The sequence below is a fragment of the Clostridium sp. CM039 genome (assembly GCF_055081075.1).
In genome coordinates this window covers 634,387-692,057 of sequence record NZ_CM143649.1, presented here as the reverse complement: position 1 = coordinate 692,057, position 57,671 = coordinate 634,387, and the positions used below count along the sequence as shown (strand labels likewise).

The window sequence follows — 57,671 nt, the reverse complement described above, 5'->3', positions numbered from 1 at the left end:
CGCGGATAAGATTTTGAATTGCTGGAGTTGATATCATTACCTCAAGCGCTGCTACTCTCCCTCTTCCACTTATCTTAGGTATTAATTGTTGAGAAACTATTCCCTGCATTACCGCTGATAATTGAACTTTAATTTGTTGCTGCTGATATGGAGGAAATACATCAACTATTCTATCTACTGTTTTTGCTGCACCTATAGTATGTAAAGTAGAGAAAACCAAATGTCCAGTTTCAGCTGCAGTAATAGCAATAGAAATCGTTTCAAGATCTCGCATTTCACCTACTAATATAACATCTGGATCCTCTCTAAGAATAGCCCTTAATGCATTTTTATAATTTTTACTGTCTTTTCCGATTTCTCTTTGATTAATAATGGATTTGTTATGTTTGTGTAAATATTCAATAGGGTCCTCGAGTGTTATAATATTACATGCTCTAGTAGAATTAATTTCATTAACCATAGCAGCGAGAGTTGTACTTTTACCACTACCTGTAGGCCCTGTCACTAAAACTAGCCCTCTTTGTTTTGTGGTAAGAACCCTAACAACCTCTGGAAGCTCAAGCTGTTTAATAGTAGGTATTTTTAATGCAACTACTCTAATAGCTATAGTATCGCTTCCCCTATGTTTATAAACATTAACCCTAAATCTTCCAAGTCCGTAAATAAAGTAAGACGTATCGATTTCTCCATTTTGACAATATTTTTCATAAGAATTTTCTAAAATTTCTCTTGAGTATTTTTCAGTGTCTGCTGGAGTTAATTTATCTTTTCCTGTTTGTATTAAATTACCATCGACTCTAATGATTGGCACTGAGTCCACTGTAAGGTGCAAATCTGATGCATTTTGTTCTGTTGTCTTTTTTAGTAATTCACTAAGAGGTATCATTATTGGTCCTCCTGTTCTTTTAATGAAGCTTCCAAATATATATGCCAAATTGAGTTCTAAATTTTAGAATCTTCTTGTCACTTAAAATTTTTGCTCCATTTTCATCACCTAACTGCAGAAATTTTATTTTCTCAGATAAATAATTTAAATACATTCTTTCCCGAAATATTTTGTATCTTTAATGAAAATCGTTAAGATGCTTTATTTGACTAACGGTGTACATTTTATAATTATACCATAGTTGTTACAATTTATTAGAACTATTCAACCTATTTTTACTAGTACTATTTAATTCCTTATTAAGCTTCTTTAATGCCCTCTTTTCAATTCTAGAAACATAGGACCTTGAAATCCCTAAGATCAATGCAATTTCTCTTTGAGTTCTAGGGTTACCATCAAGTAATCCATATCGCATTTGAATTATTGTTTTTTCTCTATCCATTAAAGCTACGTTTATCTTATTATAAAGCTTTTTAATTTGTATTTTACTTTCTACTATATCAATAATAGAATCTTCATCGCTGCTTAACACATCCATAAGTGATATCTCATTACCCTCTTTATCAATACCAATAGGGTCTTGCAGGTAAACCTCCCCTTTTGTTTTCTTATTATTGCGAATAAGCATAAGTATCTCGTTTTCTATGCACCTTGCAGCATAGGTGGCAAGCCTTGTTCCCTTACTTATATCAAAGGAATCAATGGCTTTAATAAGACCTACAGTTCCAATAGAAATCAGGTCATCTACATCCTTTCCTGGATAGGAATATTTTTTTACTATATGTGCAACTAGTCTTAGATTTCGTTCAACTAATACACCTTTAGCTAGTAACTCGCCGTCCTTTAACTTTTTTAAATAGGATTTCTCCTCTTCTTCACTTAATGGTTGAGGGAATGAACTACTTCCAGTTATATAAGCCGTCAAAAGTGTAACATTTCCAATCATATCTAATAAACAATTTATGAAAAACACAGATGTTCCTCCTAATAGAGCTTATAATATAATATGATTTATTTTACTAAAAGTGCCTGTACATGGAAATTTATTTTATTATTTTATAAATTTCTTTAGCTAATAACATTCCTTCCGAAATCTTTAATGCAGCCTCACAGGAGATGTTTTAATGGCGTTAACTACTTTTTTAAATATCGGAGCCGCTGTACCTCCACCTTCTTCATCTGCTACACCTTTTACATTACTCATCTCAATATTATTTACATATACAACCATGGAATAATTTTTCCCGTTTAAATTGAAAAAGCCAACAAACCATCCATCGGAACACTTCTGACTTTCTTTTCTCCCATTTACTAATTTATTTACATAGTATGTAGTAGTGCCCGTTTTCCCACCTATATCCATGCCTTTAATTGAAGCCTGGGTTCCTGTGCCTTTGTTTACTACATCCATCATATGAAGTTTCACAGCTTCTGCAGTTTCTCTTTTTAATATGGTCGTATTTTTAGGGGTAATTTCCCCTAGAATTTTATTATCGTCATTTACGTATGCATCTATTATGCTTGGCTGAACATACACTCCATTATTTATAATAGTATTAGGAATACTCATGGCTTCTAGCGGCGTTATTCTAACATTCTGACCAATAGCTGTTTGACTTGTATCACCATCCGTAGGGTGTAATAAATCCGCCATGTCAAACTTACCACTGGCCTCTTGATGAATATTTAATACTTTATGTAACATCCCTTGTTTCTCTGCATAATCATATATATTTTTAAAACCTATTTTCCAACCTAGTTGAGCAAATATGTTATTAGAAGATTTGGCTAGCGCCTCTGCAACTGTAAATGTTTCTCCCTTAAAAGGCTCTTCTAGAAATATTTTAGGACTTACTGTATATTTTTTATAGTTATCTATTTTGTTCGTGTCTAAACCAGCTTCATCCACAATAACTTTAAAAATCGATCCCGGCAAAGCTCCATTAGTACTTGGATATCCTAAGTTCGCATTATAAGCGTTATCATCCTTTTGTACCATCGCCCTTATCTTTCCATTATTGCTCTCCATTACTACAACACCAATTTGACTATACTTTTTGTAGATTCCCTCATGAATAACAGCACAGGCTTTATCTTGGATTTCTTTATCTAAGGTAAGTCTTACATTAACATTGTTTTTAGGATTAATAATTTTGCCCGCAGCTATTTCGCCATTAACCCCTTTAGCAAATCTAATTTTTGTATAATCATTATTTTTAGTTTTATTGTATATTTCCATTTCCAAAGAATCAGTACCTTTGAATACATAATCACTAACGACTTTTTTAGATACAGGATCAACGTATTCTTTATTGTATTTCGGGTCTATCAATACATTTTCAATTTTCCAATTCCTATCCTTGATCACTTCATTAGCTACATAGGTATAAAATCCTTTTACTTTTTTAATATCTTTAAGTTTATTATAAGTCACTTCATCAATTTTATATCTTATTTTCTCTCCATTACCATTACCTTTTATTTTTTCTAAATCATAGCCTTTATCATAGTTTCTTAAAGTAATAGTTAATGCTTGCATGTCATATTTGCTAGTATATTCATTAAATCTCAAATAATCGACAGGATCAATAATCGCATAGTAACTCACAGCATAATTCAAAAGATCTCGCCCATTACAGTCAGTTAAACTATATAGCGACCCATATTGTTCATCTATTGTATATTGTGAATTAAACATAGTTTTCAAGGGTTCAGATTTAAAATACATGTAATTCATGATTCTCCAAATTAAAAAACAAAATAATACCGTAAACACACCCATTACCGTCCAAGTTCTTTTTTTAATTTCACTTCTTTGATTTGAGTAACCAAAGATATTATTTCTACTACTCATAAAAAAACACCTCACCTAGGCTAATTCTCGCCTAGATTGAGATGTTTTATACTTCAAATATGTTATTTTTTCTTTTGCTGTTTCTGCAGTATTTGGCTTATATTAGCTGTAATTATATCTATAGCTACCTTATTATGTCCGCCTTCAGGTATAATAATGTCAGCGTGTCTTTTGGTAGGTTCAATAAATTGTTCGTGCATTGGTTTAACAACATTTAAATATTGATTTATAACAGAATCTGTTGTTCTACCTCTCTCGGTAATATCTCTTGTAAGTCTTCGTATAAACCTAACATCTGCATCTGTGTCTACATATATTTTAATATCCAGCATGTCACGAAGAACCTTTTCCTGGAGTACAAGAATTCCTTCAAATATAATAATTTCCTTTGGCTGCACGGAAACTGTTTCTTCTATTCTATTATGCATTTCAAAATTATATATAGGCTTTTCAATAACCTTTCCTTCTAAAAGAAGGTTTAGGTGTCTCACTAATAGTGAAGTATCAAAAGCATCCGGATGATCATAATTTGTTTTTATTCTTTCTTCAAAAGAAAGATTACTCTGATCCTTATAATAAGAATCTTGTGCAATCATTGTAATACATGTCTCATCAAAATGTTTATAAATTTCTCTCGCTATAGTGCTTTTTCCTGAACCCGTTCCTCCGGTTATCCCTATTAAAACCGGGCGATACATTATTCTTTCTCCTTAGATTTGATAAGTATATCATTCTCATGTAGTTTTTCTTTAACATTTACAGTGAATAACATCTGGGCACTTGGTGCAGCAGCTATGCTTTCGCCCTTAGAATTTCTCATATCATTAAGCACAATTAAAACATTATCTCCTACAGGCCTTAATACTTCAACAGTATCACCCTGGAATACTTTATTCCTTTGTTCCACTAATGCAATATTATTTTCCGAATGGTATTCGCGTACAATTCCAACTATATCGTAATCTCTAATATATGAAGAGGATTCATGTATCTGTTTATTGGGATCTCCAAAGTAGAACCCAGTATAATATTGTCTGTGACTCGGTTTCAAGAGGTTATCCATCCATTTTTTTTGAAATTTATAATTTACTGAATCCTTCATATATGTATCCAAAGCTTCTCTATAGGATTTACATACAGAAGCAACATAATATGAGCTTTTCATTCTTCCTTCTATTTTAAATGACGTTATCCCTGATTCTACAAGTTCCGGTATATGTTCTATCATGCATAAGTCCTTTGAATTCATTATGTAAGTGCCTTTATCATCTTCTATTATAGGAAAGTACTCACCATCTCTTTTTTCTTCCGTTAAGAAATATTTATATCTACATGGCTGGGCGCATTGTCCACGATTTGCATCTCTTCCCGTCATATAATTTGACATAAGACATCTTCCCGAATATGCCATACACATAGATCCATGGACAAAAGCTTCAAGTTCACAACTATCCGGCAACTTTGCTCTAATTTCTTTAATTTCACCTAGAGACAATTCTCTTGCAAGAACAATTCTTTTGACCCCTTGCTTATGCCAAAAAATAGCTGATTTGTAGTTTACATTGTTAGATTGGGTACTCAAATGAATTTCTAAATTTGGTACAACTTCTCTAGCCGTCATAATAATTCCTGGGTCAGAAACAATAATAGCATCTGCACCTAGTTCATATATTTCTTTTAGATAACCTTCTAGGCCTTCTAAATCGTCATTATGAGGAAATACATTTAATGTAACATATACTCTTTTACCTTTGGAATGTGCAAAGTCTATACCTTCTTTTAATTGAACATTGCTAAAATTATCCGCAAAAGCTCTTAAATTCAATTTACTTCCGCCTAAATAAACTGCGTCTGCTCCAAAATTTATAGCTGCTTTTAATTTCTCCAAATTACCTGCCGGTGCTAATATTTCTGGTTTCATTAGTTTCATGCCTCCTTACTTCCCCCTGCAAACTTTCTTACTGTAACTGAGATACCATCACCCATTGGTATTACAGAAGTTACAAGGTTATCATTATTAGATACTAGTTCTAAATAGCTTTTCATACGTTTTATTATAGTGATTTTTCTACGTGTTGCGAGTTCTTTCGATGCAACCATTCCTCGAAAAAGTACATTATCAGCAATAAGAACTCCCTCTCTTTTTAAGAGTCTCAAGCAGTGAGGAAGAAAATGATTATAGTGACCTTTACCTGCATCCATAAAAATCATATCATATTCATCTTGGAGACTTTCTAAAATCTCTAAACAATCTCCTTTTAGAACAGTAATTTTATTCTGCATTCCGTATTTTATTATATTCGCATTTGCAATTTCTATCATTTTTTCATCTCTTTCAATAGTCGTAATTTCACTTAACCCACCGGAAGTTAAATTCATTAAAATAGAAGAATATCCTATAGCCGTGCCCAGCTCTAGAATTTTTTTAGGTCTATTTATAGTTATCATTAATTCCAAAAATTTAGCAGTTTCTTTTTGAACTATAGGGACTCTATTCTCGAGAGCAAATTTCTCTAGCTCATCTAAAATACCAACATTACTTGGAATGAGATCTCTTAAATATTGTTCCATATAATCATATGTTATCCCACTCATTTAATTTCCTCCAAAATTCATTAATGCACATAAAAACAAATAACAAGTCAACGATATAATTATACTGACTTGTTATTTATTCTCATGTGACTAACACTAACTAAAATCCTTGTGTTACATCTTTGACCTTTAAAAATTCATTATAGTCATCTGTAAAAAAATGCTTTCCATCATTACTTAAAACAAAGTATAAATAATTTGTTTTAGTAGGAGATAAGGCTGCTTTAATAGATTCTTTTCCTGGGTTACATATTGGACCTACAGGAAGTCCTGTCACCTTGTAGGTATTATAAGGTGACTTAACCTCTAAATCTTTATTGTATAATTTTTCCTTATGTTTACCTAAAGAATATAAAACAGTTGCACAAGATTGTAACTTCATGTCTTTTTTTAGCCTATTATAAAAAACTGATGCCACTTTAGCTTTTTCATTTTTATCACTAGTTTCTCTTTCAACAATTGATGCCATTATTATTATATCATCTAATTTCTTCATCTCTATAGGCGTTTCTTTATTTATTTCATTTATAGTACTATAAAACTTATCCACCATTAATTTTATTATTGCATTTCCACTCATACCGGCTTTAAGATCATATGTAGATGGAAAAAGAAAACCTTCCAAATTAAATTTTCGGTTTTCTTTTTCCGCAATATAAGTAGGCAGCTTGTAAGTTTTACAGCTATCAATAAATTTTTCTTTGTTTATTATGCCTTTTTCTTGTAGCATATTTGCAATACTATTTATATCAAATCCCTCAGGTATTGTTACTTTAATAATGTCTTTTTCATTTCCTACAGTTGATAAAATTTTTATAAACTCCACAACTGTAACATCCTTTGGTATCAAGAACTTTCCTGTATGAACATTAGATTTTATTTTGTTTGATTTGATATAAAATTTTATAATACTTGCATTTTTTATAGCACCAATTTGGTTTAAATCATCTAGTACACTATACAAAGCGTCTCCATTTTTCACATTAACATAGATATCTTTATTAGTTTTAATAGGATGCTGTATTATCTTTTTATACTGAAAATTACCAGCTAATACGCAAACTATTAAAACCATAATTAATAGCACTATCTTTTTCATTAAACCACCCCATAATTTATGCTATTTGCTTTTTTTGCTAGTTGCTCTTTTTCTTTCTCCTGAATCTAATATTCTTTTTCTCATTCTGATATTTAGAGGAGTAATTTCAACTAACTCATCAACAGCTATAAATTCTAAGCATTGTTCTAGTGTCATTTGTTTTACTGGAACTAGTTTTGGTGATTCATCTGCTCCTGAAGATCTAGTATTTGTTAATTGTTTCTTTCTACAAATATTTATCTCCATATCTCCAGCTCTTGCACATTCTCCTGCAATCATTCCTGCATATACAGGCACTCCTGGTTCTAGGAAAAGAGTACCACGATCCTGAGCATTAAATAATCCGTAAGTAATTGATTCTCCTGTTTCAAATACAATTAAAGAACCTCTACTTCTATCTGGTATTTCACCTCTGTATTTATCGTAACCATCTAGAACGTGATTCATTATACCATTACCCTTGGTATCAGTCATAAGTTCACTTCTAAATCCAATTAATCCTCTTGATGGTATTTTAAATTCTAATCTAGTGTATCCATTTATAGCTGAAGTCATATTTACCATTTCTGCTTTTCTAGGTCCCATTTTCTCCATTACTACGCCCATAAATTCTTCTGGTACGTCAATTGTAAGGTACTCAATTGGCTCTGTTTTATGGCCATTTTCTTCTTTAAATATAACATTTGCTTTTGACACTTGGAATTCATATCCTTCACGTCTCATAGTTTCAATTAGAACTGAAAGATGAAGTTCTCCTCTTCCACTTACTTCAAAACCATCATCAATTTCTTTTACTCTTAAACTAACATTGGTTTCAAGCTCTTTGATAAGTCTATCTCTTATGTGTCTTGATGTAACATAAGTTCCTTCTTTTCCTGCAAAAGGAGAATTATTAACCATGAAATTCATAGTTAGTGTAGGCTCATCAATTTCAACGAATGGAAGAGCTTCTGGTTCATTAATATCAGCTATTGTCTCTCCGATGTTAATGTCTGGAATACCAGAAACTGCTACTATATCACCAAGCATTGCTTCTTCAGTTTCTTCTCTTTTAAGACCTTTGTAAACAAAAAGAGCTGAAACTTTAACATTGTTTATTGTGCCATCTTTTCTTATAAGTGCGATAGGTTGATTTCTTTTGATTGATCCTCTTTCGATCTTTCCTATTCCAATCTTACCAACATACTCATTATAATCAATAGTTGAAATAAGCAATTGAAGTGGCATATCTAAATATCCTTCTGGTGCCTTTACATTCTTTACTATAGAATCAAATAATGGTTCCATGTTGTCACTTACATCATCAACATTTAATTTAGCAAATCCTTCTCTAGCAGAAGCATATACCACTGCAAAATCTAATTGTTCATCATCCGCTCCAAGTTCAACAAATAGGTCAAAGACTTCATCAAGAACATGTGTAGGACGACCATCTTTTCTATCAATTTTGTTTATAACAACGATTGGCTTAAGGTTTAATTCTAATGCCTTTTTTAAAACGAATTTAGTTTGTGGCATTGGACCTTCATATGCATCAACTACAAGAAGTACGCTATCAACCATTTTAAGTACTCGTTCAACCTCTCCACCGAAGTCAGCGTGGCCAGGAGTATCAACTATATTTATTTTAATTCCATTATGCATTATTGCAGTATTTTTAGAAAGAATTGTTATTCCTCTTTCTTTTTCTAAATCGTTAGAGTCCATTACTCTTTCTTGCACTTTTTCGTTTTCTCTAAAAACATGGCTTTGTTTAAGTAAACAATCCACTAGTGTTGTCTTACCGTGATCTACGTGAGCAATTATTGCTATATTTCTAACATCATTTCTTGTAAATAAATTCATATTAATCCTCCAATTTTTTTTCGTAAGTTAAACATATTACACAAACAAAAATTGGATACGTCTTTAAGTACCCAACTTTCGCATTTACTATACTTATTTTAATGTTATCTTGCAAAAAAGTCAACTATGTATAGCATTCATTATTAAAAAAATGATACATTTACTTAAATTACATCATTTACTTGGTTTTTTCATCACATCATCCCACATAAATACAAATGCTTCCTCTGTAGGATTTATCGTTTACATTATTTGCAAATACACTTGTCACAAACACCATAGAATTTCAAACTATGATCTTCAATCTTAAAGTTATATTTTTTTTCAACAATAGTCTCTAATTCCTCTAGTAAATCTCCCTGCACCTCTAATACTTTACCACAGCGATTACATATTAGGTGATGATGTTGATGTCTCTCATTCTCATGGTTAAGTTCATATCTACTACAGCCATCATCTAAATCAAACTTTCGAATTACACCCATTTCTTCTAAAAGTTGAACTGTTCTATAAATTGTAGCAAGACCTATTTCTGGACAGTCAGATTTAACCAAGTCATATAGTTCTTCCGCAGTAAGATGGCTACCTTCACTCTTAATTATCCCATTTAAAATAGCCCTTCTCTGCGGAGTAAGCTTATAGCCCTCTTGTTTTAGAGTTTCTTTTAAACTCTCAACGCTCTCTGGAGATACCTTTGACATATATATACCCCTTTTCTACAAACATCATTTGACTCATAGATAAAATTATATTAAGTATACTTTTATTTTAATCCTTTATTATAATATTGTCAATTGATAATCATTTAGTTTTAAGAAAATAGGTTAATTAGTTTGAAAATATATTAAAATGTCTTAATTTAGAATCTTTTTGCTTAAATACTATTATAGTTCTCCTGAAGAAATTGCGTCATACGCCTCTGAAATCATTTCAAACTCTTCATCATCATCTATTGTAACTAAAATATCCTCACCCTCTGCGTCCTTATCTATTCTTAGTGCAATTGCATCAATATCTTCTTCACCAGTTGGCGCAACTATAACATATTCCTTATCTTTAATGTCCAATTTCGTTAGTACGTCAAATTCTATTTCTTTACCCTCTTCATCATATAATAATACGGTTTCAACATTGTTATCCATTTTATTTTCTCCTTTCAATTTATGCAATCAATAATATCTTAATACCCGTTGCATATTTTTGTAAATTTCATTTTATAGATGTGTGCCTAAACTATCTAAATATCCTTGTAAAATGAATGTAGCCGCAATTTTATCTACAATCTTTTTTCTTTTTGATCTAGATAAATCGCCCTCGAGCATTACTCTATTAGCAGCTACTGTTGATAATCTTTCATCCCACATTTTCACTTCTAAATTTAATGTTTCTTTAAGCTTTTCACAAAAACGCTGAACCTTTTCCCCTTGTGGTCCTATAGTTCCATTCATATTTTTAGGGAGGCCTGATACAAAACTTTCTACATTGTATTCCTTACATATTTTAGAAAGTTCCTCTATATCTAGAACTATGCTTTTCCTTTTAATTGTTGTAATTCCCTGTGCTGTTAATCCTAACGGATCGCATACAGCTACCCCTATTGTTCTGTCTCCAATATCTAACCCTAATATTCTCATCCAAATGCTCCTTTAATAATAGCCTAGTTAATGTACGCCATTAACTTTAAAAAATAAAATGCCCCCTATGGGCATTTTACTTTTTTATGTCTAGATAAGATTTCAAAACTTCTTCCAATATCTCATCTCTCTCTAGCTTTCTTACCATCGCTCTTGCTCCATTGTAGTTCGTTATATATGTCGGATCTCCTGAAATTAGATATCCTACCATTTGGTTCACTGGGTTATAGCCCTTTTTTATAAGTGAATTATATACGTCAGTCAAAATAGTTTTTGTTAAATCTTTTTTATCTTTTACAAAATCAAATTGGACTGTATTTTGATTATTATCCATTATATACACCCCTTTCCTCATCATACGCTAAACACTAAAATTTATCCCATTTGAATACGCTAGGAAATCATTTGGTAATATAGTAAATTTTTTTCAGTTGTAATAAGTTCCATAATTACATACTAACTATAATTAAATTACTTATTATTAATTATATTATAAAACAACTATTGCAAAAAGTATACTATTTTACCAATCTTTCAATTATAGAGCATACATTCGTTATTGCTTCATCTAATTTTTCGGGAAGTTTTCCACCTGCCTCTGCCATGTCAGGCCTTCCACCACCGCCACCACCAGCGATTTTAGCAACTTCTTTAATTATTTTCCCACAGTGTATTCCTTTATCTATTGCTGACTTAGACGCCATTGCAACAAATTGTACTTTATCGTCTGTACAGCTTCCTATTACCACTACACCATCAACAATCTTATTACGAAGTTTATCAGCTAAATCTCTTAAAGCATCTCCGTTTATATTTTTTACAGCTCCTGAAATCACTTTAACACCTTTGACCTGTTTAATATTCTCTAAAATTTCATCTACTGAAGAACTGGCTAATTTTTCTTTTAATAATACTATTTCCTTTTCTTTGTATTTTAATTCTACCAATTGAGTTTGTAATTTATTTATTATGTCTTTTTCTGAACATTTTAATGTACTTCCAATATATTTTAATAAATTACTTTTATCTTCTACATATTTTATAGATTCACTACCAGTTATAGCTTCAATTCTTCTAACCCCTGCCGCTACTCCTGCTTCAGATAAAATTTTAAATAATCCGATTTCGCCTGAATTTCTAACATGAGTACCGCCACATAATTCCTTACTATACTCTCCTACAGATACTACTCTAACATCTCCTTGATATTTTTCATCAAATAATGCTATAGCTCCAGTTTCCTTAGCTTTCTCAATGGTCATAACCTCAGTCTCTACCTTATACGCCTTCATAATATTGTCATTTACAATTTTCTCAACTTTAGCAATCTCTTTCTCAGTTAGTGCAGAAAAATGAGTGAAGTCAAACCTTAATCTATCTTCATTTACATAAGAACCTGATTGATGAACGTGATCACCTAAAACTCTTTTCAGCGTTTCTTGTAGCATGTGAGTTACAGTGTGATTTTTACAAATTTGAGCTCTCCTATCTTCGTCAACCTTAAGAGTTACTATTTCATCTGCTATCACTATTCCTTCTAACACCTCAATGAAATGTATTATTTTTCCAGAAATATCTTTTTGGCAATCGTACACTTTTGCTTTAAAATTATCATTAAAAATTATTCCCTTATCTCCAATTTGCCCTCCCATTTCTGCATAGAAAGGAGTATCTTCGGTTACAATAATCCCTTTTGACCCCTTTGAAAGGTCTGTAACATGCTCTTCGCCACTAATTAAAAATTTAGCCTTAGATTCCAATTGTATTTTATCATATCCATCAAATTTTGTTTCTATATTTTTAGGAATTAAGTTCATTGAACTTTCTCCACTGCCCATATAATTTGACTGTACTCTAGCAGCTCTTGCCCTTTGCTTTTGACTTTGCATTGCAGCATTAAATCCTTCTAAATCAATTTTTATACCAGCATCGCTAAGTATTTCTTCTGTAAGCTCATATGGAAAACCATAGGTATCGTATAATTTAAAAGCTTTATCTCCACCTAAAATTTTATTGTTATTTTTTTGAAGCTCTTCTATGTAAACTTTTAAAATATCCATACCAGAATCTATAGTTTCTAAAAATCTTTCCTCTTCAATTTTTATAACTTTCTTAATATAGGATGATTTTTCTTTTAATTCTGGGTATGCTTTAGAGGAGTTTTCAATAACAGTATCGCAAAGTTCACTTAAAAAAGTATTTTTAATTCCAATCAACCTACCATGCCTTGCCGCACGCCTTAGTAGTCGCCTAAGAACATAACCTCTTCCCTCATTAGACGGAAGTACACCATCACTTATCATAAAGGTTGTGCTTCTAACATGGTCTGTTATAACTTTTAAAGATATCGACTCATTACAGCTATCGCCACATTTCACGCCTGAAATTCTTGAAACTTCTTCTAAAATATTTTTTATAGTATCTACTTCAAATATACTATCTGTGCCTTGCATTATGCCAGCTATTCTCTCGAGACCCATACCTGTATCTATATTAGGATTTTTTAATTTGTTGTAGTTACCATGCTCATCCTTATTAAATTGAGTGAACACTAAATTCCAAAATTCTATTACTCTATCTTCATTGCCTGCCTTAATAAACTCTTCTTCCGTTTTTATTTGGCCGAGTTCTACATTTCTATCGAAGTGTATTTCTGAACTCGGTCCACAAGGTCCTTGACCTATTTCCCAAAAATTTTCTTCTTTTCCTAATCTAAAAATACGTGAAGGATCAACATCAGTATTTTTAATCCATACATCAAAAGCCTCATCATCCTCTAAATATATAGTTATATATAAATTTTCTTTTGGTATTTTCAAAACCTCTGTTGCATATTCCCAAGCCCATGGTATAACCTCTTTTTTGAAATAATCACCAAAAGAAAAATTTCCAAGCATTTCAAAGAAAGTGCCATGTCTTGATGTCTTTCCTACATTCTCAATATCTCCTGTCCTAATACATTTTTGACAATTAGTTATTCTAGTATTAGGTGGCGTTTTAATTCCTGTAAAATATGGTTTAAGTGGTTGCATACCCGCATTTACAAGCAATAAACTGCTGTCATTCTTAGGTACTAGAGGAAAACTTTCTAGTCTAAGATGCTCTTTACCTTCAAAAAAATTTAGAAACGATTCCCTAATTTCATTTAATCCTAATTTTTCCATAATATCTCCTCCGATTGTTTATAGACTGTGTTAACACGATCTATTTATGCTAATTTTATATATAGAATTTTAAAATTCATAATTTTCTAAAATATAAAAAAAAACCTTCACTTCCCTAAAGCAAGGGACGAAAGTTTTCCGCGTTACCACCCTAATTATATCACTATATAATTAATAACAATTAATTACACTGCAATATCTCTCAACAAAATAAGGTTCAAAGACAGCTTCAATATGGCTATCAAGAAGTTTTCACCCTCCACTTCCTCTCTAAATGACTAACTATATTTACTAATTCTTATCATTACCTGATATTAACTTATATATACTATAGTACATTTTACCTTAATACTTCAAGATATGCAAATTATAAATAAAAATATATTGCTTATTCCTAGAATAGATAATAGTTTAAGTCCTCATATATAACTTTTATCACTACTCCTAGTGGCACTGCTAGTATCATACCTAAAATCCCTCCAACCTTCCCACCTATAACCAACAATAATATTACTGTTAATGGGTGCATACTTATACTATCTCCAATTATTTTTGGTGACAATATACTTCCTTCGATTTGTTGAAGTGCAAATAGCCACAACGCTGTATATAAAGCTATTTTTGGAGAGTCAAGCAGAGCTATTAAAATGATAGGTATTACCCCAAATATAGGTCCAAAGTAAGGTATTATATTAAAAATTCCATTTATCAATGAAAGTATCAAAGGAAAATCAACTTTCATAAACATTAATATCAAAAATGTAGCAATGGTTATAATTCCACATAAGATAAATTGACTTATAATATACCTTCCTAATACTTTATCAATATCCGCTATGATTCTCTTTATTATATTTCTGCTCTCTGGTGGAAAAACTATCAATGCCTTATTTATCATGTTTTCACTATCGCATAAAAAGTAATATACTATTAAAGGCGAAACCATGTAAGTTAATATATTCTCACCGATGCCCATGATAGAATCTAATATTTTATCAAATATTAGAAGTATTTGAGCATTTGATTTTTGGTATATAGTAGTCATAATACTACTCATGACTCTGCTTCTATTTAATACTTTTATTTTCATATTTGCATTAATTAAATATTTTTGCAAATCATTTATTGCCTTATTTATGTCTAAACTTTCTCTAAATATTGATGGAATTACCACTATAAACGTTAATAATACTAAACTTAATAAACCGACTATTATTAAACAAGCAGAAGCTTTTTTATTTACTCCTTTTCTAATTAAAAGCATATATAATGGTTTTAGTATATATGCCACAATGAAAGAAATAAAGACTAAATTTATTAATTGTTTAACAATAGGGATTTTTATTAACATAAAGAGTACAACTACAAAAATAATAATACTGAGAATCGTAATAGCTAACTTCTTTTTGCTAATTTTTTTCATCGGCTTTTCCCTCCACAAAGAAGTTATGTGGCATACTTTTAAAACATGATTCATCAAAATTGGGAATGTAGAGAATATTTTCTTCTCCAAGTATTAGTTCATTTATTAGCATTATTCTTTTCCCTCTAAGTAAATTTGTAATAAATCCAGAAGACACTATAATTCCTTTTATTTCAAATGTATCACATGAAAAAGTAATATCCTCCACCATACCAAATACATTGCTACATTTATCTATTACATCCATATTAATAAAGCTATGTAAACATAGATATTTATTTTTCTCTACTTTTTTAACTACCATATGCTTATTAAAATATATGATGTCTTCTTTTAATACACTTAAATTTTTATGGAAAAGTTTATAAGGAGATATTACAAATCCGATTACCTTTCCTTTATTAAAATCCATTAACAAATCTCTGATAAACCCAATTTTCTTGCCATCCATACTAACAACATTCATAAATATAAAATCTCTGCTTTTAAACATATTATCTCCTAAATGAAAAAAATTTAATTATTATTTATTTATAGTTATATTCTCCAAATAATCTAAGAATTATTACATATACTAAAAATAATGTTAAAGATTAATATTTTGTAATTTTACAATTTCTTATATTAAATTACTGTTAGCCCTATTTTTTATATTTGCTCTAAATAATATTTTTAATAATAATTTTACTCTTTAATGACTTCTTTACCCTATTAATTTTATTAAAAGAAAGTGGTGAAATTTTGTAATGAAAAAATTAGTTATAAGTATATTGTTAATTGGTGGTTTATTTTTATCTGGCTGTAGTAATTCAAATTCTAACCTTAGCCCTAATATTAATTCTAAGGATGAGGTTGTTAATCCTAAGCCTGAAAATATTGATGTAGTTCAAAACAAGATTGATGCTATGAGTTTAGATGACAAGATTGGTCAGTTAGTAATTGTTGGGCTTGATGGTTATACAATGAATAATAATATAAATAATTTGATTAAAGACCATAAAGTTGGTGGATTTATTTTATTTAGAAATAATGTAGCTACTTCTAATCAATTAGTTAGCCTGATTAACTCACTAAAAACTACTAATTCACAAAACAAAACGCCTCTATTTATTTCTGTAGATGAGGAAGGTGGACGGGTATCACGAATTCCAAATGAAATTAAAAAGCTTCCATCCAATCAAGTTATAGGGGAAAAGAACGATGGTGCCTTAAGTTACAACATTGGGAAAATTATTGCAGAAGAACTTAAAACCTTTGGATTTAATATGAATTTTGCTCCAGTACTCGATATAAATAGCAACCCTAATAATCCTGTAATAGGAGACAGAGCTTTTGGGAGTACCACTGATATTGTTAATAAACTAGGCATTAAAACCATGGAAGGTATGATAGATAACAATATAATTCCTGTGGTAAAACACTTTCCTGGCCATGGGGACACTTCAGTTGATTCCCATGTAGGCCTGCCTGTAGTAAATAAGGATTTAACAAAACTTAATGCTTTCGAACTGACTCCTTTTAATGAAGCTATAAAGAATAATGTGGATGCCATTATGGTATCACATATATTACTTAATAAAATAGATTCTGTTTATCCTGCGAGTATGTCAAAAGTTATTATAACCGATATATTAAGAGGAACTTTAAAGTTTAGCGGTGTAGTCATTACTGATGATATGACCATGGCGGCCATTACAAAATATAATGACATTGGCGATGCTGCCGTTAAATCATTTAATGCTGGAAGTGACATTATCTTAGTATGCCATGAATATGACAACGAGCTAAAAGTAATTAATTCACTAAAAGCTGCAGTACAAAATAATGTAATATCAGAAAATAGGTTAAATGAGAGTGTATATAGAATACTGAAACTCAAAGAAAAATATATTATTAATAACGCTGCAATAAGTTCAATAAACATTCATGAAATTAACAATAAAATAGAAAACTTATTGAAAGAGTAAATCAAAATCAAACTACATGGGATTAACACCAATGAAGTTTCATTAAATCATCTCCTGCGTAGCTGAAATATATTTATTTTAAATCATTCTTCCAAGGCTCAAGCATGCATGACTCTCTATAATTATTTATCGCATTATGTATAGTTTGTTCTGCAAGCACTGAGCAATGTTGTTTTAAAGCCGGTAATCCTTCCAGAGCTTCAATAACTGACTTGTTGGTTAATTCCCATGCCTTCTCTAAGTTTTTACCCTTTATAAGCTCTGTCGCAATGCTAGATGATGCAATAGCTGAGCCACACCCAAAAGCCTTAAACTTAACACTAGTTATTATATTATCCTCAACCTTTATATAAATTTTCATTATATCCCCGCAATTAGGGTCCCCTGCCTCTCCAATACCGTTAGCATCACCTAATATACCCATATTTCTTGGACTATAAAAATGCTCCATAACCTTATCACTATACATCATAATATTGCTCCTCCTTTTATAAACAAAATAATAAAATTATCACCTTCAAAGCTGAAATTTCACTATTTAAAATAGTTACAATTATCCACTATAAATACAGAGGGATACCTAGTTTTTTAACTAAATATCCCTCTGCCTAAATTATAAACTAAATTAGTACACCTATAAAATTTCCTCGATTATCCCTCCGCCAACTACTAAGTTTTCTGAATAGAAAACTACTGATTGGCCTTTGGTTATAGCTCTTTGTTTCTCATCAAAAACGACCTTCACTCTATTATTTTCCAAAGGAATTAAATTAGCTAATTGAGGTTTTGCAGAATATCTAATCTTAGCCGAAACTCTTAAATTTGAGGTGAGCTTATCGAAGAGAATGAAATTTAAATCTTTTGCTATAAGCTCAGTTTTAAAAATATCCTCCTCATCACCTATTATTACTTGATTAGTTAGAGGGTTAATGTCAGTAACAAAAACAGGCTTACCTACCGCTATCCCAAGTCCTTTTCGCTGTCCTATAGTATAATACACTATTCCCTTGTGTCTTCCCATAATTTCCCCTTGCTTATTAACAAAGTTACCTGGCTTTATTTCTCTACCACTATACTTCTTAATATAAGCTCCATGGTCATTATCAGGTATAAAGCAAATTTCTTGGCTGTCCCTTTTTTTAAAAACCTCTAGTCCAATTCGCTCTGCAATATTTCGTATTTCTGGTTTAGCATAATCTCCACAGGGCATTAAAGTGTGACTTAATTGCTCTTGAGTTAATGTATACAATGCATAAGTTTGATCTTTTCTATCATCTTCTGATTTTCTAAGAATATATCGATCGTCTTGTTTTTCAATTTTAGCATAGTGACCTGTAGCTATATAATCAGCCCCAAGCGCCTTCGCTTTTCTTAAAAATTCTTCGAATTTAATCATCTTATTACATACAATACATGGATTAGGCGTTCTACCTTCCATATATTCATCAATAAAGTTATCAATAACATTTGTCTTAAAAACATCCTTAAAATTCATAACATAAAAGGGTATATCTAGTACGTCTGCAACGCGCCTTGCGTCATTTGCTGCAGAAATAGAACAACATCCGCCTTCATTTTCTTCATAATCCTGATTATCTGGTGATAGCTTCATCATAATTCCTATAACTTCATATCCTTGCTCTTTCAAAAGATATGCAGCTACGGAACTATCTACTCCACCACTCATTCCGATAACTACTTTTTTCTTCATTTAATATCACCTATTCTCCGTGTACTTCACCATGTATATCGTCATGTTCTACGAAATCCCATACTTCAAGTCCAGCCTTACTTCTATAATCATTAATTGCTTTGTGAATAGCTTCTTCAGCAAGTACTGAGCAATGCATTTTTATTGCTGGAAGTCCATCTAACGCTTCAGCCACAGCTAAATTTGTAAGTGTCCATGCATCATCTACAGATTTACCTTTAATAAGCTCTGTTGCCATACTTGAAGATGCTATAGCTGATCCACAACCAAAAGTTTTAAACTTTGCATCTACTACTATATTTTCTTCTACTTTTAAATAAACTTTCATAATATCTCCACATCTAGCGTTACCAACCTCACCAATTCCACTAGCATTTTGAATTTCTCCTACATTTCTTGGGTTAGTAAAATGGTCCATAACTTTTTCACTGTACATCATATTAATTTTCCCCTTTCTTTAAGTAGTCATCCCATAGCGGGGACATATCTCTTAATCTTTGGATTATTTTTGGTATTGTTTCTAATGCAAAATCTACTTCTTCCTCTGTGGTAGCATCACCTAATGTTAATCTTAAGGATCCATGTGCTATCTCATGCTTAAGGCCTATTGCAAGTAACACGTGAGATGGGTCTAAGGAACCCGATGTACATGCGCTTCCACTTGACGCTGCAATGCCTTTTGCATCTAACATCAATAATATAGATTCACCTTCTATAAATCTAAAACATATATTCGAATTACCTGGGAGCCTTTTTGCTCCTATTGGTCCATTTAATCTTGTGTAAGGTACTTCTAATAATCCATTCATAAGCTTATCTCTTAAATACACTAGCTTTTTATTATTTTCTACCATGTTTTCTACAGCTAGTTCAAGAGCTTTACCAATTCCCACTATGCTAGCTACATTTTCAGTACCTGCTCTTCTATTTCTTTCTTGTCCACCACCATGTATTAAATTATCTATTTTAATTCCTTTTCTTACATATAAAGCTCCTATGCCCTTAGGTCCATAAAATTTATGACCAGCAAGGGATAATAAATCTATATTCATTTCTTTTACATCAACTGGAATATGGCCTACTGCTTGAACTGCATCCGTATGAAAAAGTATTTTTTTACTTCTACATAATGCGCCTATTTCTTTTATTGGTTCTATTGTTCCAATTTCATTGTTAGCGAACATTACAGATACTAGAATAGTTTTATCTGTAATAGCATTTTCTAAATCTTTAATGCTAATAAATCCGTATTCGTCAACTGGTAAATATGTAATTTCAAATCCATTCTTAGCTAAATATTCGCAAGTATGTAATACTGCATGATGTTCAATTGTTGTTGTTATTATATGATTTCCCTTTTGCTTATAAGCAGAAGCTATCCCCTTTATTGCCCAGTTATCTGCTTCAGAACCTCCACCAGTAAAGTAAATTTCATTTTCGCTGGCGTTTAGCGCTTTTGCCACCTTGTCTCTTGCGACATCAATAGCTTTTTTAGTTTCTCTTGACAAAGAGTAAATTGATGAAGGATTTCCAAAGTATTTTGTAAAATAAGGAATCATCGCGTCCAAAACTTCTGGTTTAGTATAAGTGGTTGCAGCGTGGTCCATGTAAATTGATTTATTCATTATCTTTCACTCCTTTAATTAATGTAATTTCATTGTAATCATCTACAATATCTTTTAAAGTTATTGATGACGTTACACTATCTATACTATTTTTTAATTTCTTCCATAATAATCTAGTAGCACAACAATCAATATTATTGCATGCTCCGTCTTCTAAACAATTTGACACCTCAATTGGACCTTCAAGTACATCAAGGACGTCTTGTATAGTTATTTCCTCTGGTTTTCTATTTAGTATGTATCCACCCTGAGCTCCCCTTATACTTTTAATAAGTTTAGCGCGCCTTAGTGATGAAAATAATTGTTCTAAATAATATTCAGAAATATTTTGTCTTTCTGATATGCTTTTTATAGATACAGGTTGTTCTCCATAATTTATTGATAAATCCACCATGGCTTTAACCCCATATCTTCCCTTAGTAGATAATTTCATTTAATCACTCCTTCAAAGTAGAGTGTTTTGCTATACTTTCTAAAATAATGATATCAAATCCTAGTAATGTTGTCAACTATAAATAACTCAATTTTTCATTATTATTCCTATTTATAAGCTAAATCATTGAATTATTCATTAATAATCCATATATATATCCATAATGCTCAAATTTATATATTATGAGACGTATTTAATCTTATAACTAAAAAAGTTCATATTCATCCTTGAAGTATTTAATTATATATAGTATAATTTAAAAAAAGCTTTGGAAGAATATCACCCACGTAGGTACATCACTTGCGTGGGGTTTTTTATATTTTTATAGGAGGTATTAAAAATGAAAAATGAAATTGTAAAACCATCAATTTTACCTGGCTTCATGGAGTTACTGCCAGCAGATCAAATTCAATTCAACAAATTAGCAGATACAATAAGGGAAACATATGAGAGCTTTGGGTTTATGCCCATAGACACACCAGTAATAGAGAAATCAGAAATACTCCTAGCAAAGGGAGGCGGAGAAACCGAAAAACAAATTTATAGATTTTTAAAGGGTAGTAATGATTTATCCCTTAGATTTGATTTAACAGTGCCACTCGCGAGATATGTGGCTCAAAATTTTAGTTCTTTAACTTTCCCATTTAGAAGATACCAAATCGGTAAGGTATATAGAGGAGAGAGAAATCAAAAAGGACGTTTCCGTGAATTTTACCAATGCGATATTGATATTGTTGGAAGCAACAGTTTAAGTATTTTGAATGATGCTGAAATACCTAGCATTATTTATTCAATATTCAACAATCTTGGATTTAAGAATTTCACAATAAAAATAAACAATAGAAAGTTATTAAATGGTTTTTTTGAATCTTTAGAAATCCAAGATAAATCTGAGGTTTTAAAGACTATTGATAAAATAGATAAAATTGGAGTAACAACCGCAACCGAGGAACTCTTAAATAGTGGTTTAAGTAAAGAAGTCGTAGAAAAAATTCTTGAATTCATTAATATCAGTGGAAGCAACGATGATATTTTATTATTATTAAAGAATTTAAACATTTCTAATTCAAACTTTAAAGACGGTGTATGTGAACTTTCAACAGTTACTAAATACATTAAATTATTTGGAGTTCCTGATGATAATTTTAAAATAGATTTAAAAATATCCAGAGGCCTCGATTATTACACAGGCACTGTTTATGAAACATTTTTAAACGAATACCCTTCTATAGGATCTGTATGCTCAGGTGGACGCTATGATGATTTAGCAGGGTATTATACAAAACAAAAACTACCAGGAGTAGGGATATCAATTGGTCTTACTAGATTATTTTATCAATTAAATGAAGTTGGATTCTTTAAAAATAGCACTATCTCTTCAATAACAAAAGCACTAGTAATACCATTAGATAATAATATCGATTATGGAATTTCTCTTGCAAATGCGTTAAGAGATAAGGGCGTAATCACAGAAATATACCTTGAGGATACTAAACTTGTAAAGAAGCTTGGTTATGCAAATAAACTAAACATCCCTTTTGTACTTTTAATCGGTGAAACGGAAGCTCAAAATAAAACTGTTACTATAAAGAATATGCTCACTGGTGAGCAAATAACTTCTGATTTTGATGGTGCTCATAAAATAGTTAATATATAAATCATTAACTCACAAAAAGTAATATATTTTCGCAAAATATATTACTTTTTTTATGAAACGATCGTAGACTTTAAATCATTACCTACAAAGCTGCAATAGCTCCTCCTGAAGTTTTCTCTTTTTTTAGTCACCTTTTCTTCGTAAGACTAATACTATATACTGTAAATAATTTTACGAGGAGGATTATATGTCTAGTAAAGATAATAGTCCAAGCTACAGGGGTTTGATACTTGGCATAAACAAAAAGGTACCCCTTATATCCGGAAAAAATGTTACTGCAATTAATTTTGATAATGCAGCAACTACACCTCCCTTTAAATCTGTCATGGAAGATATTATTGATTTTGCTCCGTGGTATTCCTCCATTCACCGTGGTGAAGGGTATAAGTCTCAACTAACTACTAGATTATATGACGATTCTAGAAATATCGTCAGCAAATTTGTTAATGCTGATTTTAATAATACAGTCATTTATGTTAAAAATTCCACAGAAGCCTTTAACAAGCTTTCCACCCTATTATACGATCCATATGAAAAAAATGTTATTCTAACAACGGATATGGAGCATCACTCAAACGACCTACCTTGGAGAGATAAATTTATTATCGATTATATATCCGTAGATGCGGATGGTCGCTTGTCCTTAGATGATTTAGAATCTAAGTTAAATAAATATAATAATCATATAAAATTAGTTACAATTACAGGTGCTTCAAATGTAACTGGATATAAAAACCCTATTTATGCTATCGCTAAATTAGTTCATAAATTTGGTTCAAAACTACTTGTGGACGGTGCACAATTAATACCCCACGCTCCTTTTATTATGAGTAATAAGAATTCAGAATATAATATAGATTTTTTAATATTCTCTGCTCATAAAATGTATGCCCCTTTTGGCACCGGTGTATTAATCGGTCCTAAAAATTTCTTAGATAAATGTGAGCCCGATTTAGTAGGCGGTGGCACAGTAGATATTGTTACTCATGATTTTATAAAATGGGATGACTCTCCTCAAAGGCATGAGGCTGGTTCCCCCAATGTTATAGGATCTATAGCTCTAGCATCTGCCATTAAAACATTGAATAAAATTGGTATGGACAACGTGGAATGTATTGAAAAAAAATTGACCGCATACGCTATTTTGAAAATGAAAAATATTCCAAACTTAAAAATCTATTGTGATACTTCTAAAGGAGTTGACCGGGTTAGCATAATCCCCTTTAATATTTGCGGAATTCACCACGCCTTAGTTGCAAAAATACTTTCCTATGAATGGGGCATTTCAGTGAGAAGTGGGTGTTTTTGTGCTCAGCCATACCTTGCTAAGCTATTGAATATTTCTAATGAGTTTACACTTAATCTCATAACAAATCCTGATTTATGCCGTCCTGGAATGGTTAGAATCAGTTTTGGACTGTATAACACTTACTCAGAAATTGATACCCTAGCTTATGCTCTAAAGAAAATTTCATTAAACAAAAATTTTTATGTTACCAAATATGAAAATATGAAAAAAACCCTTTTTGATGTATAACTTCTAAACTCATTTACCGGTAAATAAAAATAATATACTTTAGTTTTTATCTGAAATTACAAAAAGACAAGTCTCATTATGCGGAGCTTGTCTCTTCTTAATTTTGTTTTTATTTACCCTATAAAAATAATATTACTATAGGTATAGTTATCCCAGAAATTATTGTAGTTATAAATACGCACTGTGATGCTAGCAACCCATCTCCACCGTATTTTTCAGCCATTATTCCAGTTATTACCGCTGCCGGCATTGCTTGCAGTATAACACATATGTTAAGTAACAATTCATCTACCTTTGAAAATTTTAACACTACGTAAACGATCATTGGAACTATTAAAAGTCTAACTACTGTAGCATAGTATATAGAAAAATCAGAAAAGATATTCTTAAATTGCATTTCCGCAAGCATTGAGCCAATAATTATCATAGATATTGGTGTTGTGGTAACTCCAACTAGTTTTAGCGAAGCTTCAATAGGTACAGGTAATCTTATTGAAAAAGCGAATAAAATTATGCCAATAATTACTGCTATAAGCGCTGGATTTACCACTTCTTTCCTCATTGATTTAAAATCTTTTTCGCCAGTGTATAGCGTTATCCCTACTGTCCACACTAAAATGTTAAATGCAATATTGAAAATTGCTGCATAAAAAATGCCCTTTCCTCCATAAATGCTTTCAAGCACTGGATAACCCATAAACCCCGTATTAGAAAAAATTGTTATGAACCTAAATACTTGCTGTTTGTTTTTAGGAAGCTTAACGAAAAATATCTTACTAATAAATATTAAACTTATGTGTATTAAAAAAGAATATATTAAAATCTTTTGGGCATTATTAACCATCTCTGCTTCATATTTAATATTAAATGATGTAACTATCATAAATGGCAAAGTTATATTCAATAATAATTCCGATAGACCTTTATCAACTGCCTTATTAAGAAACTTCTTTTTCTTAGCATAAAAACCTACCGCCATAACAAAGAACAATGCGATAACTTGATTAATTAATTGGCTATTTTTCATTTTTGTCCTCCTTAGTTCAAAACATATCAGTAATTTACTATTAACCAAATAAAGGGGGACACTTATCAACTATTCATTAAAATAAAATACTTTTTCGCATTTAAATGTATTCCATTTTTCTTTTTTTAAAATACACCGGCTTGAGGTTACATATCTCGCATATCCTAGTAGCTTCTAAGAATCTTTTCCCAATATCCTCTGCATGATGAGCATCTGATCCTATGGTTACATATTTTCCTCCTATTTGGTTGTATGCTTTATAAATATTAAGCAAATTAATATATGCTTCCTTATTTCCTAATCTTCTAGTATTGATTTCCATTATTTTTCCATTATTTACTATAGCTTTTAAAACGTCATTTATATATTGATTAAATTCATGATAATGTATTTCCTTATCATTGAAAGTGGCATATCTAGATATATAGTCAATATGTCCTAAACTATCAATAAAGTCGTACTGTTTTATGCAATCAATCATACTTGAAAAATATTGCTCAAAAGCTTCTTTTTTAGTTTTACCTTCATAAAATTTCGGATTGAAAACATCTTCTCCTTTGGCTACATGTATAGATCCAATTATATAGTCAAAAGGATATTTACGAGCTATTTCTCTATTTTCCTCTAGGCAGATTAGTTGCATACCTATTTCAATCCCAAGCATAAACTTGCTACTTCTATACTTTTCATAATCATTAAGATATTTATTTATATCAAAAACAAAACCTGTTCCTGTTGGAAATTTCAAATCTAGATGCTCTGTAATAGTCATTCCTATTCCATTTTTCCTCGAATGCTCTAGAGCATCCTGAATCTTCATTTGGGAGTCTGAAGAAAATTCTGTATGTATATGTGAGTCAATCATAAGCCATCCTCCTAGTATTCCTATATATAATGTAAAAGCTATTATTTACTTTTATCTATTTAATTATATCATAGTTTATAAATATATAATTTTCAGTTAAATCATCTCCTGAGATTATGCACTAAAAAAAGGGATTATAAAATGTAATCCCTTCGTCTTCTTATGACTATTTAAATTTTAATAATCTACAATAAAAACTTTACCCTTTAACTCTATGATTCGTTTTTAATGTATCTCCTCCACCAGAGATTGTGGCATCATATGTTCCAGCCATAGTTCCCATGCTAACAACCCAATCAAATGTAGTAACCCCTGTACCATCAGTAGTACGCCATTGAATGACAGAGACTGTTTTATTTGCTAATTTATAAGAAGTCTTTATGTTGTATAATGTATTCGGTGTTCCTTGTATTGTTATAACACCTGTTTCTCCACGCTTAACAACTGATACCTCACTTATAATTTTTAATTGACTTTGAGATATTACAGATTGTTTTTGTGACATATTTAAATCTTCTACCATTGTTGCTACCTCAGTAGTACGATTGCACCCTATCATACACATACCTATTAATAAAACACATGCTATCTTAATTTTCATAACTCCACCTCTTCTTATATATTAAGATGCCCATATTCTTAATTATATATTTCAGTAAAATATTTTATAATTTGTAAATATATGTTATAATTTCATTTGCAGGAACAATAAAATTATAATGGGAGGATCATGTAAATGATTGAAATTTTAGATCAATTTAGCTCTACGTCTGGCCAATCTATTAAACTTATTGCTATCACATTATTTATTTTTGGAATTTTACAATGTTTCCTAGGGTATAAGATATTAAAATTTTGGATTGCTGTTTTTGGATTTTTAATATTTGGTATGCTAGGGGGATTAGTCAGCGTATTTATTATAGGAAGCTTAGGAGCGGGGATATTTTTCGGATTGCTATTCGCTATAGGAGGAGCTTTTATATCATTAAAGATATATAATGTAGGAGTTTTTACTCTTTGTGGTCTTATGGGATTTTTATTAGCTTATATGCTGACACAAAGTATTGCATTATCAATATTTACATCATTAGTGGTAGGTATTTTAAGTATATTTTTTGTAAAAACTGTAATTATTCTCTCCACCAGTGTTTCAGGTGGCTTCGCGGCTGGCATGAGTTTACTTATAATACTTAAAGCAGATAGTGATTTAGCTAATATACTTCTTAGTGTAGCCATTTCTATAGTTGGAGTATTGGTACAATTAACTTTACACAAAAACGCGACTAATTCAAATTCATGCTTCTCAAAAATTAACTCATCGCAGCCTAAAAGTCTTCCACTAGGAAATACTTTCTCTTCGAATATAAAAAACATAATAGAAATGGATAATTCCCTTGTGGCAAAAGAAGCAACTGGGGTAACTTTTGATGAAGTTTGTCAAAATCTTCTTGAAGTGCTTTATTCCTTTAAAGTCTTAAAAACTATTATGCCATTTATAGATTTCATTTTATATTTTGTAAGTTTTATATCCATTGCAATATCCATTTTCACTGACTTTATATGGATTAACAGTAGCGTAACAATATTATTGCTTGTAGGTGCCTTGTGCTTTATAAATAAAAAGTACATTGCTCTTTCTCTATCATTTGTAGTTATTACTATCTCGAAATTAATCATGTTAGCTAGCTCTTTGCCAAAAATACAGCATTCCAAATATAGTACTCCTTATGAATTAATAGACACGGCAATTATAGGATATATTGCATTTGAATCAATAAAGCACCTTTTAAAATCAGACGAGGGGATTTTATTAAAGAATAAACTACAAAATTTATTTCAAAAGCGAAATCACACTAACCATAATACTAACACATCACCTCAATCTGCAAACGGAATTAAAATCATGATAAGATGCCCAAATTGCACCGCACTTAATAGTGAGACTTCTGAAATCTGTAATAGTTGTGAATCAGTATTAATAGTTAACGATACTGCTGTGAACGACGCTGAAACCCAAGATATAAATGTGTAAAACACAGAAACTAAAATATAAAAGTAATCAATAGTAATGTATAATGGAGTTAATATTTCTACTGCCATATTTTAATAAAGGGCACCTGCCAATAAGCAGATGCCCTTCTCTACACACAAATATTATGTTTCTATTCCCCTAGTATAACGGGAATTTGCTACATAATTGTACTACTTTTTCTCTAATTGGTTCTAAGTTTCCTTCTCTATTTTCTAGAGTTTCATTTATAAGTTCAGCTATTTTTTTCATTTCTTCTTCTTTAAATCCTCTTGTAGTTACAGCAGGCGTACCAATTCTTATGCCGCTTGTAACAAATGGACTTAAAGTTTCATTTGGTACAGTATTTTTATTTACAGTAATACCTACAATATCTAATAACTTTTCAGCTGCTTTTCCAGTAATATCTTTGTTTGTTAATTCAATAAGTAAAAGATGGTTATCTGTACCTCCAGATACTAATTTAAATCCATATTTTAAAAGTTCTTCTCCCAATACCTTTGCATTTTTAACTACTTGGTCAATGTAAACTTTGAATTCTGGTTTAAGAGCTTCTCCAAAGCAAACAGCTTTAGCTGCAATAGTATGCATTAATGGTCCACCTTGCATTCCTGGGAAAATAGACTTGTCTACTTGTTTTGCATATTTTTCTTTACATAAAATTGCTCCACCTCTAGGTCCTCTTAGTGTTTTATGTGTTGTAGTAGTAACAAAATCAGCATATGGCACTGGAGACTCATGTGCTCCTGTTGCAACAAGTCCTGCTATATGAGCCATATCAACAAACATATATGCGTTTACTTCATCGCAAATTTCTCTAAATGCTGCAAAATCTATAGCTCTTGGGTAAGCAGACGCCCCAATAACTATCATTTTAGGGTTATGCTCTTTAGCTAAAGCTCTCACTTTTTCATAATCTATAGTTTCTGTTTCTAAATTAACACCGTAAGGAACGAAGTTATATAAAATCCCTGAAAAATTTACTAAACTACCATGAGTTAAGTGTCCACCATGACTCAAATTCATACCTAATACTGTATCTCCTGGCTTAAGCACTGAAAAATATACAGCCATGTTAGCTTGAGAACCTGAATGAGGTTGCACGTTAGCATGTTCTGCTCCAAAAAGTTCCTTCATTCTATCACGAGCTAAATTTTCTATTTTATCAACTACTTCACAACCACCATAATATCTTTTAGCAGGATATCCCTCTGCATATTTATTAGTTAATATAGAACCATTTGCTTCAAGTACAGCTCTGCTAACAACATTTTCAGAAGCTATTAGTTCAATATGATCCTCTTGCCTCGCATTTTCCTCTTTAATAATATCGTAAACCTTCAAATCATTGTTTTTTAAATATTCCGTCATGTCATATCCTTCCTCTCATCTTTTAGATTAAACAATTCACTAAACCGGTTTCATTAATAATTTAAAATAAATAAGAATAATACTCTAAAATTATATAAATATGTATTATACTTATATTATAAAAGTTAATGGCATATTTATCAACAAGAATATGAAAATCTTCTAATTTTTTTAATAACTATAATTATTATAGGATTTTCACACTTCTAATTCCATGGTCATATTATACACGTTTATGTATACGTATCAATTTCCCTACTACAACTGCTAATAAATAATAATAATTTTTCAACTAATAATTATTTAATAGATTTATGGTATATAATAGTGTAGAAATTTTATTATATGCAATACAAAATTAAATATTTAAGCCTTATAATAGTCTACAAAAACTAATTTTATATTGAAAGGAGATAACATGCATATTGATGATATCATTCATGTAGCTACTGAAGCTGGTAAAATCATATTAGAAAATGGTGGAGAAACCTACAGGGTCGAGCAAACAATCACTATGATATGTAAATCCTATGGCATACCAATCACTGAAAGTTTTGTTACCCCTACTGGTATTATGGTTTCCATAACCAATAGTGAAAATAAAACTATATCATTAATTAGAAGAATAAATGTTAGAACAGTTAACCTTGGTAAGGTTGCCATGATTAACAATCTATCTAGAGAATTAGTTTCTAATCCATTATCTATGAGTGATATAAGAAAAAAAATTGATTATATAAATAATTTACCACCTTATTCTCCGAAGACCACCACATTTTTTTCTGCTATCTGCGCAGGATTTTTTACTTTACTTTTTGGTGGAAATTATAAGGACTTTTTTGTAGCCCTTATAATTGGGGCACTTATAAATTGTTTAAGTTTATTTTTAGAAAAATTAGATGTAAATAGCTTTCTAAAATACATGCTTGGTGGTTCTTTGGCTGCATTCATAGCCCTCTTAGCCAAGTCTTTATGTCTAGTAGGTAATATGGATACTATAATAATAGGATCTATAATGATACTAGCACCTGGCATTGCCATAACAAATGCAATAAGGGATACTATTGCTGGTGATTTAGTTTCTGGTATCTCTAGGACAATAGAAGCTTTATTTATAGCCATTGCTATAGCTGCAGGCACAAGTATAGTTTTCAAAACATGGTTCTTATTATTTGGAGGTACTCTTATATGATTGTTAATTCTTTTTATGCTTTTTTAAGTTCTCTTAGTTTTGGAATACTATTTAATATTAGAGGTAAAAACTTAGTAATCGCCGCCCTTGGTGGAGGCATAAGCTGGTTCACCTATCTTCTTGCCTCAAGACTACAAGCTTCCATAGTTTTCTCATTATTCTTTGCCTCCATGGTTGGAAGTATTTACTCAGAAATAATGGCAAGAATATATAAAAATCCTGTGACTATATTTGTAATCTGCGCAATTATACCACTTGTACCCGGTGGTGGAATGTATTATTCTACTCTTGAGGCCGTAAAGGGTAATTTTAATGCTGCTCTATCCAAAGGTGCTGAAACTTTATTTAGCGCAATTTCAATTGCAATTGGAATTGTATTCGTATCCTCCATAAGTTCAATTTTCAAAAAAATAAAGAAGTAAAATTTAGTATCAAATTTTACTTCTTTATTTTTTACTTTAAAAACATAAGGAAAGTTGAAACTAACTCTTCGATTTTTTTTTCCTCTATTGCATCCTCTTCATGTATAAGACAGTTTTTTGTATATCTCTCTAAAACAAGAGCACCAACTTTATTCATAGCAGCTCTAGCTGCAGCAACTTGCACCAATATGTTTTTGCAGCAAGCTTCGCTGGAAACCATCTTTTCAATACCTTTAACCTGACCTTCAATTTTTCTTAGTCTCACTTGGATATCTTTTACTAATTCATCATTCATTGTTTTTTCTTTTTCATTTATCATTTTACCACTCCCCTATACAATATAGTGGACAATTGACAGTTAGTCACAAACAAATAAAAAATAAGCCAGTATCCTATTTCTCCGTGGCTTTTTTGATACCAAGTTCTTTAAGCTGTTTATCATCAACCATATTTGGAGCTTCACTCATTGGACAGTAGGCATTTTGATTCTTAGGAAATGCTATTACATCTTTAATGTTTTCAGTTCCTGCTAAGAACATTATCATTCTATCTAGTCCAAAAGCAAGGCCGCCGTGTGGTGGTGGACCGTATTTGAATGATTCTAGTAAGAATCCGAATCTTTCCCATGCTTTTTCCTGCGTAAATCCCAAAACTTTAAGCATAGTTTCTTGCAGTTTAGAATTATGTATTCTAATACTTCCTCCACCTAATTCTTCTCCGTTTAAGACTATATCATAAGCTTTAGCACGAACTCTGCCTGGCTCACTTTCTAGATACTGTAAATCTTCATCCATTGGCATCGTGAAGGGATGGTGTGCAGCAACATATCTATTTTCTTCTTCGCTATAATCAAATAATGGGAACTCTGTAACCCATACAAAGTTAAATTCTTTATTATCTTTTAAAATTTCAAGATCTTTAGCTACCTGTAATCTTAATGCCCCTAAAGACTGCAATGCAACGCTATCTTTGTCTGCAACAATAAGTACTAAATCTCCAGTTTTGGCGTCTACCTTATTTATAACAGATTGCATTTCTTCATCACTTAAAAATTTAGATATTGGCGATTTAATTCCATCTTCTTTATATGCAATCCAAGCAAGTCCTTTTGCTCTATAAGTCTTAACAAATTCACCTAATTTGTCTAACTTCTTTCTTCCCATATCTGCAGCATTACTAACCTTTATAGCTCGTACGCTGCCGCCATTATCTATGGCACCTTTAAATACTACGAATTCACATTCTTTTACCTCTTGGGTAATATCTTTTATTTCCATTCCAAATCTTAAATCTGGTTTATCTGATCCATATTTATCCATAGCTTCTTTATATGTAATTCTTTTTATAGGAAGTTTAACATCCTCATTTACAACTTCTTTAAATACTTTTTTAATTAAAGCCTCATTAACAGCTATAACATCTTCTTCTTCAACAAATGACATTTCTATATCTATTTGTGTAAACTCTGGTTGTCTATTTGATCTTAAATCTTCATCTCTAAAACATCTTGCTATTTGGAAGTACTTATCATATCCAGACACCATTAATAATTGTTTAAACAATTGTGGTGATTGTGGAAGTGCATAGAACATTCCTTTATAATTTCTGCTTGGGACTAAATAGTCGCGAGCACCCTCTGGAGTACTTTTTGTGAGCATAGGTGTTTCTATTTCTAAAAAACCATTCTCATCTAAAAAATCGCGAACAACCTTAGTTGTTTTATGGCGTATCATAAATATTTTTTGCATATCTGGTCTTCTTAAATCAAGATATCTGTATTTTAGACGTACGTTTTCTGAGGCATCTAAACCTTCTTTTATATATATAGGCGGAGTTTCTGATTCAGATAATATCTTTATGTTTTCACCTTTAACCTCTACAAGTCCTGTAGGCATATTTTCATTTGGAGACTGTCTTCTAATAAGTTCCCCAGTTACAGCAATACAGTATTCTGGTTTCACTAAATCTGCCTTTTGAAAAGCCTCTTTATTTATTTCTTCTCCAAATACTAATTGTAATAAACCTGTTCTATCTCTTAAGTCTATAAAAACAAGTCCTCCTAGATTTCTTTTTCTTTGAACCCAACCCATTACTGTTATTTTATTTGATATATGCGATTCCCTAAGATCACCACACATATTGGTTCTCTTTAAACCATCTAATGCTTCTGCCATTTTACTTCCTTCCTCTCTAAATACTATTTTTATTACTTATTTGTCAACTCTCAATTATCAATTATATAAAGTATTGAGCAGTTCAATTTTTTTATCAATCATCTCATCTACTCTTTTTACGTACTCTCTAACATCTTTGATATTGGCAAACCTTTCATGTCTGTTTTCCTCTAAAAAAACAACTTTACAAACTGCATCTGCACCAAGTGCAATAACTGTCTGTTTCTCCTCAATCATTTGAATATTGTATATTCCTTCTTTTCCAGGCGTTGTATATCCAATATTTTCCATATTGCCCACCATATTTTTCTGCCTATACATATAATACGGTTTCATATGAAGTTTTTTAGATAATTCAACAGTGTGCTCATACATTTGGTTTAATTCTTCTTGAGCTGGAACTTGAAACCTATAATTATTAAGCATATTTTCATGGAGTTTTGAAGCTCTTTTTATGGACATTCCATGAATTGTAATACTATCAGGTTTCATTTGGGATATTTTATCGCAAGTTCTTATTATATGTGAAATCTTCTCTCCCGGTAGCCCTACTATTAAATCCATATTTATATTATCAAAGCCTAGTTCCCTTGCCATAGCAAATTTTTCGTTAACACTATTTACAGAATGAGTTCTCCCAATCAATTCCAAAGTATCGTCGTTCATAGTTTGAGGATTTATGCTTATCCTATGTACTCCATACTTTTTCATTGTAGTTAACTTTTCAAAGGTAATACTATCTGGTCTTCCGCATTCTACTGTAAATTCACTCACATTATCATTTTGAATAAAAGCTTCATAAATACACTTCATTATAAATTCAAATTGCTCATCATTTACGGAAGTTGGAGTACCACCTCCAAAATATACACATTCAATGTTAAGCTTCTTACCTTTAACGTAATCACTTATCTCTTTAATTTCATGCGACAATGCCTCAAGGTAAGGTTCTACTATGTTTTTGCAACTGCTTATAGGATTAGATGCAAATGAACAGTATAAACAACGTGTAGGGCAAAAAGGCATACCAATATAAACACTTATATTGTCTTTCTCTTTGTTTACAATATTTTTTTCAAACTTTGCAACATCAATACAAAGTCGCGCCTTATCTTCCCTTGTAATATGTTTTTCTTTAAATTCAGCTATGATATCCTTCTCAGAAATATCCTTTTGGAGTAGCTCAAGAGCTCTTTTAGAAGGTCTAATTCCTATTAAAGTTCCCCACGGTAGCTCACGAGTTGTATCCTTTGAAAAATATAAGAAAACAGCTTTTTTAACCTCTTCTTTAAGTTTGTATAATTTATTAATTGTGTACTCAAAACTTTCAAAACCCTTTTGTATAACTACCATATCTTCTTTTACTTCAATATTAAAATCATAATTTTCTTCAACAAATTTAATATCTGGAAATAAAAAAAATAAATTTATGATTTGATATACATCATAATTAAATTCTGCGTTATTTAATTTTACCTTAATCATCCTAACTCCTTAATGAAACATAGCTTATAAAATTCCTTGTGCTATTATCCCTTATATTAATTCTGTAAAAATGGATTGTTTAATTTTTCATTATTTATCGTGCTACATGGTCCGTGACCAGGATACACTATAGTGTTCTCTGGCAGACATAAAAGCTTTGATTTAATACTAGTAATTATAGTATTAAAATCTCCTCCTGCAAAATCTGTTCTTCCGATTGAACCTGCAAAAAGAGTATCTCCGGTGAAAGCACAGTTTTTTATTAAAAAGCTCATACCACCAGGTGTATGTCCAGGTGTATCTATACATGTAATTTCCAAATTAGAAATTCTTATTATATCCCCATTCTTTAGTAACTTATCTGCTCCACCTTCAATAAGCGGCCCAAACAAATTTACGCCTTTAGTTATTAAATCATCGTCTTTTTTACTCATACACACTACTGCATTTGTGATGGTTTTAAGCTGCGCGACTCCTGATGTATGATCTAGATGTCCATGTGTCAATAGTATATACTTAACTTTTGCACCTATAGTATCTATGGCCTTAACAATATCATCCACATCTCCACCTGGGTCTAACACTATCGCTTCATTGGTGTTTTTATCCATTACAATATAACAATTTGATCCATATATTCCTGTAACGACTTTTCTAATTTCCATTTTAATCCTCCTAGAAGTCTTTTTTACTCTCTAAAAGTAAGGTTACTGGTCCATCATTCTGTATATAAACCTGCATATCTTCTCCAAAATCTCCAGTTTTAACTTTACCTAACACTTCACTACACTGCTTAACAAATTCTAAATATAATATTTCAGCTTGCTCTCCACCAAGAGCTCTCATAAAATTTGGTCTTCTACCTTTTCTGCAATCTCCATATAACGTAAATTGAGAAACTACAAGAAGTTCCCCCCCTACGTCTATTAATGACTTACTCATTTTCCCATCTTCTTCAAAAATCCTCAGGTTTAATATCTTATCCTTTAGGAATTTTATATCATCCTCCGTGTCGCCTTCGCAGATTCCAAGTAAAACATTTAATCCAAAACCTATTTCACTAACTAATTTACCACTAACTTCAACTTTTGATGATTTAACTCTTTGCACTACTGCTCTCATAAATATTCCTCTCCTAAATTAAGCAAAACAATTCTCTTAATTTTTTATTCTATAAACTTCCATTACACCCGTTAACTTAGTGATTTTCTTTTGTAGTTCTTTCAAATTCTCAATATCAGCAACTCGTAGCTTTATATTTATTAAAGCCACATTATTTTTTAAAGTTTTTGCATTGATTGAGTATAATTGTGTTTTTGTAAGCGTTATTATCTCCATAATATGAGACAATAGTCCATACGTATCATCAGCTTTAATTTGAATCTCGGTAATATAGCCTTTTCCTTCGGGCGCTCCCCAGCTTACCTCAACCACTTTATTTATTTCACTATTTATTAAAGCTTCAACATTTTTGCAATCGCGTCTATGAACAGAAACTCCTCGTCCCTTAGTGATGTACCCTACTATTTCATCACCTGGAACTGGATTACAGCACTTAGCAAACCTCACAAGTAAATTGCCCTCACCCTTAACTATTAGACCTTGGTAATCCATTATTTTTTTATCATCTTTACATTCACTCTTGGTTATCTTTTGCTCAATGTCCTCAATGGTCATATTCTCTTGCTTGTTTTTATTTTCAAAACTCTCTCTCAACCTATTAATTACAGTTGGAGGCATAATATCTCCCACTCCAACATAAGCAAATAAATCGTCTACAGTTCTAAAATTATATTTCTTATATATTTTTTCTATTGCTTCGCCCTTAGCAATTTCTCCAAAATTATATCCTTGTCTCTTAGATTCCCTTTCTAATAATTCTTTACCTTTTTCAATACTCTCATCTCTTTTAGCCTTTTTAAACCAAGCTTTTATTTTACTCTTAGCTTGATTGCTCTTTGTAATATTCAGCCAATCAATACTAGGTCCCTTAGGCGTAGATGAAGTTACAATTTCAACTATTTCTCCAGTTTTCAAGTGGTATTCTAAAGGTACCATTCTTCCATTTACTTTCGCACCCATGCACTTATGCCCTATATCTGTATGAATTCTATAAGCAAAATCAATTGGCGTTGCGTCAAGTGGTAAATTAATAACCTCACCCTTTGGCGAAAATACAAAAACTTCATCTGAAAACAAATCAGTTTTAAACCCTTCCATAAACTCTTCTGCGTCAAAAGTTTCCCCTTGCCACTCAAGAATATCCTTAAGCCATGAAAATTTAGGGTCAGAATTTTGCTCTCCACTGCCCTCTATCCCCTCTTTATACTTCCAATGAGCTGCAATGCCATATTCTGCTGTTTTATGCATCTCGTATGTTCTAATTTGTATTTCAAAAGGTTTCCCGTGCGGTCCTATCACCGTTGAATGTAATGATTGATACATGTTGGGTTTTGGCATTGCAATATAGTCTTTAAACCTTCCAGGAATTGGTTTATACACAGTATGCACTATACCTAGAGCTGCATAACAATTTCCAATATCATTTACTAAAATTCTAACTGCCGTTAAATCAAAAACTTGATCTAAAGTCTTATTTTTAGTAACCATCTTTCTATAAATGCTGTAAAAATGTTTTGGTCTTCCATCCATTTCAGCTTCTATTCCAACAATATTTAAGTTGAACTTTAATTCCATCACTATGTTATCTATATTTTCTTCTCTCTCAGCTCTTTTTTCTGCAATTTTTCTTACTAAATTATAATATTCGTTCGGATTTAAATACCTGAGTGATAAGTCCTCGAGTTCCCATTTAATCTTAGACATTCCAAGTCTGTGAGCGAGAGGTGCATAAATATCCAAAGTTTCTTTTGCCTTTTGTTTTTGCTTTGCAACTGGCATATATTTAAGCGTTCGCATATTATGAAGTCTATCTGCAAGCTTAATAAGGATAACCCTAATATCCTTTGCCATGGCTAAGAGCATTTTGCGAACATTATCAGCTTGTTCCTCTTCCTTAGTCTTATATTTTATTAGTCCAAGCTTAGTTACACCCTCCACTAAATTTGCTACTTCTATGTTAAACTCCCTGCTTACATCATCAAAAGAATATACGGTGTCTTCAATTACATCATGAAGCAAACCTGCAACAATTGTGCTAGTATCAAGTCCCATCTCTGCTAAAATGCAGGCTACTTCTAATGGGTGCACAATATAAGGCTCACCCGACTCTCTCTTTTGCTCTTTATGTGCAGCGTAAGAAAAATTAAAGGCTTTAATAATAAGATCTTTGTCTACAGCATTACAATTAGTTTCAATCTTATGTAACAATTTTTCTAACATGCTTATACACTCCTAAAATCAAAGGCTGGTTAAATAACCAGCCAATACTTTTTACTAATATTATATAATATCTTGTAGGATTTTGCAATTTTAATTTAGTAATTCACTACACTAAATTTAAATAAGAACTAAATATCATATTTTACAAGAGACTTTATATCATAACCCTGCAATTTGTCTTTTCCATTAAGCTCTGTTAATTCAATTACAAAGTTTAAGGAAACAACTTCTCCACCCATTTGCTCTATAAGTTTTGTTACTGCTACAACTGTCCCACCCGTCGCAAGTAAATCGTCGACTATCGCTACTTTTTGTCCAGGCTTTATTGCATCTTTATGAATTTCAAGTTTATCCGTGCCATATTCAAGGGCATACTCAATTTCTATTGAGTCATAAGGTAACTTACCAGGTTTTCTAACTGGTACAAATCCTGCGCCAAGAGCATAAGCCACTGGTACACCGAATAAAAACCCTCTTGCTTCTGGTCCCACTATAACATCTATTTGCTTATCTTTTAAATATGCTACCATACCATCTATAGTGTACTTAAGTGCATTACCATCTTGTAGTAACGTAGTTATGTCTTTAAAACTGATACCTTTTTTCGGAAAATTTTCTATTATTCTTATACTATTTTTTAAATCCACAGTTATTCCCCCTAAAGTAAAATCAAGGTATATACTTCCACTTATATAAGTGGGAGACTTTCCTTCTAAATTGTCGTTAAAATACGAGACTATTTTTTAGTTCATTATCTAAGTACTTTGATATCTGTAGTGCTCTATTTTTATCTGTGGTAATAAATAACTCAACAACAATTTTAGCATTATCCATTCTTCCAACAGGATTAATTGTAGGCATTACCTTTAATGCCAATTTCAATACTGTATCTTCATTAATAATCTTAATATTATGAGTTTTTAGAAGTGCACAAATTCCATAATTATTGGTGCACTTTAATTGCTTTATACCTTCCTCTGCGATTATTTTATTTTCACTTTCAAGCTTTGTTTTACTATAACTAGTACCTATCATTACCAAATCCATATATTTATTTATGGACTTCATCTTGTAGTAAGACGAAATTGCTTGCGCTAGTTTAAATGTAAGCCCTGAAGCACATAATCCCTTGAATGGATAATTGCAACCCCTCTGTTGTGGATCCACAACAATAGTGTCAGGAACGTTTTTAATAGGTTCGTGAAAATCTGTGACTATAACATCAATTCCTATGTATTTACATGATTCTATTTCACTGATAGAATTGATTCCACAGCCTAATGTTATTATAAGTCCTGGTCCTAAATATTTTATATGATTATTAATATCTTTTTCATTTAAATCACGGTTTTCACTTAGTTCACTTGGTATAAAATACTCAACATCAGCATTTACAAACTTCAGTACTAGCATCAATAAAGAAATTGCCGTAATACTATCCACATCATAAAAACCATAAAGGACAATTTTTTCTCTCTCATTTATAGCTTTGACAACTCTATATAATGCAGCTTCCATTCCTTTTAATAAAAATGGATTATACATATTGTAATCTATATAGCTATTTTTATTCATTTGCATGTTTTTAAGATAATCCAGCATAAAAGCTCCCCAAAGTTAATAAAAAACACATTGGTATAATTTAAATTAGTTTTTTTAATAAATACAAAAGTATTATATTCCAATGATTCCCTACTCAATAATTGATTTTAAATTTTCTAATTTCCTTTTATAAAAATAAAAAGCAAAGAAGTAATTAATACATCATACTTCTCTGCTTTAATTTTTAACCATTTGAAACAATCCTTAGCTTAGTTATCTGTTACATATTAGTAATCTTAAGCAGCTTAGACTGTTGCTTTCTTACTTCTTTTTTTAAGCAACACCCAAACAGGACTTGCTATAAAAATTGAAGAATAACATCCAACTAATATACCGATTATTAATGGTAAACTAAGCTCTCTTATAGATGGTACAAATATATATACCGCAATTATAGTAAATAAAGTTGTAGCAACTGTATTTATTGATCTTGCCATGGTTTGTGTAATACTGGCATTAGTAATATCTTCTATAGACGCTTTCCTCATATTCTTTTGATTTTCTCTTATTCTATCAAATACAACAATAGTATCATTAATAGAGTAACCAACTATAGTCAGAATAGCCGCTATAAACGTTGCGTTTACCGGTATTTGGACTACTGCATACACTCCAACCATAATTAGAATATCATGTAGTAATGCAATTATGGCTGCAACTCCGAATTTAAATTCAAATCTTAATCCTATATACGCTAGCATACAAATCATAGCAATAATTAAGCCCCTCATAGCTTTTGTCTGTAATTCACTACCAACAGACGCGCCTATCGTATCTTGTGCAGTTAATTCACTAGCTTTAAACTCTTTCTTAATTTCTTTTAGCATGGTTGCTGTTTCATCAGCAGAAAGAGCATCACTTTTTATGGTTATTTCCAAATCCTTACCATCATCTAATGTTTTTGATAAGTATTCACCCTTTGCGTGCTTATCAATTATTTTATCTACATCGGCTTTTTTAAATTCCTGCTTCATATTTATAGTAAGTGCTGTACCACCTTTAAAATCTATACCTAAGTTTAGCCCCTTTGTTACCATGAACCCCATTCCTATTACAATTATGAATAGAGACATAGCAAACCATAGTTTTGTTTTTTCAACTATTTTTAGCATATGCTTACCCCCTTTTTACGCCAAAATGAGATGTCTTACTTAGTAGTCCCATTTCGACAGCTAATTTTAATAAGAATTTAGTGCTAGTAAGTGCTGTAAATACACTTATACCTATACCAATCATCAATGTAAGTGCAAACCCTTTAACTGTGCCTGTTCCAACTGTATATAGAACTAAGGCGGCAATTATAGTTGTGATGTTTGAATCTAATATTGATGACAATGCTCTATGAAAACCAGCATCTACAGAGGCTTTTATTGATTTTCCGGTTTTAAGTTCCTCTCTTATTCTTTCAAATATTAACACATTAGCATCTACTGCCATACCAACTGTAAGTAAGAATCCCGCTATCCCTGCAAGTGTCAAAGTGGCATTAATGGCTGAGAATGCTCCAAGAACTAAAACCACATATAAAATTAAAGATATACCTGAAATCATACCTGGTACTCTATAATATAAAAGCATAAATATTAATATAACTAATATTCCTATAGCTCCAGCCTTCATACTTAATGGCAATGCATTTTTACCTAAAGTAGCTCCAACTGTTTTAACGGAAACAGCTTTTAAAGTTACAGGCAATGCTCCTGATTTAATAATTTGAGATTTTGTTGTAGCTTCTTCTAATGTCTTGGTTCCTGAGATCATAGCCTTACCGTCTGTTATAACTGAGTCTACTGTAGGATCTGTTAGCACCTCATCATCCATATAAATAGTAATTGACTGTCCTAAAAACTTCTTTGTAGCTACTGCAAATTTATTCTTCCCTGATTCCTTAAGTTCAAGCCCTATAGTAGGTTTATTATCTTGACCTATGTATGCAGTAGCATCTTTTACATCTTTACCAGTAAGAATTGTCACTTTATCAGGACCAACAAATTTAAGCTCTCCTGATTTTGCAACAGTATCAAGAATTTCTTTAGAATCGAATTTTCCTGGTATATCAATTCTAATTCTATTATCACCTTCTTTGGCAACTAGTGTCTCACTAACTCCCATTTTGTTGACTCTCATAGATATAAGTTCAATTGTTGTGTCCAATGTTTTTGAATCAACCTTCCCACCTTGAACTTCTTCTAAGACAGAAATTCCACCCTGTAGATCTAACCCTTTATTTATTGTTTCAGTAAATGGTTTAAACCTATAATTTCCTATTTCAAGTCCATAGAAACCTGCAAATGCCAATACCCCCACAACTAAAACACTAGTCAGAAAAAGCATCATACTTTTTTTCTTTTTCATCTTTATCACCCCTTCGCTGCATATTCATAAGTGAATTATATTATAATTAACTAATTTAGTCAATATTTGTCAAAATAATTCTACTTATTCATAGTTTTTGATTTTAAAGCTATAGCACATTCTATCCTTTTCTTTTGCATCTTGCATCCAAGTTCATAAGGAATATGCATATCTCCGTTAAAGTTAAAGTTATTTGCTTGGCATCCCCCACTACAATAAAATTTGGCCCAGCACTGCATACATGTAGGTTTGTTGTAAATATGTGCTTCTTTAAACTCTTGCACAATTTTTTTATTAGTAATTCCATTATATATATCGCCCAGTATATAATCTTTATTACCAACAAATTGATGGCAAGGATATATTTCTCCTTTAGGGGTAACTGCTATATATTCATGACCCGCTCCGCATCCAGAAATTCTCTTATAGACGCATGGTCCACCTTTTAAATCTATATTAAAATGGTAAAATTTAAATTCATTTCCATCCTTATGTCTCTGAAGCATATCCGTATATAATTTATCATATTGCTCAAAAATGACTGGTAAATCTTCTTCTCTAATTGAAAGTTCATGTTCCTTTGGTAACACTACTGGTTCTATAGATATTTCTTTAAACCCTAAATTTGCCATATGTTTTACATCTTCAAAAAAGTCAGTATTTCCTCTGGTAAAGGTTCCCCTCGCATAATAAGCTTTTGACTTATCTCTCATATCAACCATTTTTTTGATGTTAGGAAGTACTCTATCATAGGAACCGCTTCCATCAACTCTTACTCTAACCTTATCATTAACAGATTTTCTACCATCTATGCTAAGTACTATATTGCCCATATTTTCATCCATATATTTCATGATTTCATCATTAAGTAATGTAGCATTAGTTGTCATTGTAAATCTTATACTTTTTTTATATTTTTTCTCTTGCACTTTAGCATATTCCACTACTTCTTTTATCATATCAAAAGCCATGAGTGGTTCTCCACCAAATAAATCTATCTCAATGTTTTTTCTCGTTCTAGATTTTTCCAGAACAAAATCTATTGCTTTCTTTCCAACTTCCGCTGACATTACTTCTCTAGCGCCATGATACTCACCCTCATCAGCAAAACAGTATTTACATCTTAAATTACAATCGTGTATTACATTAAGACATAAAGCTTTTATGTACGACTCCGCTTGTCCACTTTCTTTTGCAATTGATTCATATAAATCTTTTGTGTATAGCATTTCTTCCTGTATTAAACTTTGAATTTCACTATACGCTTCCTCAATATCTTCTACATTATATTTATCTTTTAAACTTTCTATTAACTCTTCTTTTTCCCCAAGGGAAACCTCATCTAAAAGATCATAAACTATTTCATCGACTACATGTAGCGCTCCAGAATTTACATCTATTACGTAGTATTCTCCATTTTGGATATATTTATGAATTAATGACAATTTTATTCCTCCTAACAAATTTAAAGCAGTAACCTTAAGTTACTGCCACATTAATATTATTCGTTTTCACAAGCTAAGTTTGCTACTGTGCAAGAAGTTTTACATGCTGATTGGCATGAATTAGCACATTCTTTGCATCCTGGTTTTTTCAAACTTTCTTTAATGCTTGATTTGTTTATAGTTCTTATATGTTTCATTATTATTCCTCCATATCGTAAAGTTTCTGCATAATTATATCATAATATCTTAGCTAAATAAAGTATTCTTATAGATTTATTCCAAGCATTCCTGAAAAAGCACCTGTGCCTAGAGCTAAAGCTGTTCTTACTACTTCCCTCATACCTATAGCAGTGCTTCCACCACCAACTACTTTAACTAGGTATAAAACTAACATGTAAGTAGCTGCCACCATGATACCCATTAGCCAACCTTTTTCTCCAGCTTTTTTTGCAGCAAATACAGATCCATAAAGCACACTGACTAATGTTATTACAATGTAAAAAACGGATGTTACCTTCATGCTAGCTGGTAAAAAGGTTGTTATTATAGAATAAATCACTAATATAATTAAGGTTAAAATTGCAGCCCTAAATACTCCTTCTGCAGCATAAGAATATTTTTTTTTGTTTTCCATGTATATCCCCCCTTACTATAGATTTCAATATTGTTTTCATTGAAATCTATAGTATTAATTATGATTAAAAAGGGGGGTTTATTACTAATTTTCTACTTTTTCTCTACTACTTCATCACTGTTTAAATTTATAACTGTGCCTATTCCACTTTTTGATAATTTAATTCTAGCTCTGTCTGGACCACTTTCCAATATAATGTAGTCATCTTGAATGTTGATTATTTTTCCCATTATACCGCCCTTAGTCATTACTTCATCATTTAATTTTAAATTATTTAAAAGTGTAGCATATTTTTTCTTTCTTTTGTTTTCTGGTATAAATACTACTAGATAAAATACCGCAAGCATTAACACTATAGATATTAAAGAACCGAATTGTCCCATTTATGTTCCCCTCCTTTCAATAAATTTTTTTTAAACTTATAATAAAATAATTTCCCATAAACTTAATCCCTAAAGAACCACAACATCCCTTAGTACATTTATAGGTTAATCATATTATAGTAAATAATTATATTTACTCATTCCACTGAGCAAGTTTCTCAGCCTTAAACTCTTCAAAACAATCATTATCAATGGCATCCCTAATGTCTTCCATAAGTTTATTATAAAAATATAGATTATGAAGCACGCAAAGCCTCATGGCGAGCATCTCTTTTGCCTTAAATAAGTGTCTTATATAGGCTCTTGTATAGTGCCTGCAAGCAGGACATTGACATCCTTCATCAATCGGAGCGCTATCCAGCTCAAATTTAGCATTCATTATATTTATTTTACCATCACTCGTAAAAACATTTCCGTGCCTACCATTTCTTGCTGGCAATACACAATCAAAAAAGTCTACTCCCCTAGATACTGCTTCTAAAATATTACTTGGATATCCCACTCCCATAAGATATATTGGTTTATCCTGTGGTAAGTGTGGAACAACTGCATCAATGATTCTGTACATCTCTTCATGAGTCTCCCCTACTGCAAGTCCTCCTATAGCATAACCATCTAGGTTCATTTTACTAATTGTTTTAGCATGTTCTGTTCTGATATCCTCACAAATACCACCTTGATTTATTCCAAACAACATCTGTTTGTTATTTATGGTGCCCTCAAGAGAATTTAATCTATCCATTTCAGTCTTACATCTAATTAGCCATCTTGTAGTTCTTGCTACTGAGTCTTCTACATATTCTCTAGTAGATGGGTTTGATATACATTCATCAAAAGCCATGGCAATAGTAGATCCTAAATTGCTTTGTATCTGCATACTTTCTTCTGGCCCCATGAATATTTTTTTCCCGTCAATATGTGAATTAAAGTAAACTCCTTCTTCTTTAATTTTCCTCATTTTAGATAGAGAAAACACCTGAAACCCACCGGAATCTGTAAGAATAGGTCTATCCCAATTCATAAATTTATGAAGTCCTCCCATTTGCTTTATAACCTTATCTGTTGGCCTTAAGTGCAAATGATAGGTATTAGATAATTCTACTTGGCAGTTGATTTCTTTTAAATCCATAGTGGAAACAGCGCCCTTAATAACTGCCTGAGTTCCCACATTCATAAATACAGGTGTTTGAATAGTTCCATGAGGTGTTGTAAACTCACCACGTCTTACTTTACCACTTTTCTTAAGTAATTTATACATATTTACCCTACTTTCTATACAATAATTAATATAAAAACATTGCATCTCCAAAACTAAAGAATCTATATCTTTCTTTTACTGCCATATCATATGCACCCATAATTAAATCTTGGCCCGCAAAAGCGCTAACTAACATTATTAACGTGGATTCTGGCAAATGAAAATTTGTTATTATTGCATCAACAATTTTGAATTTATATCCTGGATAAATAAATATATCTGTCCATCCGGATTTTTCCTCTACTCTGCCATTATCATCTGCTATACTTTCGAGTGTTCTATTAGATGTAGTACCTACTGCAATTACTCTGCCACCCGTCTCTTTTACTTCATTAATTATCGCTGCTGCTTCACTACTAAGCATATAGTACTCTGAATGCATTTCATGTTCTTCCACTGTTGCGGCTTTTACAGGTCTAAAAGTACCCAGACCTATATGAAGTGTTACAAATACAATTTTAACACCCTTAGCTTTAATTTGACTTAGCAACTCATCTGTAAAATGGAGTCCTGCAGTAGGGGCTGCTGCAGATCCTGCAGCTCTTGAAAATACAGTCTGATATCTTTCTTTATCTTCTAATCTTTCAGTTATGTATGGTGGTAGCGGCATCTCTCCGAGTTTATCTAAAACCTCTTCAAAAATTCCTTCGAATTCAAATTCCACTATTCTACTTCCACCCTCAGAAACACTCATGACTGTTGCCTTTAGTTCTCCATTTCCAAAAACAAACCTAGCTCCAATCTTTGCTTTTTTACCCGGTTTAACTAAGGTTTCCCAGTGATTAACATCTATTCTCTTTAGGAGCAGGAATTCCATTTTACCTCCTGTTTCCTCTTTCATTCCTAAAAGCCTTGCTGGTAAAACTCTGGTGTCATTTAGCACTAAGCAATCTCCTGGGTTTAAATACTCTATTATATTTTTAAACTGTTTGTGCTGTATTTCCTTATTTGTTTTATTAACTACCATAAGCCTTGACTCATCCCTTTTTTCAACTGGATGTTGAGCAATAAGCTCCTTTGGTAAGTCAAAATAAAAATCCTTTACTTTCAAAAAAACTACATCCTTTCTTTAGCAAAAATCATTCAAACTTCATCATTAAATACTGTGAATTGTTTTAGATTTTTATGCTTATTCTATTTTTTAAAAGGCCTATTCAAATGTTGATAAGCCTTATTAGAAGCCATCCTCCCCCTTGGGGTTCTTATTATGAATCCTTTTTGAATTAAATAAGGTTCATAGACATCTTCTAAAGTTCCTAATTCTTCTCCTATAAAATAAGATAAGGTCTCTATGCCTACTGGTCCCCCATTAAAATTATCTATAATAGCTTCAAGCATTTTATTATCTATTCTATCAAATCCTTCGTCGTCTATTTCAAGAAGTTCACAAGCAGACTTTGCTAAATTCAAATCAATAATTCCATTCCCCTTAACATCACAATAATCGCGAACCCTCTTAAGCAAACGATTAGCAATTCTCGGAGTGCCTCTTGAACGTCTTGCAACTTCAATTGCAGCATCTTCCGTAATATCTACTTTTAAAATAGATGCAGAACGAATTACTATCTCTTTTAACTCACCTTGCGTATAATATTCCATGGCGCTTAGCACACCAAATCTATCACGAAGAGGTGCTGTTAATAGTCCAATCCTGGTAGTTGCACCAATAAGTGTGAACTTAGGCAAATCTAGTCTTATAGATTTTGCTGAAGCTCCTTTTCCAATTACAATATCTAAAACATAATCCTCCATAGCAGGATATAATATTTCTTCTACAGCTCTATTAAGTCTATGTATTTCATCAATAAAAATAACATCATAATCGCTCAAACTAGTTAAAATAGCTGCCAAATCCCCTGCTCTTTCAATCGCGGGCCCGGAGGTTACTTTTAAGTTACCCTTCATTTCCTTTGCAATAATGTTGGCAAGTGTTGTCTTACCAAGCCCAGGAGGACCATATAAAAGCACATGATCAAGAGCTTCTTCCCTATTTTGAGCTGCTTTAATGAATATATTTAATTTTTCTTTAATCTTTGGTTGACCAATATACTCTCTAAGTTTTTGGGGTCTTAGCGAATACTCTGCTTCCATATCTTCTTCAATGACCGATGAAGTAATAATTCTTTCCTCAATATCATCCATAGTGTACTCCCACCTTAGTTCATCAAATATTTCAAACAATCTTTAATCATATTTTCAAGTGATTGTTCTTTACTTATAGCTTTTAATGCTTTTTCTGCTTCCTTTTCAGAATATCCAAGGGAAATAAGCGCTCCTAAAACCTCTATAAGTTTTCTATCATCTTCTAAATTACTACCTGAAATTTGTGATAAAGTGTTAGCTGCTGACTGTTCAATATGAATTTTTTCTCTGAGCTCTAGAATTATTCTTTGAGCAATTTTCTTGCCTATTCCAGGTGCCCGTATTAAAGTTTTTTCATCTCCCGACACAATCGCATATTTTAAATTTGTAACACTGCAAATAGAAAGTAATGATAAGCCAGCTTTTGACCCAACTCCATTTATACTAATTACAAGGCTAAACATCTCTATCTCTTCTTTTGTTAGAAATCCGTATAGTCCAATAAAATCTTCTCTAACAATTTGTTTTATATATAATAATACATGCTCGTTAGTTTTGGGCATCTTTGCCATAGTACTTCCAGAGGTATATATTTTGTAACCCATGCCGTTATTATCTACTACAATATAGTCCTTATTAATGCCTACAAAAATTCCATTTATATATTCGTACATATATTTCCTCCTTGATGCTTTCTTCGTGAATATAAATTATTAATTGCTATCATCACATTTTTATAAAGGCTACATAACACTTTACCACCTAAACGGTATTAATTCAATAATTAAGATGCATGAAAATAAATAATAAGCCAAAAAACCTTAAGAAATACATTTTTCTTAAGGTTTTAGTACATATTTTTTTATTTCACATTAGGATGTTAAGACTTTAATAAACCCCTAGCATAATCAAAAGCCTTTTCGGGTGTTTTAAATTCTCCTTTTTCATATTCGGCGCTTTCTTCCGCATCCTTACTACCATCACTGTCTTTACTATATTTTCTACCGCGAATTAGGTCATCCACCAAGCCATCTTTCTCTTTCAAATCACCTATCTTGACATATTGTAATTCCCCTTTGTCTCGAGCTTCAAAGTCATATTTCTGCTGTTTACCATTTGCTATATAAACATTTGAATTAAATAGTTTATGAGCTGTTATGTCTCCATTTTCATCTGTTTTATAAATTGTTACAAGGTCCTCATATACTCCCAAAAAATACCTGTTAGCATTGTAACTGTACCTATTACTATTATTAACAAAAACTATTTCATCATTACTCATACTAAAAACTGTGTAACCTTGGTTTTTAAAAAATTCATTAAGTTCTAACTGTGTTTTTTTGTTTAGCACATCCGAACCATTAAATTGTTTTTCGAGCACCATATTTCTAACTTCATTGTCTTTATATCTAATCTTAAACATAAATTTTGTATCCTGAGATACCCTAACCAATTTAGTATTCACGGACGTTTGCATTAAATTATTTTTGTCATTATCATTAATACTTTTCGCAGTGAATTTTAAATATGGCAATTTGCCACAAGCTTCAAGCTTTAAATCATTTTTATTCATATAGTGATTAAGAGAATAGTTAGCACCAACGAAAGTTATTAAAATTATTGTAAATATTGAATATAAAATTTTTCTGTTTTTCATATTACCACTCCTTATTTGAAATTATGTCCATATAAGGGGGTATTCATTCAATAAATTGAAAAATATAACTTAAATATCAATTTCCTATAATCATAAAGGTGAAATGTATGTATCAATGAGACAGATAGTATATAATAAATTTTACAGACCCTTAGTTTATGTAATTAAATCATCTCCTTCGGAGCTGCAATATTAATATATACCTTGAAAGGAGTTTATTATGACGATTTATAGATTATCAAATGATTTAGTATTCCCAGATCCATCTCTAAGCGACGCGGATGGACTTTTAGCCATTGAAGGCGACCTATCTCCCGAGAGATTACTACTTGCGTATTCTAATGGAATATTTCCATGGTTTTCAGAAGACGAGCCTATACTTTGGTGGTCACCTGATCCAAGATTTATTGTTTATCCAAAAGATATTAGAATTTCACATTCTATGAAAAAACTACTTAAAAAGAGTACATATAGGGTTTCCTTTGATACTTGTTTCAGAGATGTTATATGTAATTGTTCTAATACAAGAAAAGAAACAGGTACATGGATTACAAATGAAATGATTGAAGCTTACTGCAAGCTTCACGAACTCGGCTATGCCCATTCAGTGGAAACCTGGTACAAAGATAAGTTAGTTGGTGGATTATACGGCATAAGTATAGGAAAATGTTTTTTTGGTGAATCAATGTTTTCAACTATGGATAATGCCTCTAAGGTAGCCTTTACTACTCTAGGCAAATCATTGGAAGAAAAAGGATTTTCTATGATTGACTGTCAGGTTCATACAACTCATTTGGAAAGTTTAGGAGCAGTTTATATTCCAAGAGAAAAATTCTTGGAACTTATGAAAAAAGAAATTTCAATAAACCCTTTAAAATTGTGCTTTTAAGTTGCACAATTCCTTAATTATTCAAGCTCTAAAACTTCTTACAAACAGAAACACTGAAGCAGGTAAGTTGTATAATGAAATGACCGAAGAGTAACAAAAAATAAAGACTCAAGAGAAATACTCTTGTATAATGTTAAGTGACTAAACCAACATATACGGGAGGATTTCAAATGAGTCAATTAGATTTTATCACACAGAGCAGAAAAGGTAAACACATAACATACGAGGAACGCATAAAGTTAGAAGCTTTACACAAAATGGGACTTAATTCAACTCGTATTGCGGAGCAAATAGGTGGGCGTTCAGAACGTACAATAAGGCGTGAAATTGCTAAAGGAATTGTAGAACTATTGAATAGTGACTTAACCACTCGCATGGAATATAGCGCAGAAATTGGGCAGTCAGAGCATGACAAACAAGGTACCGCTAAAGGTCCTGCATTAAAAATAGGAAAAGATCATAAATTGGTGAAGTACTTAGAAAAAGCTATTGGTATAGATGGCGAATCTCCGTATGCAGCTATTCAAAATATCACAAATAAAGATCTACAATTTGAAACAACTATTTGCTTCAAAACTGTGTATAACTATTTGGATAATAATTTGTTTTTAAATATAAGTAACAAAGATCTGCCTGTTAAAAAGAATGCTAAAAAGAGAAACTATAAAAAAATAAGATCAGCGTATAACAATACCAAAGGAACTAGCATATCGGAGAGACCTGCAGCGGTAGCTGCACGTGATGAGATAGGCCACTGGGAAATGGACACTGTAGTTGGCAAACAGGGTACAAAAACTGTCTTGATGGTGTTAAGTGAAAGAGTAACTCGTAAGGAGTTAGTCTTTAAAATACCATCTAAATCACAGGCGGCTGTCGTGAAAGAATTGGACAAATTGGAGCGTAAAATGGGAATGTTATTCTCGAAAACATTTAAAACAATCACCTGTGATAACGGCTGTGAGAACCTTGATTTCGAGGGTATTGAGAACTCAGTAAGAAATAAACGAAAGAGAACTAAAGTGTATTATGCTCACCCATATAGTTCATGGGAGCGAGGCACAAACGAAAATATCAATAAAATGATACGACGATTTATCCCAAAAGGTGTGGATATTTCAGCATTCTCTAAAAAACAAATTATGCGAATACAGCACTGGATCAACAATTATCCAAGAAGGATTTTCAACGGTTTATCTGCCAATATGATGGAACAGAAAACCATTACAACTTAACATTATATTTTTCTTGAAAATTTCGGACATTTTATATTGCAATCTACACAGAAACACTGAAGCATGGAAACGCATTGACAAACTCCAAGTATTATAATATGATTAAATAAATATTGCTTAGGTACTTTTGTCACCGGATAAATGTACTGAAATCATAAGCGTTAGGAATTCATGCCGTTAGGTCTTAGGGTATGAATCGCCTAATGCTTTTTTTTGTTAGGAGGATTATAGTATGAAAACTAAAATTAATACAAGCATTAAACATAAAATAATTAATAAAAAGGGGATATGTAAAAGTATGAAAACAAAAACTAATACAAGCATTAATAAATTATTTTTTAAATATGTGTTGTTAAATGTAATCAGCATGATAGGGTTGTCTTTCTACATATTGGCAGATACGATATTTGTATCAAGAAATATGGGTAATAACGGTTTAACTGCATTGAATTTAGTATTGCCTATTTATAGTCTTGTGAATGGTATCGGTTTAATGCTCGGCATGGGAGGTGCCATAAGGTATTCCATCCTCTGCGGAGAGGGAAATTTCAAAAATGCAAGCAAGACCTTTACGCAAACCATCTATATGGCTCTTGCCTTTGGGTTCCTATTTACGGCAGTCGGAGCATTCTTCTCTGGTGATATTGCGAGACTGCTAGGTGCTGATGCAGAGGTAATGCCAATGGCAAGTTCATACCTAAGAACAATACTGCTATTTTCCTGTGCTTTTATGGTAAACACTGTGATTGTTTGTTTTGTACGGAATGATAACAATCCGAAGCTCTCGATGATTGCCATGCTTGCAGGAAGCTTTGGCAATGTCATTCTTGATTATATTTTTATATTTCACATGAATCTTGGTATGTTCGGCGCCGCATTTGCGACAGGTCTTGCCCCTATCATAAGTATTGGCATACTGTCTATCCATCTTATACAGAAGAAAAACCGTTTTAAATTAGTAAAAACATCCTTACAAAAGAAGTATGTAAAAAAAATATTTTCGCTCGGATTACCGTCTTTGTTCACCGAGGTATCTTCAGGACTCATTATACTTTTGTTCAATATTGAAATTTTAAATCTCATCGGAAACATCGGCGTTGCAGCATATGGAATTATCGCTAACCTTGCTTTAATTGTTGTCGCTGTTTTTACTGGTATTGCACAGGGTATACAACCCATTTTGAGTATAAATTTCGGTACAGGAAATAAAGACAATATAAAGAAAGTATTCAGATACGCTGTGATACTTGCATTTTGTATTGGCTTCGCTTTCTATATTGCAGGGGCGGTTTACCCGAATGTTATTATCCAACTGTTTAACAAGGAGTATAATGCTGCGCTTGCTGATATGGCGACACAAGGTATAAGGCTGTATTTTATTTCCTTCTTCTTCATGGGTTTTAATATTCTAACGTCTTCATTTTTTGCTTCTATTAATCAACCTGCAAAAGCATTTACCGTTTCTCTTGCAAGAGGTTTTATTACTGTTATCCCTTTGATTTTCATTCTTCCGCATTTTCTGCAAATGACAGGAGTTTGGTTAACTATTCCGTGTGCAGAAGTGATTACCTTATTGTTGAGCTTATTCCTTATAAAGAATTATCTCAAAGATGATATTTCTATGCATCCGCCAATTTGACATACTATCACGCTCCATTCGATAGCTTTTATTTTATTACAAAAACAAAAGCTATCGAATATTATACAATATACACTATAGAGTCAGAATCTAAAAAAAGTGAACGGCACCCTGCACGTTGTGCAGGGTGCCGTTCATAATATAATAGTGCAGTCTTTTATTATGTTAGAAATCAACACTACTCTTAATAGTATGCTACCATCTTATCTTTGGTAAAGAATACTAAGTAAAATATTCAATTATTGCCTGCTTAAAATTATTATTTATAAGTTCTGAGATATAATTTTTAATATCCTCGCTGTCTGGTTTTTTATAGACATATTTGAATTTTCCATACGGCCCCCATTTCAATTGCCTTTTTTCTTCATTCAGATCAAGCTTAGTATTTTTAAATCGTTGAACTATCAACTCCTTTGCCGCTTTAGTAAATCTATGTTGAATAAGTTCAAAGCTTACTTCCCCAGTATAATCACCTAGTGCTATTTTTAGTGTTTCAAATAACTCCTTATATTCCTCACGCCAATTATCATATATCATGATAGGTGCAATTATGAATCCTATTGGATATCCAGCAGCAGCAATTTTTTTAACTGCGTCTATTCTCTCCTTAAAACTAGAAGTATTGTGTTCGAAATTATCTATTACATAACGCGAATTTAAAGTAAATCTGAATTTTGTGTGCTTGTTATGTTTTAGCTTTAAAAATGGATCAACATCATTAAATTTCGTTACAAGCCTCAATCTACCATTGGAACTTTCTCCAAAGAACTCTATGCATCTTTTTAAGTTCCCACTTAAGTGTTCAAGCGCAATGGGATCTGTTATACTTGCACATTCAAAGGTTGTAATATTCGGCTTGTTATCCTCTATATAAGTTTGTATATTCTCTAAAATTTCTTCAATATTCATAAAAATCTTCATGAAAGGTTTTTCACCTTGAGTAGTCTGAAGATAGCAATATTCACAATTTGCAGGGCATGAACTTGATAGTGAAAATTGATAATCAGCAGATGGTTTGCAACTCGATAATTTTTTTTGACCGTTTATCGTAAAAAGAACAACCTTTTTAGACATTGCATAATTTTTTTCAGGTGATCCACAATCTATTATTACTCTTTTAGAATTAACTATGGGTACCTTTAAGCTTTCTAAGTGCTCTATAACTTTTTTTGCTGCATCATATTTCAGAACTTTAGGATCTATATATGCAATGTCTGGTATAAATAACTCCATTATCCTCACCTCATAAGTATTATTTTATTAAACAAAGTTATTTATACATCTCAGCTCCTTTATAGTCTTCCTTATTTCTTATTTCTTATTTCTTACTTATTATCACTTAAAAGCACACAATAATTATTGCACCTACTGATTCCATAATAAAACCGCGGTTTTATATTTACCATAGTAACCAAAATATAGGGAGAACGGTATAATAAATATATACCGTTCTCCCTATGTTTCAGTGATTTTACAAACTTAATATTTTCTATCTAGTGTTGTATTTATTGATCACCTTATTTTTTAATTTTTTCCCAAGGGTTTCTCCTATAAATCTATCAATCATTTCTTCCTTAGTAGCTTTACCTTCTACAAATATGTTAAATTTCTTGCAAAGCTTGCCTAGGTCCCCTTTACTTATATCACAAGTCTTAATAAAGCTTTTTGCAGTTTTAACACTAGTCATAGCTATTATACGTTTATACATTTCATCATTAGTCATGGATGCACCTCAAATTTCTTATTTATCAAATACATTATATCATCTTAAATAACATCAATAAATCATTTCTAATTAAATTAATAAGTTTTTTTTTAAAAGTCTTCTAGAAATCGAATATTTATGATATTTACCCATTATTTTATTTTTTATTATCATGCAATACTTGATCAATTACAATTACCATTGCTAAGGTAAACGCATAATTTTCTTCTTCATTGATGGCAATTTCATAAGTATCTCCCCACGAAAGCCATTTTTTGTTTATTTGCGCAACTATACTACCATTTTTCACTATTGAAAAATCATGAGCAAAGAAGTCTCCTTCAATCTCGTAATTACCCATATCGCTTTCTATATGGAATTTATTACTAAATAAAGTGAATTCTTTTTTCACTTTGGCAGCATAGTTTCCGCTTAAATATATATTATATTCCGGCAGTAACTTAAATAACTTCTGCTCAATGTATATAATTTCATTATTATTCATATCATAAATTCTAAGTTTATTTCCAAATGTGAAAATCTTTCCTTCTACATTGAATACATCATTACCTGAAACATCTTTAATACTAAAACTGTCACCTATTGAGAATATCTTTTCTCGGATATAAAACTTCACACAAACTCCCCCAATAACATTTATTCCTATATATTTTATTATACATTATAAATATAGTTCCATTAGTTCTAATTTGATTTTACCAAAACCTACATGCATTATCAATAAAACTAAGAAGTTCAAATGGAGGATACGGTTAATTTTTTTCATATATACTTATATTAAAATGGAGCAAAGTTGATAGCTTTGAGGTATCATTAGCTTTTTCTCTCATTGCATTATCAATAGTCCAATAGTAAGGAGTCATTGCAATAAGACTCTTTATATCTTCAGCATTTCCGACATCGATGCTGTACTTAACTTCCACGCTCTGAGTTAACTTAAATCCATCAAATGTTGTTACTTTTTCCTCATGTTTTCTAGCATTTACATATAATATTTCTTTTAAACCATATAAATGTTGAACTCCAGGAGTTATAACAACTAGCTTACCGTTATCCTTTAGAACCCTATTAAGCTCAGTCTCATCTGAGGGTGCAAAATTTCTTATAATGATATCTATAGTGCCTGGCATTATGGGTAGGTTAAAATTACTACCTACTATAAATTTTATTTTTTTATCTCTCTTAGTTGCATAAGTAACTGCAGCTTTCGAAATATCTACGCCAAAAAAATCAATTTCTTTATTTCGGGTGTAGCTAGCTTCTTTTCTATGTATGGCTTCCTTTAATCTGCATAAAAAATATCCTTCTCCACACCCAGCATCAAGTATATTTATATTATTTCCATTTATATTTGATATTATTACATCATTTAGTTTATCAGAAAAAGTGTGATAATACCCTTTATTTAAAAAGTCTCTACGCCCTTCCATCATTTCTTTGCAGTCACCAGGGTCTTTTGTTTTCTTTTGATTAGCAAGCAAAAGATTAATATGTCCTTTACTTGCTATATCATAACTATGATTATTTAAACATACATATTGTTTTTCATACTTTTTTAAACTTAAGTTGCATACGGGACATTTTAATATAGATTCTTTATTTTCTATTGTCACAAAATCACTGCCTTTCTTTAATTTTCTTTAATTTTAGAATGGTTTTTTCGCTAAACTCTACTCCAATTGAATCTAATATAAACATAAATATTGGGATTCCAAGGAGCAGACCCCAAATTCCCATAAAATGCTCTGACACTATTAATGTTACAAAAGTAAAAAATATTGGAAGATCGGTGGTATCAGACATAAACTTTGGGTTTAAAATATAACTTTCAATAGCATGAATTATAAAAATCATAATAAGCACAAATATTACTTTAACTAACCCGCCCATTTTAAAAGCAATTAAACATAGGGGAATTAGCGAAATAAATAACCCCGCCACTGGTATAAGACTTAAAATAAATATCATAAATGCAAGAGCGAATAATTTCGGAAATCCCATTATAGTTAATCCTATCACTGATAATACTGTATTTGCAATGGCTATCATTATTTGAGCCTGTATTACTTTACCAAAGGAATTTAAAAAATTATTACCAAAATAGCTCAAATAATTATATGCCACAGATACTTTACTATATTTAAACTTATGTACAAATTTTAACACGCTGTCCTTCTCTAATATAAATACTAAGCTTAGTAAAAGTGCCATAAAAAAATTAAAACTCCATTTTCCAAAATTAGTTACAAAAATCATAATACTTTGAATACCCGATTTAGCATAATTTGCAATATTAATTTGATTAAACATCGGTGCTAAATACTTCGTAAATCCTTTTGTATTTTCAGAAAAATTAATATATTCCATCTTGCCTAAAATAGATATACTTTCAGAAATAGCAATTGGTATATATTTTACTGCTAGAAGGACTA

At 31.5% G+C, this 57,671-nt stretch carries 57 protein-coding genes and 1 other annotated feature (2 of these 58 only partly in view); of the genes, 9 read left to right on the top strand and 48 right to left on the bottom strand.

The window, feature by feature from the left end; genetic code table 11:
• From ACWJJ2_RS03235 to ACWJJ2_RS03165, 15 genes are all read right to left on the bottom strand, one after another.
• Positions 1 to 886 carry the 5' portion of a type IV pilus twitching motility protein PilT gene (locus ACWJJ2_RS03235; protein WP_216302811.1) on the bottom strand. The gene continues 170 nt to the left of window position 1, outside the view, so the window shows 886 of its 1,056 coding nt (coding positions 1-886); its start codon is at positions 884 to 886; the stop codon falls past the left edge of the window.
• A 244-nt stretch (positions 887 to 1,130) separates the two neighbouring features.
• On the bottom strand, positions 1,131 to 1,832 hold the full coding sequence (sigK, locus tag ACWJJ2_RS03230) for an RNA polymerase sporulation sigma factor SigK (RefSeq protein WP_253198157.1): 702 nt from the start codon (positions 1,830 to 1,832) through the stop codon (positions 1,131 to 1,133).
• 150 nt (positions 1,833 to 1,982) lie between these two features.
• Positions 1,983 to 3,740: a penicillin-binding transpeptidase domain-containing protein gene (locus ACWJJ2_RS03225; RefSeq protein WP_462953816.1), complete on the bottom strand. Its 1,758-nt coding sequence runs from the start codon at positions 3,738 to 3,740 to the stop codon at positions 1,983 to 1,985.
• A gap of 62 nt (positions 3,741 to 3,802) precedes the next feature.
• A complete protein-coding gene (udk, locus tag ACWJJ2_RS03220) occupies positions 3,803 to 4,438 on the bottom strand; it encodes a uridine kinase (protein ID WP_165412735.1) in 636 nt (211 codons plus the stop codon).
• Positions 4,438 to 5,670 carry a peptidase U32 family protein gene (locus ACWJJ2_RS03215; protein ID WP_216302808.1) on the bottom strand — a complete coding sequence of 411 codons (1,233 nt, stop codon included), beginning with the start codon at positions 5,668 to 5,670 and terminating at the stop codon, positions 4,438 to 4,440. Before ACWJJ2_RS03215 ends, udk begins: the two co-directional genes overlap by 1 nt.
• On the bottom strand, positions 5,667 to 6,335 hold the full coding sequence (locus ACWJJ2_RS03210) for an O-methyltransferase (protein WP_216302807.1): 669 nt from the start codon (positions 6,333 to 6,335) through the stop codon (positions 5,667 to 5,669). Before ACWJJ2_RS03210 ends, ACWJJ2_RS03215 begins: the two co-directional genes overlap by 4 nt.
• A gap of 100 nt (positions 6,336 to 6,435) precedes the next feature.
• Positions 6,436 to 7,434 (bottom strand): endolytic transglycosylase MltG, encoded by a 999-nt coding sequence (gene mltG / locus ACWJJ2_RS03205; protein ID WP_462953815.1) that lies wholly within the window; start codon positions 7,432 to 7,434, stop codon positions 6,436 to 6,438.
• A 21-nt stretch (positions 7,435 to 7,455) separates the two neighbouring features.
• Entirely contained in the window at positions 7,456 to 9,279 is a 1,824-nt protein-coding gene (gene typA, locus ACWJJ2_RS03200) for a translational GTPase TypA (protein ID WP_165412739.1), read from the bottom strand.
• Positions 9,280 to 9,527: 248 nt separating this feature from the next.
• Positions 9,528 to 9,980: a Fur family transcriptional regulator gene (locus ACWJJ2_RS03195; RefSeq protein WP_165412740.1), complete on the bottom strand. Its 453-nt coding sequence runs from the start codon at positions 9,978 to 9,980 to the stop codon at positions 9,528 to 9,530.
• A 183-nt stretch (positions 9,981 to 10,163) separates the two neighbouring features.
• Positions 10,164 to 10,421 carry a DUF1292 domain-containing protein gene (locus ACWJJ2_RS03190; protein WP_165412741.1) on the bottom strand — a complete coding sequence of 86 codons (258 nt, stop codon included), beginning with the start codon at positions 10,419 to 10,421 and terminating at the stop codon, positions 10,164 to 10,166.
• Positions 10,422 to 10,493: 72 nt separating this feature from the next.
• The gene (gene ruvX, locus ACWJJ2_RS03185; protein ID WP_165412742.1) at positions 10,494 to 10,913 is read right to left on the bottom strand and encodes a Holliday junction resolvase RuvX; all 420 of its coding nucleotides are present in this window, start codon (positions 10,911 to 10,913) and stop codon (positions 10,494 to 10,496) included.
• A gap of 76 nt (positions 10,914 to 10,989) precedes the next feature.
• The gene (locus tag ACWJJ2_RS03180; RefSeq protein WP_165412743.1) at positions 10,990 to 11,247 is read right to left on the bottom strand and encodes an IreB family regulatory phosphoprotein; all 258 of its coding nucleotides are present in this window, start codon (positions 11,245 to 11,247) and stop codon (positions 10,990 to 10,992) included.
• A gap of 184 nt (positions 11,248 to 11,431) precedes the next feature.
• Complete coding sequence (gene alaS / locus ACWJJ2_RS03175; protein WP_216302805.1) at positions 11,432 to 14,077, bottom strand: alanine--tRNA ligase; 2,646 nt, start codon at positions 14,075 to 14,077, stop codon at positions 11,432 to 11,434.
• Between the two features lie 120 nt (positions 14,078 to 14,197).
• Positions 14,198 to 14,391 (bottom strand) — a binding site (T-box leader).
• 80 nt (positions 14,392 to 14,471) lie between these two features.
• Positions 14,472 to 15,500: an AI-2E family transporter gene (locus tag ACWJJ2_RS03170; protein WP_165412745.1), complete on the bottom strand. Its 1,029-nt coding sequence runs from the start codon at positions 15,498 to 15,500 to the stop codon at positions 14,472 to 14,474.
• A complete protein-coding gene (locus ACWJJ2_RS03165; RefSeq protein WP_165412746.1) occupies positions 15,487 to 15,993 on the bottom strand; it encodes a PRC-barrel domain-containing protein in 507 nt (168 codons plus the stop codon). Before ACWJJ2_RS03165 ends, ACWJJ2_RS03170 begins: the two co-directional genes overlap by 14 nt.
• A gap of 253 nt (positions 15,994 to 16,246) precedes the next feature.
• On the opposite strand from ACWJJ2_RS03165, the gene nagZ reads away from it, so the two are divergent.
• Complete coding sequence (gene nagZ, locus ACWJJ2_RS03160) at positions 16,247 to 17,467, top strand: beta-N-acetylhexosaminidase (RefSeq protein ID WP_165412747.1); 1,221 nt, start codon at positions 16,247 to 16,249, stop codon at positions 17,465 to 17,467.
• A 73-nt stretch (positions 17,468 to 17,540) separates the two neighbouring features.
• Here the strand turns inward: nagZ and nifU (ACWJJ2_RS03155) are convergent, their stop codons facing one another.
• The 5 genes from nifU (ACWJJ2_RS03155) to ACWJJ2_RS03135 all read right to left on the bottom strand — a co-directional run bounded on the left by nifU (ACWJJ2_RS03155) (position 17,541) and on the right by ACWJJ2_RS03135 (position 21,236).
• The gene (nifU, locus tag ACWJJ2_RS03155; protein ID WP_187351419.1) at positions 17,541 to 17,936 is read right to left on the bottom strand and encodes a Fe-S cluster assembly scaffold protein NifU; all 396 of its coding nucleotides are present in this window, start codon (positions 17,934 to 17,936) and stop codon (positions 17,541 to 17,543) included.
• A 165-nt stretch (positions 17,937 to 18,101) separates the two neighbouring features.
• Complete coding sequence (gene mnmA, locus ACWJJ2_RS03150; RefSeq protein ID WP_165412749.1) at positions 18,102 to 19,178, bottom strand: tRNA 2-thiouridine(34) synthase MnmA; 1,077 nt, start codon at positions 19,176 to 19,178, stop codon at positions 18,102 to 18,104.
• Positions 19,179 to 19,188: 10 nt separating this feature from the next.
• Positions 19,189 to 19,617 carry a Fe-S cluster assembly scaffold protein NifU gene (nifU, locus tag ACWJJ2_RS03145; protein ID WP_165412750.1) on the bottom strand — a complete coding sequence of 143 codons (429 nt, stop codon included), beginning with the start codon at positions 19,615 to 19,617 and terminating at the stop codon, positions 19,189 to 19,191.
• 1 nt (position 19,618) lies between these two features.
• Positions 19,619 to 20,803, bottom strand: a complete 1,185-nt coding sequence (gene nifS, locus ACWJJ2_RS03140) for a cysteine desulfurase NifS (protein WP_216302804.1) — start codon at positions 20,801 to 20,803, stop codon at positions 19,619 to 19,621.
• Entirely contained in the window at positions 20,796 to 21,236 is a 441-nt protein-coding gene (locus tag ACWJJ2_RS03135; RefSeq protein WP_165412752.1) for an RrF2 family transcriptional regulator, read from the bottom strand. The genes nifS and ACWJJ2_RS03135 overlap by 8 nt, the downstream gene beginning before the upstream one ends.
• A 340-nt stretch (positions 21,237 to 21,576) precedes the next feature.
• Here ACWJJ2_RS03135 and hisS point away from each other — a divergent pair, with 340 nt between their 5' ends.
• Together hisS and ACWJJ2_RS03125 are read left to right on the top strand one after the other, a co-directional pair.
• Positions 21,577 to 22,893: a histidine--tRNA ligase gene (gene hisS / locus ACWJJ2_RS03130; RefSeq protein ID WP_220286574.1), complete on the top strand. Its 1,317-nt coding sequence runs from the start codon at positions 21,577 to 21,579 to the stop codon at positions 22,891 to 22,893.
• A gap of 187 nt (positions 22,894 to 23,080) precedes the next feature.
• Positions 23,081 to 24,430, top strand: a complete 1,350-nt coding sequence (locus ACWJJ2_RS03125) for an aminotransferase class V-fold PLP-dependent enzyme (RefSeq protein WP_165412754.1) — start codon at positions 23,081 to 23,083, stop codon at positions 24,428 to 24,430.
• Positions 24,431 to 24,548: 118 nt separating this feature from the next.
• Here ACWJJ2_RS03125 and ACWJJ2_RS03120 read toward each other — a convergent pair whose 3' ends face one another.
• The 3 genes from ACWJJ2_RS03120 to ACWJJ2_RS03110 form a co-directional block, all read right to left on the bottom strand.
• Positions 24,549 to 25,457: an AEC family transporter gene (locus ACWJJ2_RS03120; protein WP_216302801.1), complete on the bottom strand. Its 909-nt coding sequence runs from the start codon at positions 25,455 to 25,457 to the stop codon at positions 24,549 to 24,551.
• Between the two features lie 100 nt (positions 25,458 to 25,557).
• A complete protein-coding gene (locus ACWJJ2_RS03115) occupies positions 25,558 to 26,322 on the bottom strand; it encodes a histidinol phosphate phosphatase (RefSeq protein WP_220286575.1) in 765 nt (254 codons plus the stop codon).
• A 199-nt stretch (positions 26,323 to 26,521) separates the two neighbouring features.
• Positions 26,522 to 26,923: a hypothetical protein gene (locus ACWJJ2_RS03110; protein WP_216302799.1), complete on the bottom strand. Its 402-nt coding sequence runs from the start codon at positions 26,921 to 26,923 to the stop codon at positions 26,522 to 26,524.
• A 135-nt stretch (positions 26,924 to 27,058) separates the two neighbouring features.
• On the opposite strand from ACWJJ2_RS03110, the gene ACWJJ2_RS03105 reads away from it, so the two are divergent.
• The gene (locus ACWJJ2_RS03105) at positions 27,059 to 28,354 is read left to right on the top strand and encodes an ABC-2 transporter permease (protein WP_216302798.1); all 1,296 of its coding nucleotides are present in this window, start codon (positions 27,059 to 27,061) and stop codon (positions 28,352 to 28,354) included.
• Positions 28,355 to 28,492: 138 nt separating this feature from the next.
• Here the strand turns inward: ACWJJ2_RS03105 and ACWJJ2_RS03100 are convergent, their stop codons facing one another.
• Complete coding sequence (locus ACWJJ2_RS03100) at positions 28,493 to 29,722, bottom strand: serine hydroxymethyltransferase (protein WP_216302797.1); 1,230 nt, start codon at positions 29,720 to 29,722, stop codon at positions 28,493 to 28,495.
• Between the two features lie 418 nt (positions 29,723 to 30,140).
• Between ACWJJ2_RS03100 and ACWJJ2_RS03095 the strand changes: the two genes are divergently transcribed.
• Both ACWJJ2_RS03095 and ACWJJ2_RS03090 read left to right on the top strand, forming a co-directional pair.
• Positions 30,141 to 30,914, top strand: a complete 774-nt coding sequence (locus ACWJJ2_RS03095) for a threonine/serine exporter family protein (protein WP_216302796.1) — start codon at positions 30,141 to 30,143, stop codon at positions 30,912 to 30,914.
• Positions 30,911 to 31,336, top strand: coding sequence for a threonine/serine exporter family protein (locus ACWJJ2_RS03090; protein WP_216302795.1), 426 nt, complete (start codon positions 30,911 to 30,913; stop codon positions 31,334 to 31,336). Before ACWJJ2_RS03095 ends, ACWJJ2_RS03090 begins: the two co-directional genes overlap by 4 nt.
• A gap of 31 nt (positions 31,337 to 31,367) precedes the next feature.
• Here the strand turns inward: ACWJJ2_RS03090 and ACWJJ2_RS03085 are convergent, their stop codons facing one another.
• The 19 genes from ACWJJ2_RS03085 to ACWJJ2_RS02995 all read right to left on the bottom strand — a co-directional run bounded on the left by ACWJJ2_RS03085 (position 31,368) and on the right by ACWJJ2_RS02995 (position 49,753).
• Positions 31,368 to 31,655 (bottom strand): metal-sensitive transcriptional regulator, encoded by a 288-nt coding sequence (locus ACWJJ2_RS03085; RefSeq protein WP_216302794.1) that lies wholly within the window; start codon positions 31,653 to 31,655, stop codon positions 31,368 to 31,370.
• A gap of 73 nt (positions 31,656 to 31,728) precedes the next feature.
• Positions 31,729 to 33,510: an aspartate--tRNA ligase gene (gene aspS / locus ACWJJ2_RS03080; protein ID WP_216302793.1), complete on the bottom strand. Its 1,782-nt coding sequence runs from the start codon at positions 33,508 to 33,510 to the stop codon at positions 31,729 to 31,731.
• 57 nt (positions 33,511 to 33,567) lie between these two features.
• The gene (locus ACWJJ2_RS03075) at positions 33,568 to 34,995 is read right to left on the bottom strand and encodes a coproporphyrinogen III oxidase (RefSeq protein ID WP_216302792.1); all 1,428 of its coding nucleotides are present in this window, start codon (positions 34,993 to 34,995) and stop codon (positions 33,568 to 33,570) included.
• A 56-nt stretch (positions 34,996 to 35,051) separates the two neighbouring features.
• Complete coding sequence (locus ACWJJ2_RS03070) at positions 35,052 to 35,660, bottom strand: MBL fold metallo-hydrolase (protein ID WP_216302791.1); 609 nt, start codon at positions 35,658 to 35,660, stop codon at positions 35,052 to 35,054.
• Between the two features lie 10 nt (positions 35,661 to 35,670).
• Complete coding sequence (gene dtd / locus ACWJJ2_RS03065) at positions 35,671 to 36,117, bottom strand: D-aminoacyl-tRNA deacylase (RefSeq protein ID WP_165412766.1); 447 nt, start codon at positions 36,115 to 36,117, stop codon at positions 35,671 to 35,673.
• 36 nt (positions 36,118 to 36,153) lie between these two features.
• A complete protein-coding gene (locus tag ACWJJ2_RS03060) occupies positions 36,154 to 38,337 on the bottom strand; it encodes a RelA/SpoT family protein (RefSeq protein WP_165412767.1) in 2,184 nt (727 codons plus the stop codon).
• Between the two features lie 128 nt (positions 38,338 to 38,465).
• Positions 38,466 to 38,984: an adenine phosphoribosyltransferase gene (locus tag ACWJJ2_RS03055; protein ID WP_165412768.1), complete on the bottom strand. Its 519-nt coding sequence runs from the start codon at positions 38,982 to 38,984 to the stop codon at positions 38,466 to 38,468.
• A gap of 76 nt (positions 38,985 to 39,060) precedes the next feature.
• Positions 39,061 to 39,939, bottom strand: a complete 879-nt coding sequence (locus tag ACWJJ2_RS03050; RefSeq protein ID WP_216302789.1) for a DHH family phosphoesterase — start codon at positions 39,937 to 39,939, stop codon at positions 39,061 to 39,063.
• A 245-nt stretch (positions 39,940 to 40,184) separates the two neighbouring features.
• Positions 40,185 to 41,051: a protein translocase subunit SecF gene (secF, locus tag ACWJJ2_RS03045; protein ID WP_462952967.1), complete on the bottom strand. Its 867-nt coding sequence runs from the start codon at positions 41,049 to 41,051 to the stop codon at positions 40,185 to 40,187.
• 4 nt (positions 41,052 to 41,055) lie between these two features.
• A complete protein-coding gene (gene secD, locus ACWJJ2_RS03040; protein WP_216302787.1) occupies positions 41,056 to 42,294 on the bottom strand; it encodes a protein translocase subunit SecD in 1,239 nt (412 codons plus the stop codon).
• 80 nt (positions 42,295 to 42,374) lie between these two features.
• Positions 42,375 to 43,739: a thioether cross-link-forming SCIFF peptide maturase gene (scfB, locus tag ACWJJ2_RS03035; RefSeq protein WP_462953814.1), complete on the bottom strand. Its 1,365-nt coding sequence runs from the start codon at positions 43,737 to 43,739 to the stop codon at positions 42,375 to 42,377.
• Between the two features lie 56 nt (positions 43,740 to 43,795).
• Positions 43,796 to 43,936: a six-cysteine ranthipeptide SCIFF gene (gene scfA, locus ACWJJ2_RS03030; RefSeq protein ID WP_165412773.1), complete on the bottom strand. Its 141-nt coding sequence runs from the start codon at positions 43,934 to 43,936 to the stop codon at positions 43,796 to 43,798.
• 68 nt (positions 43,937 to 44,004) lie between these two features.
• Complete coding sequence (locus tag ACWJJ2_RS03025) at positions 44,005 to 44,373, bottom strand: TIGR04086 family membrane protein (protein WP_165412774.1); 369 nt, start codon at positions 44,371 to 44,373, stop codon at positions 44,005 to 44,007.
• Between the two features lie 92 nt (positions 44,374 to 44,465).
• Complete coding sequence (gene yajC, locus ACWJJ2_RS03020; RefSeq protein WP_165412775.1) at positions 44,466 to 44,756, bottom strand: preprotein translocase subunit YajC; 291 nt, start codon at positions 44,754 to 44,756, stop codon at positions 44,466 to 44,468.
• A gap of 133 nt (positions 44,757 to 44,889) precedes the next feature.
• The gene (gene tgt, locus ACWJJ2_RS03015; protein ID WP_216302785.1) at positions 44,890 to 46,014 is read right to left on the bottom strand and encodes a tRNA guanosine(34) transglycosylase Tgt; all 1,125 of its coding nucleotides are present in this window, start codon (positions 46,012 to 46,014) and stop codon (positions 44,890 to 44,892) included.
• A 25-nt stretch (positions 46,015 to 46,039) separates the two neighbouring features.
• Positions 46,040 to 47,065 carry a tRNA preQ1(34) S-adenosylmethionine ribosyltransferase-isomerase QueA gene (gene queA / locus ACWJJ2_RS03010; RefSeq protein WP_216302784.1) on the bottom strand — a complete coding sequence of 342 codons (1,026 nt, stop codon included), beginning with the start codon at positions 47,063 to 47,065 and terminating at the stop codon, positions 46,040 to 46,042.
• An 83-nt stretch (positions 47,066 to 47,148) separates the two neighbouring features.
• Entirely contained in the window at positions 47,149 to 48,147 is a 999-nt protein-coding gene (ruvB, locus tag ACWJJ2_RS03005) for a Holliday junction branch migration DNA helicase RuvB (protein WP_216302839.1), read from the bottom strand.
• 23 nt (positions 48,148 to 48,170) lie between these two features.
• Entirely contained in the window at positions 48,171 to 48,770 is a 600-nt protein-coding gene (gene ruvA / locus ACWJJ2_RS03000) for a Holliday junction branch migration protein RuvA (RefSeq protein WP_165412779.1), read from the bottom strand.
• Positions 48,771 to 48,976: 206 nt separating this feature from the next.
• Positions 48,977 to 49,753, bottom strand: coding sequence for a hypothetical protein (locus ACWJJ2_RS02995; protein WP_216302783.1), 777 nt, complete (start codon positions 49,751 to 49,753; stop codon positions 48,977 to 48,979).
• Positions 49,754 to 49,973: 220 nt separating this feature from the next.
• On the opposite strand from ACWJJ2_RS02995, the gene aat reads away from it, so the two are divergent.
• The 3 genes from aat to ACWJJ2_RS02980 all read left to right on the top strand — a co-directional run bounded on the left by aat (position 49,974) and on the right by ACWJJ2_RS02980 (position 53,513).
• Positions 49,974 to 50,642, top strand: coding sequence for a leucyl/phenylalanyl-tRNA--protein transferase (gene aat / locus ACWJJ2_RS02990; protein WP_220319536.1), 669 nt, complete (start codon positions 49,974 to 49,976; stop codon positions 50,640 to 50,642).
• Between the two features lie 170 nt (positions 50,643 to 50,812).
• The gene (locus tag ACWJJ2_RS02985) at positions 50,813 to 51,874 is read left to right on the top strand and encodes an IS30 family transposase (RefSeq protein ID WP_462953225.1); all 1,062 of its coding nucleotides are present in this window, start codon (positions 50,813 to 50,815) and stop codon (positions 51,872 to 51,874) included.
• 232 nt (positions 51,875 to 52,106) lie between these two features.
• A complete protein-coding gene (locus tag ACWJJ2_RS02980) occupies positions 52,107 to 53,513 on the top strand; it encodes an MATE family efflux transporter (protein ID WP_253198152.1) in 1,407 nt (468 codons plus the stop codon).
• 222 nt (positions 53,514 to 53,735) lie between these two features.
• On the opposite strand, the gene splB is transcribed toward ACWJJ2_RS02980, so the two are convergent.
• The 5 genes from splB to ACWJJ2_RS02955 all read right to left on the bottom strand — a co-directional run.
• Positions 53,736 to 54,746, bottom strand: coding sequence for a spore photoproduct lyase (splB, locus tag ACWJJ2_RS02975; RefSeq protein WP_216302781.1), 1,011 nt, complete (start codon positions 54,744 to 54,746; stop codon positions 53,736 to 53,738).
• Between the two features lie 256 nt (positions 54,747 to 55,002).
• A complete protein-coding gene (locus ACWJJ2_RS02970) occupies positions 55,003 to 55,236 on the bottom strand; it encodes a hypothetical protein (protein WP_165414612.1) in 234 nt (77 codons plus the stop codon).
• A gap of 139 nt (positions 55,237 to 55,375) precedes the next feature.
• Entirely contained in the window at positions 55,376 to 55,855 is a 480-nt protein-coding gene (locus tag ACWJJ2_RS02965) for an LURP-one-related/scramblase family protein (RefSeq protein ID WP_462953813.1), read from the bottom strand.
• A gap of 136 nt (positions 55,856 to 55,991) precedes the next feature.
• A complete protein-coding gene (locus ACWJJ2_RS02960; protein WP_216302779.1) occupies positions 55,992 to 56,852 on the bottom strand; it encodes a methyltransferase domain-containing protein in 861 nt (286 codons plus the stop codon).
• Positions 56,853 to 56,856: 4 nt separating this feature from the next.
• Positions 56,857 to 57,671, bottom strand: partial view of an AI-2E family transporter gene (locus ACWJJ2_RS02955; RefSeq protein ID WP_462953812.1) — the 3' portion only. 238 nt of this gene lie beyond the right edge of the window; only the last 815 of its 1,053 coding nucleotides appear in the window; the start codon falls outside the window, past its right edge; its stop codon occupies positions 56,857 to 56,859.

What these genes read in the sequence shown, in the direction of transcription:
- sigK (WP_253198157.1), bottom strand. Translation starts at nt 1,832, where the DNA reads ATGATTGGAAATGTTACACTTTTGACGGCTTATATAACTGGAAGTAGT.
- ACWJJ2_RS03225 (WP_462953816.1), bottom strand. Translation starts at nt 3,740, where the DNA reads ATGAGTAGTAGAAATAATATCTTTGGTTACTCAAATCAAAGAAGTGAA.
- udk (WP_165412735.1), bottom strand. Translation starts at nt 4,438, where the DNA reads ATGTATCGCCCGGTTTTAATAGGGATAACCGGAGGAACGGGTTCAGGA.
- ACWJJ2_RS03215 (WP_216302808.1), bottom strand. Translation starts at nt 5,670, where the DNA reads ATGAAACTAATGAAACCAGAAATATTAGCACCGGCAGGTAATTTGGAG.
- ACWJJ2_RS03210 (WP_216302807.1), bottom strand. Translation starts at nt 6,335, where the DNA reads ATGAGTGGGATAACATATGATTATATGGAACAATATTTAAGAGATCTC.
- mltG (WP_462953815.1), bottom strand. Translation starts at nt 7,434, where the DNA reads ATGAAAAAGATAGTGCTATTAATTATGGTTTTAATAGTTTGCGTATTA.
- typA (WP_165412739.1), bottom strand. Translation starts at nt 9,279, where the DNA reads ATGAATTTATTTACAAGAAATGATGTTAGAAATATAGCAATAATTGCT.
- ACWJJ2_RS03195 (WP_165412740.1), bottom strand. Translation starts at nt 9,980, where the DNA reads ATGTCAAAGGTATCTCCAGAGAGCGTTGAGAGTTTAAAAGAAACTCTA.
- ACWJJ2_RS03190 (WP_165412741.1), bottom strand. Translation starts at nt 10,421, where the DNA reads ATGGATAACAATGTTGAAACCGTATTATTATATGATGAAGAGGGTAAA.
- ruvX (WP_165412742.1), bottom strand. Translation starts at nt 10,913, where the DNA reads ATGAGAATATTAGGGTTAGATATTGGAGACAGAACAATAGGGGTAGCT.
- ACWJJ2_RS03180 (WP_165412743.1), bottom strand. Translation starts at nt 11,247, where the DNA reads ATGGATAATAATCAAAATACAGTCCAATTTGATTTTGTAAAAGATAAA.
- alaS (WP_216302805.1), bottom strand. Translation starts at nt 14,077, where the DNA reads ATGGAAAAATTAGGATTAAATGAAATTAGGGAATCGTTTCTAAATTTT.
- ACWJJ2_RS03170 (WP_165412745.1), bottom strand. Translation starts at nt 15,500, where the DNA reads ATGAAAAAAATTAGCAAAAAGAAGTTAGCTATTACGATTCTCAGTATT.
- ACWJJ2_RS03165 (WP_165412746.1), bottom strand. Translation starts at nt 15,993, where the DNA reads ATGTTTAAAAGCAGAGATTTTATATTTATGAATGTTGTTAGTATGGAT.
- nagZ (WP_165412747.1), top strand. Translation starts at nt 16,247, where the DNA reads ATGAAAAAATTAGTTATAAGTATATTGTTAATTGGTGGTTTATTTTTA.
- nifU (WP_187351419.1), bottom strand. Translation starts at nt 17,936, where the DNA reads ATGTATAGTGATAAGGTTATGGAGCATTTTTATAGTCCAAGAAATATG.
- mnmA (WP_165412749.1), bottom strand. Translation starts at nt 19,178, where the DNA reads ATGAAGAAAAAAGTAGTTATCGGAATGAGTGGTGGAGTAGATAGTTCC.
- nifU (WP_165412750.1), bottom strand. Translation starts at nt 19,617, where the DNA reads ATGATGTACAGTGAAAAAGTTATGGACCATTTTACTAACCCAAGAAAT.
- nifS (WP_216302804.1), bottom strand. Translation starts at nt 20,803, where the DNA reads ATGAATAAATCAATTTACATGGACCACGCTGCAACCACTTATACTAAA.
- ACWJJ2_RS03135 (WP_165412752.1), bottom strand. Translation starts at nt 21,236, where the DNA reads ATGAAATTATCTACTAAGGGAAGATATGGGGTTAAAGCCATGGTGGAT.
- hisS (WP_220286574.1), top strand. Translation starts at nt 21,577, where the DNA reads ATGAAAAATGAAATTGTAAAACCATCAATTTTACCTGGCTTCATGGAG.
- ACWJJ2_RS03125 (WP_165412754.1), top strand. Translation starts at nt 23,081, where the DNA reads ATGTCTAGTAAAGATAATAGTCCAAGCTACAGGGGTTTGATACTTGGC.
- ACWJJ2_RS03120 (WP_216302801.1), bottom strand. Translation starts at nt 25,457, where the DNA reads ATGAAAAATAGCCAATTAATTAATCAAGTTATCGCATTGTTCTTTGTT.
- ACWJJ2_RS03115 (WP_220286575.1), bottom strand. Translation starts at nt 26,322, where the DNA reads ATGATTGACTCACATATACATACAGAATTTTCTTCAGACTCCCAAATG.
- ACWJJ2_RS03110 (WP_216302799.1), bottom strand. Translation starts at nt 26,923, where the DNA reads ATGAAAATTAAGATAGCATGTGTTTTATTAATAGGTATGTGTATGATA.
- ACWJJ2_RS03105 (WP_216302798.1), top strand. Translation starts at nt 27,059, where the DNA reads ATGATTGAAATTTTAGATCAATTTAGCTCTACGTCTGGCCAATCTATT.
- ACWJJ2_RS03100 (WP_216302797.1), bottom strand. Translation starts at nt 29,722, where the DNA reads ATGACGGAATATTTAAAAAACAATGATTTGAAGGTTTACGATATTATT.
- ACWJJ2_RS03095 (WP_216302796.1), top strand. Translation starts at nt 30,141, where the DNA reads ATGCATATTGATGATATCATTCATGTAGCTACTGAAGCTGGTAAAATC.
- ACWJJ2_RS03090 (WP_216302795.1), top strand. Translation starts at nt 30,911, where the DNA reads ATGATTGTTAATTCTTTTTATGCTTTTTTAAGTTCTCTTAGTTTTGGA.
- ACWJJ2_RS03085 (WP_216302794.1), bottom strand. Translation starts at nt 31,655, where the DNA reads ATGATAAATGAAAAAGAAAAAACAATGAATGATGAATTAGTAAAAGAT.
- aspS (WP_216302793.1), bottom strand. Translation starts at nt 33,510, where the DNA reads ATGGCAGAAGCATTAGATGGTTTAAAGAGAACCAATATGTGTGGTGAT.
- ACWJJ2_RS03075 (WP_216302792.1), bottom strand. Translation starts at nt 34,995, where the DNA reads ATGATTAAGGTAAAATTAAATAACGCAGAATTTAATTATGATGTATAT.
- ACWJJ2_RS03070 (WP_216302791.1), bottom strand. Translation starts at nt 35,660, where the DNA reads ATGGAAATTAGAAAAGTCGTTACAGGAATATATGGATCAAATTGTTAT.
- dtd (WP_165412766.1), bottom strand. Translation starts at nt 36,117, where the DNA reads ATGAGAGCAGTAGTGCAAAGAGTTAAATCATCAAAAGTTGAAGTTAGT.
- ACWJJ2_RS03060 (WP_165412767.1), bottom strand. Translation starts at nt 38,337, where the DNA reads ATGTTAGAAAAATTGTTACATAAGATTGAAACTAATTGTAATGCTGTA.
- ACWJJ2_RS03050 (WP_216302789.1), bottom strand. Translation starts at nt 39,939, where the DNA reads ATGCTGGATTATCTTAAAAACATGCAAATGAATAAAAATAGCTATATA.
- secF (WP_462952967.1), bottom strand. Translation starts at nt 41,051, where the DNA reads ATGCTAAAAATAGTTGAAAAAACAAAACTATGGTTTGCTATGTCTCTA.
- secD (WP_216302787.1), bottom strand. Translation starts at nt 42,294, where the DNA reads ATGAAAAAGAAAAAAAGTATGATGCTTTTTCTGACTAGTGTTTTAGTT.
- scfA (WP_165412773.1), bottom strand. Translation starts at nt 43,936, where the DNA reads ATGAAACATATAAGAACTATAAACAAATCAAGCATTAAAGAAAGTTTG.
- ACWJJ2_RS03025 (WP_165412774.1), bottom strand. Translation starts at nt 44,373, where the DNA reads ATGGAAAACAAAAAAAAATATTCTTATGCTGCAGAAGGAGTATTTAGG.
- yajC (WP_165412775.1), bottom strand. Translation starts at nt 44,756, where the DNA reads ATGGGACAATTCGGTTCTTTAATATCTATAGTGTTAATGCTTGCGGTA.
- tgt (WP_216302785.1), bottom strand. Translation starts at nt 46,014, where the DNA reads ATGTATAAATTACTTAAGAAAAGTGGTAAAGTAAGACGTGGTGAGTTT.
- ruvA (WP_165412779.1), bottom strand. Translation starts at nt 48,770, where the DNA reads ATGTACGAATATATAAATGGAATTTTTGTAGGCATTAATAAGGACTAT.
- ACWJJ2_RS02995 (WP_216302783.1), bottom strand. Translation starts at nt 49,753, where the DNA reads ATGAAAAACAGAAAAATTTTATATTCAATATTTACAATAATTTTAATA.
- aat (WP_220319536.1), top strand. Translation starts at nt 49,974, where the DNA reads ATGACGATTTATAGATTATCAAATGATTTAGTATTCCCAGATCCATCT.
- ACWJJ2_RS02985 (WP_462953225.1), top strand. Translation starts at nt 50,813, where the DNA reads ATGAGTCAATTAGATTTTATCACACAGAGCAGAAAAGGTAAACACATA.
- ACWJJ2_RS02980 (WP_253198152.1), top strand. Translation starts at nt 52,107, where the DNA reads ATGAAAACTAAAATTAATACAAGCATTAAACATAAAATAATTAATAAA.
- splB (WP_216302781.1), bottom strand. Translation starts at nt 54,746, where the DNA reads ATGGAGTTATTTATACCAGACATTGCATATATAGATCCTAAAGTTCTG.
- ACWJJ2_RS02970 (WP_165414612.1), bottom strand. Translation starts at nt 55,236, where the DNA reads ATGACTAATGATGAAATGTATAAACGTATAATAGCTATGACTAGTGTT.